Genomic DNA, 56,581 nt, shown 5'->3' on the forward strand with positions numbered 1-56,581 from the left:
CTTGGATGCAGGCCAGTGTCCTTGCTACTAGTGATGACTCGATTACGGTTGAATGCAGCCACAAAGCTAAACTCAGTCTTCTGGGGATGAAATGGACCACTAGAAAAAAATAGCCCTTAAAGCAGTTCGCTTTAAAGCTGTACAAAATAGACCAATTTGGATTATAATTGAAGACATAAGCGGAGGTGCCTTTAATGAAAGAACCCATGTACATCAAAATTCATAACCAGATTAAACGTGAAATTGAAGACCATGTATACCGCGTCGGCAGCAGAATACCGGCTGAGCGGCAGCTTGCGCAGAAGTTTGGGGTTTCACGCATGACTCTGCGGCAGGCAATTAAAACGCTAGAAGATGAAGGGATTTTAGAGCAACGGTTGGGAAGTGGCACTTATGTAGCCAACCAAAAGGTGCAGGAAAAGATGTCGGGAATTATGTCTTTTACTGAAATCACCCACGCCAATGGTCAAGCACCCTCCAGCAAGCTGATTTCTTACCGGGTGGGTAAGCCTTCCCTGTCGGAGACCGAGCGGCTCAACCTCGATGACGACCAGGAAGTCCTGCGCATGGAACGAATTCGTTATGCGGATGATGTACCAATTTGTTATGAGGTAGTCAGCATTCCACACCGCTTAATTGAAAAGTTGTCAAAGGCCGAGATATCGGCCCACTTGTACCAGACCCTTGAGCAGAACGGTTACCAGATTGGGCGGGTAACCGAGCATATTTCAGCTGCTGTTGCAACGGAAAATGCCGCTCGTCTACTTGATGCGAAAAAGGGTGAGGCCTTAATTACGCGCCTGCAAGTTACGGAGCTGTCTACGGGGGAGCCGTTTGAATATACGCGGGCTAGCTATGTGGCTGATCGCTTTGAATTTACTTTTTCGAAATAAAACAAAAACTCTGAACTAGTGTTGTGTTAGTTCAGAGTTTTTATTTAAGGTCATCTTTAATTTTACTAGTGGAAATGCCGGGGGTGCGTGCCAGGTAGACCACCTCACAAGCAGGCTTTAAAAAGTCGAACTGGCCTCGCCAGTCGTCCCCCATCACAAAGGCATCGATGCCATATTTCTGGATATCGGTGGCTTTTTGGTCCCAATTCTGTTCGGGAATAACTTCATCAACGTAGCGGATGGCTTCAAGGATATACTTGCGTTCAGCATAAGTATTATATGCTTCTTTGTGTTTTTGGAGTTCATTGAACTGATCAGTTGAAAGACCAACGATAAGATAGTCACCTAGCTCCTTGGCCCGTTTTAGCAGGCGTACATGGCCATAATGCAATAAGTCAAATGTTCCATAAGTGATAACTTTTTTCATTTTATGATCTCCCTCGTGTTTAGCTAATATTATCATATTATAGAAAAAGGTTAAACATGTGCCCTAGAGCCTAATTGTTTGCTAAAATAAAGTAAATTAAACGCAAAGGTGATTGTCATGGATAAAGTAAATGTTTTGGGTGTTGATTTTGATAATAAAAGTTTTAAGCAATTTCAATCTGAATTTAGCAACCGCATTGACTCACATCAATCAACTTTGGTTGTAACTGCAAATCCCGAAATCGTAATGACAGCGAATGAAAACCCTGAATTTATGAAAATTTTGCGGCGTACGGCGGACTATATTACCCCTGATGGTATTGGTATTATCAAGGCAGGCAAGATTCTTGGCACACCGCTAAAAGAACGCGTTACAGGTTATGACTTGTTTGTCTGGTTACTTAAAGTGGCAAATGAACAGAAGTTGCGAATTTATTTAGTTGGCGCCAAACCAGAAGTGCTGGCGGCCGTGCAGGAGCGAATCGGTCGTGAGTATGGCGGTATTGACTTGGTGGGAGCAGAAGATGGGTATTTTGATGACGATTTAGAAATTATCGCCTATCAGATTAAGCAAAAACAGCCAGACCTGGTTTTTGCAGCCCTAGGTTCACCGCGTCAGGAGCAACTATTGACTCTCCTGCGTAGGGACCGACTAGCCGCTTTAATGATGGGGGTTGGCGGTAGCTTTGATGTTTTTTCAGGAAAGGTCAAGCGGGCCCCGCAATTTTGGCAGAAGCTGCATTTGGAGTGGCTTTACCGCTTGCTAAAAAATCCGCGTCGTTTCAAGCGAATACTGGTTTTACCGCAATTTGTGCTTGAAGTGTACCATTCAAGAACAGGGAAGAGATAAAGTATGAAGGTTTTACATGTCAATGCAGGCTTAGAAACGGGCGGCGGGTTGACCCACATTATTAACTTACTTAAAGAAGCTAAAAAAGAGCAGGAAGACTTCACGCTCCTGTGCTTAGCTGCTGGTCCTGTTGCTGATGCTGCACGCGCAGCTGGTCTGCGAGTGCAGGTGCTGGGGATAACAAGTCGCTATGCTTTAAGTAGCCTGAGGCAGCTCAGTGACTTCATTAATCAAAATGGTTACGAAATCGTGCATAGCCACGGTGCGCGCGCCAACTTGTTTTTGGCGTTAATCAAGCGCAAGCTTAGGGCCCAGTGGTGTGTTACCGTCCATTCTGATCCCTACTTGGATTTTGAGGGGCGGGGACTGGCTGGCCGCGCTTTTACTTTTGCCAACCTGCGTGCTCTCCGGCGCGCTGACTGTGTATTTGCAGTCACCAAGAGATTTGCCAACTTGGTTACAGACAAGGTTGGCGTTATGCCCAAGAAGGTTCATGTAATCTATAACGGCACTTTTTTTCATGAAAATAGCGAAATTCGGGCTAAGATTGCTCATCCTGGTTTTAACTTGGTGAATGTTGCCCGGGCAGAAAAGATCAAGGGACAGGAATTGCTGCTGCAAGCGCTCAAAAAGTTAGATTACGCCAGTGTTCACCTGTATATTGCAGGAGATGGCCCGCAATTGCCCCACTTAAAGGACCTAGTTCAGCAACTGGGTTTAGGGCCCCAGGTAAGCTTTCAAGGGTTCCTGACGCAGCCGCAGCTTACCGACTTGTATCGGCAGATGGACCTGGCCGTTTTGACCTCTTATTCAGAAAGTTTTCCGCTGGTACTACTTGAGGCTAGCGACCACCTGCTGCCACTTTTAGCGACCACCGTCGGTGATATCGAAATGATGATTCCCGATTCAGAGCATGGTTTTGTTACCCCGGTGGGCGATGTTGGGGAGCTTACTGCTACGCTAAAAAGTGCGCTAAATAGACCAACCGCAGACTTGAAAAAAATGGCCGCGCGGGAAAAAGACTATGTTGCTCATCATTTTTCATTGCAGCAGCAGCTGACCAGCATCGTGCGAGTTTATCAGGAACTCTTGGCGGGCTAACAAAATTGTTTAACTGGTTGCCAGTGGTTATAATAAAACAAAAAATATTTAAGTGGATAAAGAGGATCAGATGTTTTATCAAGAATTAGGGCAAGACGACTCGTTGACCCTGCACACGGACTTATACCAAATCAATATGATGTATACCTACTTCAAAAAAGGCATTGCCGAGCGCAATGCTGTTTTTGAAGCTTATTACCGGCAGGAACCCTTTGGCAATGGGTACTCAGTTTTTGCCGGCTTGGAGCATGCGATTTTGTATCTGCAAAATCTTCATTTTAAGGAGAGCGACCTTGAATACCTGCGTCAGGCAGTCGGTTATGATGATGACTTCATTGACTACTTGCGCCACTTTGAAATGAAGTTAACCGTGCGATCAATGCGCGAGGGTGAGATCGTCTTTGCTAATGAGCCCCTTCTTCAGGTTGAAGGACCATTAGCCCAGTGTCAGCTGGTTGAAACTGCACTGCTAAACATTGTTAACTTTCAAACGCTCTTAGCCACTAAGGCTGCTCGGGTCAAATTGGCCGTTCAGGGTGACGGTGTCATGGAATTCGGGACGAGACGGGCTCAAGAGGCCGATGCGGCCCTTTGGGGAACTAGAGCAGCTTATATTGGCGGCTTTGATTCGACCAGTAATGTGCGTGCGGGTAAGCTGTTCGGCATTCCGGTTTCTGGTACACATGCTCACTCTTTGGTTGAAGCCTTTGGGAGTGAGTACGAGGCCTTTAAAGCATATGCTGAAACTCATCGGGACTGCGTTTTTTTAGTCGATACTTATGATACGGTTCGAAGTGGCGTGCCGAATGCAATTCGAGTTGCCCAGGAGATGGGTAACAAGATCAACTTTCAGGGTGTCCGCATCGATTCCGGTGACATGGCCTACATTTCTAAGCAAGTGCGCCGCGAACTAGACAATGCGGGTTTCCCAGCAGCTAAGATTTACGCTTCCAATGATTTAGATGAAACTACCATCACCAGCTTGAAGATGCAAGGAGCCAAAATTGACGTTTGGGGGATTGGTACAAAGTATATTACAGCTTACGATCAACCTGCGCTGGGGGCGGTTTACAAGTTGGTTTCAATTGAGGATGACCAAGGCCGGATGCGGGATACCTTGAAGATTTCTTCGAATGCTGTGAAGGTTTCTACGCCCGGGAAAAAGCAAGTCTGGCGGATTTCTGCTAATACGCAAAAGAAGAATGAAGGTGACTGGATTGCGCGTGCTGGAGTTGACCCCCGTAAGTTCAAGTCACTGTACATGTTTCACCCACAATATAACTACATCAACAAGGTGGTTACCGACTATACGGCGGAACCCCTGCTTAAGCCAATCTTTGAAAATGGTCAGTTAATTTACGAAAAACCACAGTTAGGCGATATCAAAAAGTTCTGTGCGGCCAATCTGGATGGTCTTTGGGATGAGTACAAACGTAGCCTGAATCCGCAAGAATATCCCGTTGACCTTGCTCAAGACCTCTACGACAGTAAGATGAACCAGATTCAAGACATTCGGAGTAAAATTATCAAAGGAGATGCAATGTAATGAGACCACTACAAGCAAAAATCATTGCCTATGAGCATGTTTTGCCGCAAATTGATGCTCAAAAAGAAATTAGGCGGTCAATTGATTTTTTAAAGGATTATTTGCGCGCGAATCGGTTTTTGAAATCCTATGTGCTGGGCATTTCAGGTGGTCAAGATTCAACGCTGACGGGTAAGTTATGCCAGCTGGCGATTACGGAAATGCGTCAAGCAACTGGTGATCAGTCCTACCAATTTATTGCGGTTCGCCTGCCTTACGGAGTTCAAGGCGATGCCCAAGATGCGGCCGCTGCGATTGCCTTTCAGCAACCTGATCAAGATCTGATTGTTAACATTAAACCAGCAGTCGATACGATGGTTACTAGTCTGACTGCGGCAGGGCAAGTAATCACTGACTTTAACAAGGGCAACCTTAAGGCCCGGCAACGGATGGTGGTTCAGTATGCCATCGCTGGTGCTAACCAAGGGGCTGTTGTCGGCACAGACCATGCTGCCGAAAACTTTTCAGGTTTTTATACCAAGTATGGCGATGGAGCGGCTGACCTAACGCCGCTCTTTCGGTTGGATAAGCGGCAGGGTAAGCAAATGCTCAAGGCATTAGGCTGTCCTGAACAACTCTACTTGAAGTCCCCGACGGCGGACCTTGAAGAAGACCAACCGGCCCTGCCAGACGAAGAAGCTTTAGGGGTGAGTTATGAAGACGTGGACAATTATTTGGAGGGGCGGGAAGTACCGGTAGCCGCTGCCGAAAAGATTGAAGCGCTGTGGCGAAAGAGTGAACATAAGCGGCACCTACCGGTAACGGTTTTTGACGATTTTTACCGTAGTTAAGGAACCTCCAGAAATTTGAAGACGGATTTCTTGATATGTTATAAGTAGAGTAGGTTTTTGGTGAAGATAAGGCTGATGTGAATGAAAGAGCGGGCAAGCAACGATGATTAGAAAAGCAAGAGTGAGCGATGCTGCTGCTATCTGCCAACTTAATCAAACACAACTGGGTTACGACTACCCTCTGGCGCAAACAACTAGCAACTTGGAGCGGTTACTAGCAGACGACCAACATCAGCTGTTGCTGGTTTACGAGGATGATGCAACCGCTCAAGTTGCCGGATACGTGCATGCCGAATTATATGAGGAGACTTACTTTGAGCCGATGCTTAATGTTCTGGCTTTAGCAGTTGCTAGTCAGCGTCAGCAGCAAGGCATTGGCAGTCAACTGATGCAGGCAGTGGAAGAGCGTGCCAGACGAGCTGGACTTAATGAAGTTAGGTTGAATTCAGGTGCAGAACGGACCGTTGCACATCACTTTTATGAACAACGCGGCTATCACTGCAGCAAGCAGCAAAAGCGCTTTGGTAAAAAATTGCGTTAAGGACTTTCAAGGGGATTTTGCGCTAGTAAAAAAGCGGACGCAGCTGACCGCAACAAAAGATTGACAAAGATTGTGCATGTAGTAAAATAGCTGTTAACTTAAGACATGTTTTTTAAATTGTTAGTTCACAGAGAAGATCGTGCGCTGAGAAAGGTCTATGACGGTTTAGAAAATGCTCCTTGAGGGTTAAAATGAATGTTAATTAAGAGGTAACAAACACTGTTGCAATTGAGGTGGTACCGCGTTTTAAAGCGTCCTTAAGTATGGCAATGGTGTTTTTTATTTTGGCAAAAAAGGAGAAATATTAATGAAGAAATTGACCAGTTCCGAATTTAGACAACTATTTTTGGACTTCTTCAAGGAACATGACCACATGGTGCTACCCAGCCAATCGCTAATTCCGCAGGATGACCCGACGCTCCTCTGGATTAACTCGGGCGTAGCGACAATGAAGAAGTATTTTGACGGATCGGTTGTCCCGAAAAATCACCGCATTACTAGTTCGCAGAAATCAATTAGAACTAACGATATCGAAAATGTTGGTAAGACTGCTCGTCACCAGACCTTTTTTGAAATGCTCGGCAACTTCTCAGTTGGTGATTACTTTAAAAAAGAAGCAGTAACTTGGGCTTGGGAATTTTTGACCAGTCCCAAGTGGCTTGCTTTGGACAAAGAGAAGTTATACTGCACGGTTTATCCGAAGGATACCGAGACCTATCAAATTTGGTTGGAAGTGGGGATGCCGGAAGACCATATTGTCAAACTAGAAGAAAATTTTTGGGATATTGGAGAGGGTCCTTGTGGTCCTGACTCCGAGATTTTTTATGATCGGGGCCAAGAAAACAACGATGTGGCCGAAGATGATCCGGAAAATTTCCCTGGTGGAGAAAATGCCCGTTACCTAGAAATTTGGAATATTGTCTTTTCACAATATAACCATTTGGCCAACGGCAAGTATGTTGACCAGCCCCATAAAAATATTGATACCGGGATGGGACTTGAACGTGTTCTGTCAATTTTACAAGATGCACCAACTAACTTTGAAACTGACTTGTTTATGCCGCTTATCCATGAAACTGAAAAAATGACTTCAGGTAAGCAGTACGGTGCAAATGAGGCTGATACCGTCGCCTTTAAGATTATTGCTGACCATGTGCGCACGGTCAGCTTTGCAATTGCTGATGGGGCGCTTCCGTCTAATACTGGGCGCGGCTACGTCCTGCGGCGGTTAATTCGGCGCGGCGACCTTAATGGCCAACGACTGGGCATCACCGGGTCCTTCTTGTACAAGTTAGTGCCGATAGTCGGTCAGATTATGGCGAGTCACTACCCGGAAGTAACTGAGCAACAAGACTTCATTGCCAAGGTCATTAAAAACGAAGAAGAACGGTTCCAGCTAACGCTTGCTTCTGGTTTAAACCTGTTGGACGAGTTGATTGCTCAAGCGCAGCAGACGGGTGATCAGACCATTGCTGGTAAAGATGTCTTCAAGTTATTTGATACCTATGGTTTTCCTTATGAATTAACTTTTGAAACGGCTCAGGATGCTGGTCTGAAGATTAACAAAGCAGAATTTGACGCTGAAATGAAGGCCCAGAAGAAGCGGGCGCGTGAAGCTCGCGGTAATCTGCAGTCAATGGGGGTACAGGATGAAACCCTAATGAACCTAAAGGATAAGTCCGAGTTTGAATATGGTGTATATGAAGAAAAGCACGCGCGTCTGGTTGACATTATTGTTAATGACCAATTGGTCGACCAAGCAGAAGGCGAGCAGGCTACCCTAATCTTTGATAAGACACCATTTTACGCTGAACGCGGGGGGCAGGTTGCCGACCATGGTGACATTTTTAACCAAGCTGGTGAGTTAGTGGCTAAGGTGACCGACGTTCAACATGCTCCGCAAGACCAGAATATGCACTTTGTTGATGTTGTTTTGCCGCTAACCAAGGGCGCAGAATATGTCCTTAAGATTGATCGTAAGCGCCGTGAAGGCCTGCGGCATTCCCATACGGCGACGCACCTTTTGCACGCGGCTTTGCGCAGCGTTTTGGGTGAACACACCCACCAAGCTGGTAGTTTGGTGGAACCGGACTTTTTGCGCTTTGATTTTACAGCAATTGAGCCAATGACGGACCAGGAATTAAAGTCAGTGGAAGAGCTAGTTAATCAAAAAATCTGGTCAGCGATTGAAGTCAAAACAACCATCACTGATCCTGAAAATGGTAAAAAAATGGGTGCTTTAGCCTTATTTGACGGTAAGTATGGTGATCAAGTACGGGTAGTTGAAATCAGTGACTTTTCTACCGAATTTTGTGGCGGGACCCACTGCAGTAACACTAACCAAATTGGAATTTTTAAAATCACCTCCGAATCAGCCATTGGTGCCGGACTCAGAAGGATTGAAGCTGTCGTATCCCAAAAAGCATATGATTACCTAGCAAGCCGCTCCGATTTGCTCGATCAGATTCAAGCTGAAGTTAAGTCAACTAAGCCGGAAGACATCATAGACAAGGTTGACAGTCTTGAAAAAGACCTGCATGATAGTCAAAAGCAGGTAGAAGAGCTAAACCGGCAAGTTAACCAAATTAAGGCCGGGTCAATTTTTGATGACGTTAAACAGGTTGGTTCACTGTCAGTTATTGCGCAAAAGGTTGATGTCAATGGAATGAATGACCTACGTGACCTCGTTGATACCTGGAAGAGTGCGGCCAAGTCTGATGTTCTAGTCTTAGCCGCTGCAAAAGCCGGTAAGGCTAATATGATTATTGGCTTGGGCCAAAAAGCCCGCGACCAAGGGCTAAAGGCCGGTGATTTGATTAAGCAAGTTGCCCCGCTCTTCGGTGGTGGCGGAGGTGGTAGGCCGGATCTGGCCCAAGCCGGTGGTAAAAAGCCAGAAGGTATTACAGCGGCAATTGCAGCGGTGGTCACAGCGCTTAGTGCAAATTAATTGATTGAGTTTAGGCTGATTTTCAAGTAAAATTGTGCTAGGAGGAATAATTATGAGTTCGCTAGATAAGACGATGCATTTTGAGTTTAACGAAAATAAAAACAAAAATGTTTATGACACTCTTCAAGATGTCTATAATGCCCTTGAAGAAAAGGGTTATAATCCAATTAATCAGATTGTCGGCTACTTATTGTCTGGTGATCCAGCTTATATTCCACGGCACAACGATGCGCGCAATTTAATTTTGAAGCATGAACGTGATGAAATTATCGAGGAACTTGTGAAGAGCTATCTTGGTAAGGACAAGTAATGCGGCTGCTAGGACTAGACGTTGGATCAAAGACAGTTGGCGTTGCAGTTAGCGATGAATTAGGCATAACTGCTCAAAAGGTGGAAACGATCGCGATTGACGAACAGCGGTATAACTTTGGAATGCGGCCACTAAAGAAAATTGTGCGGAAGTATGATGCTGATGGCTTTGTTTTAGGTTTACCGAAAAACATGGATGGTTCTGCTGGAGCAGCTGTTGCCCGGAGTAGGGCATATGGCAAGCGTCTGACCCAAAAGTTTGGTCTTCCGGTTGCTTATTTGGATGAGCGCCTGACCACAGTTGAGTCACGCCGCTTGCTGGTTGAAGAAGCGGGGATGCATGATCGTCGCGAGCGCAAAGAAATGATTGACCAAATGGCTGCGGTTTTAATATTGCAGAATTATTTGGACCTCAAGCGAAAGGAATAACATGACACAAGAAGTACACGGTGATGACCGTCAAATTACCCTAGTTGATGACAAGGGCAACGAAGAATTATACGAAATTTTATTTACATTTCATTCGGATGACTATGACAAGTCCTATATCTTGCTTTATCCGGCAGCAGTTAGTGAAGGTGATGAAGTTGAGATTCTAGCCTTTAGCTACGACACCGATGAAGCAGGTGATGTGTCTAGCAGCGATCTGCACGAGATTGAAGCAGAGGAAGAATGGGACATGGTTCAAGGAGTACTTAATACTTTCTTGGATGATGACCAGTTAAGTGGTGAATAAAAAGAAGGACTGGCTTAGCCAGCCTTTTTTATTAATAGAGAAAATATTGAAGCATGAACAAAAAAATATTAGATACTTTAGAATTTGCCAAGATTACCGCTAAACTGCAGCAATTGGCAATAACTGTACCGGCAAAACAGCAGGCTGATCAGTTGCAGCCAAGTAGCGACTTTGACCAAGTAAGTCGGGACCTCAAGCAGACACTAACTAGTGCCAACTTGCTACGGATAAAGGGGCAGCTGCCATTAACTAATTTTGCCGATGTGGCACCAAGCACCAAAAGACTACGCATTAAGGCTGATCTAAATGCCAAAGAGCTGGGCAATGTGCTGCTTGTGCTGACTTTGGCCAGTGAGGTTAATGACTTTTTAAGCGATTTTGCGGAGGAAGAGCTGGACCTTTCCTCGATTGCCGATATTTTGACTGATTTAACGGTTCCAGTGGAGCTGCGGCAGGCGCTTAAAAAGTCGCTAGACTTTGACGGTGAGCTACTCGATACGGCGTCGAGTGACTTGACACGTTTGCGCCGCGACCTAAAGTACAATGATGAAGAAATCAAAAAACGCATGGATGATTATGTCAGGGGCAGTAGTAAATACCTATCTGAGCAAATCGTGACTATCCGTGATGAGCGCTATGTTATCCCAGTAAAGCAAGAATATCGGGGCAAGTTTGGTGGGGTCGTGCACGACCAAAGTGCCAGTGGACAGACGCTTTTCGTTGAACCTAGTGCAGTAGTCAACCTAAATAACCACCAACAAAACTTACTGGCAGAAGAGCGTAGAGAGATACAGCGTATTTTACACCAACTCTCAAACCAAGCGCGCGAGGAAGTTGATACTTTAGATATAATTGCAGCCGCTTTAGGAAAATTGGATTTTTTGCAGGCCAAAGCGCGCCTAGCAGAAACGATGAAGGCAACGGAACCTAAGTTGACGACTGATTTTTCGCTGCAGTTCATGCAGGCGCGGCATCCTTTATTAGCAGAAGATCAAGTTGTGGCCAATGATATTAGTTTGGGTAAAGACTTTGACACGATTCTGATTACAGGTCCCAATACTGGTGGTAAGACCATTACCCTTAAAACGGTCGGTCTGTTGCAATTGATGGTGCAGTCAGGTCTCTTTATTCCAGTAGCAGAAGGCAGTAAGGCGGGCGTTTTTAAAGAAATTTGTGCCGATATTGGTGATGAACAATCTATTGAGCAGTCACTGAGTACTTTTTCCTCTCATATTAACAGCATTATCGATATTATGAAAAAGGTTGATGATCAGACGCTAGTTTTGATTGATGAAATTGGTGCCGGGACTGATCCGGAAGAGGGAGCTAGTCTGGCCATCAGTATTCTTGACTTCTTACGGAAGAAGCGGGCCAAGATTATTGTGACAACGCACTATCCAGAATTAAAGTTATACGGCTACAATCGCACCAGGGCAACGAATGCCTCAATGGAATTTGACCTCAAGACATTGTCACCGACCTACCGCTTACAGATCGGGATTCCAGGGCACAGTAACGCTTTTGCAATTGCCCGTAGGCTAGGTATGCGAGAAGATGTGGTCAAGGGCGCTGAGGGCTTGATGTCGGATGAAAATGTTGACATCAATCAGATGATTGTGCAATTAACTAAGCAGACCAAGGCGGCAACTGACGCACGTAATCATTTACAAGCAAGTCTTGACCGTAGTCGCAACTTAGAGCAAAAATTAACGCAGGCGTTGGATTGGTATAACCAAAGAGTGCAAAAACAGTTGGAGTTTGCCCAAGAACGGGCCAATGAAGTAGTGGCTAAAAGTCGCAAAAAAGCAGAAAAAATCATTGCGCAACTTGAGCAGCAAAAAGGCAATGTTAAAGAAAATGAACTTATTGCTGCCAAAGGGGAGTTGAACCAGTTAGAGCGGCAAAATGAACACCTAGCCCATAACAAGGTTTTGCAGCGTGAAAAGCGACGTCACCACGTGCAAGTGGGCGATCAGGTTAAAGTATTGTCATACGGGCAGAATGGCAGTATTACTAAGAAGTTGTCTGACCATCAATATGAGGTTCAGATGGGCATTGTCAAGGTTAAGGTCAGCGATCGTGATGTCGAAAAGGTGGTCAACAAGGCCGTAAAGCAGTCAAAACCAGTGCGGGCAGTAAGCGCAAACCGGCGCAGTAGTGCCAAAAGCGAGCTCGACTTACGCGGTCAGCGGTATGAGGAGGCCATGACCAATCTTGATCGCTATCTTGACACTGTTTTGCTGGCTGGTCTTGATGTGGTTACGATTATCCATGGTATTGGCACAGGGGCGATTAGAACAGGAGTCTGGCAGTATTTAGCTGCCAACAGTCATGTCGCTAGTTATAATTATGCGCCAGCTAACGAGGGTGGCAATGGTGCAACCATTGTGCATTTGCGGTAGAAACTGCTCACTTGTAAAAAGTAAGTTTGCTTGTTATAATTAAAGTTATCAATAAAAGATTCTTATTTTTTTGCAGGAGGTATATTCATGGTTGAGGAACTTACAGATCAGAACTTTGAGAGTGAAACTAAAGATGGCGTCGTTTTAACCGATTTTTGGGCAACTTGGTGTGGTCCGTGCAAAATGCAGTCACCGGTTGTTGACCAGCTAGCTGAGGAACGTCAGGATGTTAAGTTCACTAAGATGGATGTTGATCAGAACAAGGAAATTCCTAGTTCGTTAGGTATTATGGCTATTCCAACTTTAGTCATCCAGAAAAATGGCGAAATCGTTGACCGTATTACTGGTTACACGCCCAAGCCTAAATTGGATCAGATTCTTAGTCAATATACTGATTAAACTAAAAAGCCCCCTGCAAGCAGGGGAGCTTTTTTTATTTAGTCTTTTCTTGTAGGAGATCACGAATCTCTTTCAAGTAGTCTGCGGAGGTTGGACCTGCCGGTTTTGCTGGTTTTTCGTTTTGTTTAGTAAGCTGGTTGACGGCCTTAACGAGTAAGAAGACAATCAGGGCAATAATTAAAAAGTTGATGACGGCATTGATGAATTCACCATATTTAAAGGTTGCACCGCCAATCTTGAGAACTAAGTTTGAGAGGTCGATACGGCCAATAAACAAGCCGAGCAGTGGATTGATCAGATTTTTGACCATCGAATTAACTATATTGGTAAAGGCGCCACCAATAATTACCCCGACTGCCAAATCGATCACATTACCCCGTTGAATAAATTTTTTGAATTCTTTTAGCATTTTACTTCCTCCATTCTTACTCTAATCATATTGCAAGAATGGCGTAAAATTCAATTAATATACTTAATCGATCGAAAATCAATCAAGCTGGGCCGTTATTCGGACTCTCTGCTTACGCTGGTCTACCTTGATCTCGCACTCGGTAATCCGGTTAGTTTCCGCCTGGAGCGCTGCAGCAATAATGCCCGCTTCAAGTGAGAACTCATTACAATTACTATTTAAGCGGTCCGCCACGTTTTGTCCACTTAGTTCAAAAACAAACTCAGCACGGTGTTCCTTAACTTGGGTTAATGTGCCAAATTCTGCTGTCGCAAAAAAGCTGGCGACATCTTCAAATGAAGCGAGAGCGTATTTTTGGGCCACGCGTTTACCCGCCCAATAGAGAATTTCATCATTGTCTTGGCCCAAAATGGTTGGTAATAAAAAGTCACGGTATAATTGATTGACAAAATACACGTGTTCATTTTGCTGGTTACTGTCTTGCATAAAGAATTCATCCCTTTTATTTTTCTTTATTTTACCGTAAAATTGATGGAAGGAAAAAGTTTTTAAGGAGATTTGGATGATGGATAATCGACCAATTGGTCTTCTTGATTCAGGTGTTGGCGGTTTAACCGTAGTTAAACAAGTTATTGCCCAAATGCCGCATGAATCAACCGTATTTGTCGGTGACAATGCCCATATTCCTTATGGTAACAAGTCAGAAAATGAAATCACCGACCTAACCGGGGAAAGTGTTAAATTTTTATTAAGTAAAAACGTCAAGTTAATTATTTTTGCCTGCAATACAGCTACTGCAGTAGCCTTGCCGAAAATTCAAAAACAGGTTACGTTGCCTCTTATTGGCGTCGTTCAGGCCGGTGCGCAAGCTGCACTAAAGGTAAGTCAGAATAAGCGGGTTGCGGTGGTGGCGACGCCAATGACGGTGAAAGAGCATGCTTACCGCCAAGAACTTACCAGGCGAGATCCTCAGGTCGAAGTGACCGAATTAGCGGCCCCCCAGTTGGTGCCGCTAATTGAAAAAAATGCAGACCAGGCTAGTATTGAGCGAGCGATCGCCGCAACACTATTACCGATTCAAGCTCAAGCGTTTGATACTCTAGTTTTGGGTTGTACGCATTATCCAATTGTCCAGGACAAATTTGTGAATTATGTGGGCCCAGGTGTACAAGTAGTTGATCCGGCTGCCCAAGTTGCTCAAACGGCTTATGAGCTAATGCAGCGCAAGCAGCTACTAAGTGGTAGACCGGGTCTAGGCCAGCATGAATATTATACGACCAAAGCCAGCCCCTTGGTTGACCAACTGGGGCGCCTGATTTTGCATGAGCCTGACTTTGCGGCCCAGCAGCGGTAAAAGGAGTAGCACGGTGGAAATTTTATTTGCGACAACGAACCCGGGCAAGGTTAGGGAAGTGACCCAGGCCTTCACCCGTGGTGGAATTAAGGCAAAAGTAAAAACCAATGCTGATTTGGTTAATCCGCCCTTAGTGGAGGAATATGGGCGCAGCTTTGAAGCTAACGCCAAGCTGAAAGCCCACGCTTTGGCCGATTTTAGTCAGATGCTGACGATTGCGGATGACTCTGGGCTAATGGTTGATGCGCTTGATGGGGCTCCCGGAGTGCGCTCTGCTCGATTTGCGGGTGAAGAGCACAATGACCGCAAGAACAATGCCAAATTGTTGGCCGAATTAGGTGGGGTGCCAGCCGAGCAGCGAACTGCCAGCTTCAATACGACGATGGTAGTTTCCATGCCAGGTGCGTTTGAGCGTGACTTGGTGGTGACCGGCCAGTGCCTAGGCCAGATTCTAGTTGCCCCACGCGGTGAGGATGGCTTTGGCTACGATCCTTTATTTTATGTTCCAGAAAAAGGTAAAACTTTTGCGCAAATGACATTGGCCGAAAAAAACAGTTTGTCTCACCGCGGCCGGGCAATTGCTAAGTTGATTGCCCTTTTGCCCGGATGGCTTGAACAGTTTAACTAAAAAGGGTTGAGCCCGGTGGGGCTCAACCCTTTTTATTGGGCTAGCGCGATCTGATTGTCCTGTAATATTTTAAGGTAAGCGGTCAAATATTGGTCTTGCACCTCTTGCTCACTACCGGGCTTTACCTGAAAATGAATCACATAAGTGACTGTCTGTGCAGTTTGCGAGGTAATGCCGACAATGTTGGGCGGTTGGACCAGCAAGCGACTATTGGTCATGCTGTGGTTAACTTGTTTAATTAACGTACGCACCTGCTTAAAGTCGGTATCAAGCTTGAGTTGCAGCGTAAGATCGACGCCCATTCCGCCGTGTGCCAAATTTTGCACAATCGAAATGTTACGGTTGGGAATGTAGATGATTGAACCATCTGATGCTTTTAGCCTGGTCGTTCTGAGTCCTAACTGGACCACAGTTCCAGTTTGATTGTTAATTTCAACAATGTCGCCAACATCAAACTGGTCTTCGCTCAGGATAAAGAAGCCATTGACCAGGTCACTAACGAAACCCTGGGCGCCCATTCCCAAAGCTAAAGAAAAAATCCCAGCACTAGCAAGGAGTGTTCCAACCGGAATGCCGAGAATCGACAAAACTGCAAACAAGTAAAAGAAAATCACGGTATATTCAAAAATACTATTAATCAGCGAAGTCACAGTTTCCGTGCGTTTGTTCTGGGGCCGCTTACTGCTTTGCAGATAATGGTTAATGATTTTTTTGCCAAAGTGGTCGATTAGGTAAAAGACAATACTTGAAATTACCAACTGCCACAAAATAGTTAGGGCTTGAGTACCTAACTGATCCCAGTTAAACTTTAAAGCTTGTTGGTTTAATTGAAATGTTTTTTTCATGAGGTCCACCTTTCACATATGCATATTAACTATAGCAAATTATCACATATAGATTGAGATTAACGTCTTTTCATGCTAGACTTTTTTTAGGTGTAAAATTGGAGGTAGAAGATGAAACTTACATATGGTGCAATAGCAGGACTAGTTGCCGCTGTTGCATTGTTGATTTTGGTGCTTTTCACAATTCCAGTGTTAGTTCGGGTTGCCAAGGCAACCAAAGAAGCAGACAAGGCAATTAAAGAAGCTAATGAATCAATTCAACAGATTTCAAAGGATGTTGATGAATTGCTTCACCAAAGCAGTGATTTGCTGGATAAAACCAACGTTTTAATGGCAGATGTTAATGTTAAGATGAAGAATTTAGACCCCGTTGTGCAGGCAGCGGCGGACTTAGGTGAGAGTGTTTCCGATGTTAACGCCTCTTCGCGCAAGATGGCCAAGCGGGTAAGCAACTTTCATGTAAAACGTAGTGGTGTAGTATCTTCAGTTTTAGCATCAATGTTTGCACGACGTAAACGTCGTAAGGGTGAAGATTAAGTAAAAGGAGTCAATCTCATGAAAAAGGTTACAAGTTTTTTATTAGGAACAATTGTCGGTAGTGCAGCAGGTTTTTTGGCTGGCTCACTCCTGGTTACTGATGACCAAGTCGATGATCTAAAGAAAAAAGTTAAGAGCAATGAAACTGTTCAGGACTTGAAGAAAAAATATGACAATGGTACTGAAGTTGTGAAGAACCAACTTGCTTCATTCCCTAAGAGTGTTGAAGATGATTCCGAATTGAAGGATTTTGATGATATTGTCATCGATAATTCTAAGGATGATGATTTGGGGCCAAAGGATCACGCGGAAAATTCAGTTGCTGATTTGCACCATGCTGAAGATGCGCATGACTTTAATGGTCCAATTGAGCGCTAAGCACCTGAAAATAAGACGATAATTAAAAAGCACTAACAGATTTTTTCTGCTAGTGCTTTTTTTGCTAAAGCCCCAATTAGTCCCGTAAGGGTAAAACTTTCAGCTCTTTCCCAGTGTGGGTGAATGGGTGGTAACCATCTTGGGCTACGACACCACAATCTTCAATCCTGACGCCAGCTACACCGGGAAGATAGATCCCTGGTTCAATTGAGAAGCACATGCCTTCCTCAATAATTAGGTCATTGCCCTGAACAATTGACGGATATTCATGCACCTCTTTACCAATACCATGGCCGAGGCGGTGGATAAAGTATTGACCGTAGCCAGCTTTAGTAATCACGTCACGGGCTACACTGTCAATTTCTGCCGCAGTCATGCCAGGCTTGACGGCATCAATTGCAGCTTGTTGGGCTTCACGATCAATTTCATAAATTTCTTTTTGCTTTGCTGTTGGTTCACCATATGCAACTGTGCGACTGGCATCTGAAGCGTAGCCGTTGTGCATGGTGCCAAGGTCAAATAAGACGAGCTGGTTAGGTTTAACCTGGTTCATAGTGGGGCCCAGATGTGGGTTAGCAGCGTTAGCACCGGTTTGAACAATTGTCTCAAAACTGACGTTCATAACGCCCTTTTGCACTTTTAGTTGATATTCAATTTGCCCAGCGATGTAGCGTTCACTAACTCCGGTTTTAATGGTGTCGAAACCAACCTGGAAAGCAAAGTCTGCTTCTTGTCCCGCTGCCTGTAACTCCTTGATTTCTTGCGGAGTCTTAAATAAGCGGATCTTGGCGATGAACCCTGAAACGTCACCGTCAAAGTTAGCATCTGGGAATTGCTTATGCAAAAACTGGTAGTGGGCTACGGAAAGATTGTTTTTTTCTAAGGCCCATTTTTGGTAGGCAGTAGTCTTACCCTTGATTTTGTCGGCAATAATAGCCCATGGATCTTCTGAATCAAGGTAGCCGTAGACATTACCGTTCCAGGCAGAATTCTTGGCCTCTTCAACATTCAATGCAGGTACAAAAACAAAGGGCTCTTGCTCCTTAAAGACAAGGAGACTGAAGATTCGTTCATGCGGCTCCATTTCGTAACCGGTGAAATAAGCAATGGTTGTAGGGTCAGAAATATAGGCTAGATCATTGCCAGTACTTTGCAGCCATTCTTGTAATTTAGTTAAGTTCATTTACTTTTCCTTTCTTTATTAGCTATTTAATTTAGTCAAGTATATCATGTTCTTTCTTTTAAAAAATGAAAGAATAGCTGTAAACGTTTGCACTTTTTTAAAAAGAATGATAAATTTTATACTAGTATTTTTAGATAGGGGAAACAGGGATGCGTAAACAAGATATTACGATTTATGATGTTGCTCGTGAGGCCAAGGTCTCAATGGCCACAGTTTCACGGGTTGTTAACGGCAATACTAATGTGCGGAAAGATACCCGCGATCGGGTAATGAAGGTGATTAACCGCCTGCATTATCAACCAAATGCAGTGGCGCAGGGGCTTGCCTCTAAACGAACGACTACCGTGGGGCTGATTGTGCCTGACCTGACCAATCTTTACTTTGCGGAATTATCCAAGGGGATTGATGATATTGCTTTGCTATATAAGTACAATATTATTATCACCAGCATTGAAAATCGCCTGATGCGCGAAGATCAGGCAATTCAGGGCTTGCTTAATAAACAGGTAGACGGGATGATCTATATGTCTGATAGTCTACCGGAAGAAGCGGTCCAGGCTTTTAAACGAAGCGATACACCGGTTGTCTTAGCCGGAACTAAGGATAACCACCAGGAGTTCCCCACTGTAGCCATCGACTACAAGAAGGCAGACACCGAGGCGTTGAACTTGCTTTATAATGATGGTAAGCAAAACTTGGCAATGGTTTTGGGAGATCCAGAAACTGTGGTTAACGCTGAGAATAGGATACCGACCTACAAAAAGTTCATGCAAGAACACAACTTGGGTGAAGGTCACATTTATAGCCATATTAAGGATCATTCTGATGGCTACAACTTATACACCCAGCTTGCCCAAGACGGTATTGATGGTGTAGTGGTGACAAGTGATATTACGGCAGTTGGTATTTTGAATTCTGCTATGGATGCTGGTAAAAAGGTTCCAGAAGATCTTGAAATCATTACAACTAGTGCTACGCAGATTGCTTCAGTTGTTCGTCCGGCATTGACAGCAATTCGTCAACCACTTTATGACATCGGCGCAGTCGCAATGCGGATGTTGACTAAGTTGATGAACAATGAGGAAATTACTGATATGCAAATTGAACTACCGTATGAGTTATTAAAGAAGCAGAGTACTTCAAATGAATAGGTAGTTAACGCTGATTAAAAAGCGGCTCACTTTAGTGAACCGCTTTTTTGCTGGTGATAGCAGTGGTAACCTTGAACAATTTGGCCCATGACCGCACTTGAGCTGCCTGAAGGGGCTGATAGGGAGTCAGTGCAACGTTAGTATAACGTTCCATGCGGGGCAGTAAGCGGTAAGTTTGCCAACTTGCCTGGTCAAAGAAGCCGTAAAACAGGATGTCGCTTGCCTTAACCCAACCAAGCGAAGTGTACAACCACATGCTCTGGGGACTACCGTTAAAGTTTTGAATTTTAAAGAGTGTATTAGCGGGCAACTTTTTGCTAGTCTTGAATTGATTTTCGGGATAGCGGTAGATTGCTACGCTTTTTTGCGGTTTAGCAATGATTTGTTTGTCCCGGTATGGCGCAATATCTTGCGGCTTTAAATCTAAGTTGACAAATTCAGCAGAAATAAAGGTTTGGTTAGCAATTTGGTAGTAAAGCTGGTTGTGAGCCCTAACGCCATACATCACGTCAAGTTTTTGTCCGGGATTAACAAATCTTTTCTGCTTAACCCGAACATAAGGATTCATTGTGGTTGCTGTGCGCCGTTTGCCAAAGTAGATGCCGCTGCGGTGAATGTCATACTTCTCGGTCCCCTCTTTGGCCAGCTTGTATTTAAAGCCGGTACTGGGAAAGTTAGTCACGACGCCGTCAATATTTTTATTAATTAACCAGTTCCATAAAGAAGGGGACTCATCCATCTCGGTCCAGACAAAGACCTCTTTACCGAGTAAATGTAGCCAGTGAATCAGCCAGGAATGGTTCAAAATCAGGTCAGATGAAACGTTGACCGCATTAACTTGGGGTAAGTTACTGAAGTTAATGCGCTTCAGGCTACCAACAATTAGAATTAAGTAAGCATCTGGCATGATGCGGCGGAAGTAAAATAGGCTGGCTGCTGAGAATGAGTGAATCCTAACGCGCTTTTCCATATGGTATTTGGCAATGGTTGCAGCTATTTGATCCTCAAGTTCGTAGGAGGGGTCAAGCGCGTGGTCAATTTTAGTTTCTAAAATAAACTTGGCTCGGGGATTATTTTGGTAGTGCTTGAAGAGTTGGTCCAAAGTCATTACATGTTCGCCGTTATCGTAGGTCAGTTGGCTGAGTGTCTGCCAGCTATTTTGTGATACAATTGCATGTGTATGAGTAACTCGAAACAAGTCATCATCATGCGAAACGACTAACACACCGTCTGAAGATAAGTGGAGGTCGAGTTCAACATAGTCCGCACCGGACTTAAAGGCAGAGTCATCGCTTTGAATCGTTTCTTCAGGATACTTGCTAGGATCACCGCGGTGGCCAACTACGGTAAAACCGCTACCGGTTAGAAAGATTATGCTAAAGAAAAGAGCCGTAAGTATTTGGCTTTGACGTTTCATGTGTACACCTCTATCGTTAATACAATAGCATGGTTGCATTTTTTTTGCTATATATCACAGTTTAATTTTATGCAGGGATAACTAATGAAACAACAATATGAAGAACTAGATTTAATTGAAGAAATCACCCGTAACGACGGTAGTAAGTACTTTGAAATTGCCAATATTGACCAAAACGGAATTGCTGAACTGGCAGTTGATCATCATTTGATCAAAAATGTCCGGATTTTGCAGTTAAATATTCCGCGTACCCGGGCTCTAATTACATATGAAAAATACATTAATCAAAGCTATGAATTAGCAACGCTGACTGCTGAATCTGACTGGCAAAATCCCACCTGGGTTGAATGGGCCAAGCCAAAAGGAAAAATTTTGGATGCCTACAATACGGTTTTAAAAGCAAATCAAATTGGCTAGAAAGTAATAAACAATGGAAAAAATTCGCATTTTGCACACAAATGATCTACATTCACACTTTGAACACTTTCTCAAAATAGGTCGTTACTTACATGAAGCTCAACAGGATCAGACGGTCGACGAGGTTTTAACGTTTGATGCAGGTGACTTCATGGATCGGTCGCATCCTTTAACTGATGCTACCTTTGGTCAGGCCAATATTAAATTGATGAATGCTTTTCATTACGATGCGATCACCATTGGGAACAATGAGGGTATCTCAAATTCACATGAGGTGGTTGAGCACCTGTTTGATCATGCCCAGTTTCCAGTTGTTTTAGCCAACTTGCGCGAAGAAGATGGTAGTATGCCGCATTGGGCGACTACTCAAAAAATCATTAAAACCAAAAAGGGTACCAGGATTGCTTTAATTGGACTAACTGCGGCCTATCCGCTATCATATCAGCCAAATCACTGGCAGGTTAAAATGCTCAAAGAAACAATGGACGAGGTCTTGCCGGAACTCGCAGGCCACTATGATGTCTTGATTTTATTGACCCATGTAGGTCTGAACATGGACTGCTTTTTAGCCCAGAATTATCCGCAAATTAATCTCATTGTTGGTGGCCACAGCCATGACCTGTTGAAGCAGGGCAAGCAGGTGAATGGTGTTTGGATTGTGCAGACGGGCAAGTGGGGCAACTATGTTGGTAATACTTACCTCCAACTTAATGATAACCATCAGGTGGAGCGAATTAGTCCCCACGTTGAGCCGACTAGTTTGATGAAAGCACAAACTGGCGATGAAGAAACTATTCTAGGTTTCCGTAAATGTGGTAAAGAAATTTTGACGCGGACAAAAGTGGCAAATTTGCCAGAAAAATATGAAGACAATTGCGAAGCAGCTATTCAGGTTTCGTTAGATGCGATTGCCGCTTTTGCTGGTACTGACTTGGCCATGCTTAGTTCCGGCTTGTTTTTGACACCATTTAAAAAAGGTGTTTTAACTAAGTATGACTTGCAACGAGCTTTGCCGCATTCAATGCACGTTGTTAGGTCAACTTTGCAGGGCAGTGACTTGTGGCGCCTGGTAATGGAAATCGAGAAGAACCGGCACTATTTGGATCATTTCCACTTGCAAGGGATGAGTTTTCGGGGCAAGATTTTTGGACAGATGTATTACCGCCAAATCAAGTTTGATCCAGTTAGTCGGGTGGTCTTTGTTAATGGAAAGGAAGTAGACCCGCAGCAGGAATATCAAATTGCAGTACTGGATCATTATGTTCTGGTACCTTTCTTTCCAACTCTGGCAATTGTGGGGAACAACAAGTTCTTATTCCCGCAATTTTTGCGGGAAGTAGTCGGAAATTATTTAGCCCAAAAATATCCCTATCAAGGAAGTGAAAATCATGACGGAAAACCATCAGCAAACTGACAGCCCTAATTCCGATAAAGAAAATAAGTTTGCTCAAAAGCAGCCTTTGCGGCATCCGCAAGCTAAAGTGGTGCTGGATGAGGCAACTTTAAAAATCAACCAGCAGGTATACCAGGTTTTGGTTAACAAACAGGATGCCCTGGACCTAGACAGCCTGCGGCAAAAATATGATCCCTACCTCAACCAGTATGACTTTTTAGTTGGCGATATTTCAAGTGAACATTTACGCTTAAAGGGCTTTTTTCAAGATAATGTACAGGCGGCAATTGATCGTAAGAAACAGACCATTGCGGACTACCTAATTGAGTATTGCAATCCCGGCAGCCCCTACTTTATTTTGCAACTGTTAAGTCCAGTCCACCATTATCGGTCTAGTAAACGCAAAAAAATTAGAACAGGTCAACCAAGTAAAAGGGCAAATAACAGCTTAAAAGCCGTTCGGCGAGTGCGTCCTACGCAAATAAAAAAGCAGCCGGGTAACCACCACAACTTTATTATCAGAAAAAGAAGGGACAGCAACTAAGTGAAGGACTATCGGTTATTTTTAGTCGATCTTGATGGAACAATATACCGGGGCAAGGAGACTATTGCAGCTGGGGTGCGTTTTGTTCACCGACTTGAACAAGCAGGCAAGGACTACTTGTTTTTGACCAATAACACAACGCGGACGCGCCAGATGGTTGTGGATAAGCTGGCCCTTCATGGTATTAAAACTGATCCAGACCATATATATACTCCTAATTTGGCAACAATTAGCTATCTTAAGGAACAGGCAAGGACTCGTGATGCAAGGATTGGTGTCTATCTGATTGGTCAGATTGGTCTGTGGCACGAATTTTTGCAATGGCCCGAATTTGTCATCGATGAGCAAAGTCCAGATTATGTGGTAGTTGGGATGGATACCGATCTGACCTACCACAAGATTCAGCTGGCTACGACCGCAATTAGAAATGGTGCTACCTTTATTGGCACCAATGCGGATTTGAATCTACCCACTGATGCTGGACTTCTTCCAGGGAATGGTGCTCAATGTGCAATGATTGCTGCTGCCAGTGGGCAAGAACCGCTTTTTATTGGGAAGCCGTCGTCAATCATCATCACTAAAGTGTTGGCTCAAAAGCATTGTCTGCAGCAGGATGCACTTATTGTAGGGGACAATTACCAAACCGATATAATGGCGGGCATTAATAGCCAGGTTGACCAACTCCTAGTAACAACGGGTGTTACCAGGGCGGCTGATCTCGTCGGGCAAATTCAACCAACAATGATAGTCGATAGTTTGGACGAAGTAGAATTATGAATCAAAAAAACCACCTTTTAACCATCATTTACCACTTTGTCTTTGCAGTTACCAGTAGCGTAGTGGGTGCACTAGTTGCTAGTTGGCCACTGCTATTAGTTTTTGTGATTGTCCAAAAAACCAATAAGACAGTTAATTTATCAATTGGTCAGGTGATGCACAACTATGACCAGTTATTATGGTATTTAATCTGGCCCTTTGATCGCCAGCTAAGGATGAGTAACTTTCGGACTTCACCGCTTGCAGCAGAGCACTTTGCCGCTGTAAAAAAGCTGTTTGTGTTGGCCATCATTGCTTTTATCTGTTGTCTAGCAATTCTCGTTTACTGCAAAAGAAAAAAGCGCCGGGCCCTTAAACTAAACAAAGTCTGGTCGCTCTTGTTTTTGTTGTTACCGGTAGTTGTCCTGCCGTTTGCCTTAACCAATTTTGACCAGTTCTTTGTGAATTTCCATCATTTGTTTTTTGCTGGTAGCAATACTTGGTTGTTTGATCCGCTGACTGATCCCGTGATTAATGTACTGACCGAAGGCTTTTTTGCATCATGTTTTGCAGTTGCTGGCATTATTTATGAACTGTATTTTGCTGAAAAATTATTACAACGCTAAAAAAGGAGCTCGCTAGTGGAGCTCCTTTTTTTGGGACCAGCGCTTTTTAAGCGCGATGGCCATAATCGGCAGAACAGAAATTAAGATGATGGCCAGGATAAGTATTGAGAAGTGGTCTTTGACAAAAGGGATGTTGCCGAAAAAGGCGCCGATAATCGTGAAGAGGCCACTCCAGATGATTCCTCCCACCACGTTGTAAAACGCAAATTTACCATAGTTCATCTTGCTACCGCCGGAAACGAAGGGGACAAAAGTTCGAATGAAGGGGATAAAGCGTCCGATGACAATTGTGATGGGGCCATGACGGTCGAAAAACTGTTCGGCCGCGTGGCGGTTTTTTTGATTGATTAACTTGTTGAACCAGGGATGTTTACTTCCAGATTGAACAGAGTAGGCCCCGATTTCATAGTTGCAGGCGTCGCCTAAGACTGCTGCCAGGATGACTGCTAAGTAGATCAGCCAAATGTTTAAGTTGTATTTAGGATTGACCGCCATCGAGCTAGCTGCAAAGATTAGCGAATCTCCCGGTAAAAAAGGGAAAATAACCAAACCTGTTTCAATAAAAATAATGCCAAAAATAATCAAGTAGGTCCAGCCACCAAACTGGTTGACTAGTTCAATCAAGTGATGATCAATGTGCAGAATAAAGTTGATGATTGCCATAAAGTTCTCCTAAATACTGGTTGAGTGAATAGTCAAAGTTTTTTCGGGAAATAAGGAGCGCATAATTGCAGTAACCGCAATTTGCGCTTCACCAAAGCCGAGGCCAATTACGGGAACGCGACCAGGATAAGTAACAGCGTCGCCAATGGCATAGATGCCCGGAACGCTGGTTTTCATCTCGCTAGTAACTGCAATTTGACTATTGCTGATATTAACGCCCCATTTTTTGACAAAGCTATTATTAGAGCGAAAACCGTACGCAACAATAATTTGGTCAAAGTGCTTGTGGATAAGTTCCGTACTGCCCACCAGCTTGAGCCCAACATCAAGTTGATTATTCCTGATTGCAATTGATTTAGGAAGGTAGGGAGTCAGAACTTCAACATTTTTTAAATTTTGTAGTCGTTGTGCACTCGATTCGAGTCCCCTAAACTCATTTCGGCGATGAATTAGTCCAACCTGGGTCCCCGTCTGCTCGGCAAGTTCGAGTGCCCAGTCAAGGGCGGAGTCACCGCCACCAAAAACGCCAATAGTCTGATTGGCAAATTCTTGCGGATTCTTAATAAAATAATGTATCCTTGCGGCTGCCCCGGTATCTAGCTGCAAGGGAAACTTCTTGGGCGCAAAAGAGCCAGTTCCCGTGGCAATAATAATACTTTTTACCCAAAATTCATCGTCAACAATGAAGCCGCTATCCTGCTTCTGAATGGAAGATACACGATGATCAAGAACAAAAGTGGTTTTATCCGTAGTCGCTGTTTTTAATTGTTCCACTAAGTGGGCACCGCTAATCTGGTCAAAAACAGGAATATCAAAGATTTTTTTAAAAGGATAAAGAAATTTAGGTTGTCCCCCGACCTCCTTTAATGAGTCAAAAGTAACTGTTTTGAGACCATGTAAGTGAGCAAAGTTAGCGCTAAAAAGACCAACTGGCCCAGCGCCGATAATTGCTACATCAAATTTTTTAATTTTAAAAACTCCCTTCTAAACGTTGATGTTAACAACTTTAGCATGAAAAAATGTCTTAGTCACTTTAATAATTTGCAAAAAAAGCTTGCAAAAGGGAAAAATAGTTGCTAGTATTAATAACTGTCGTCAGGGCAAGAAGCAGTATAGCGCAGAGCCAGGCGACGAACAAAAGCCCAACTAAAAGAGTTGACAAAGAGCAACCGGTTAGGTAAGATAAGAAAGCTGTTTTGCAAGAAACAGGGAAGTAGTACCTTGAAAACTGAACAATGTTTTCGCAAAGTGTGCGGGTTATAAAAACCCAAAACAAAAGAGCGAAGTCAATTTCGCAAGCAAATAAATCCAAGATTAACATCTTGGAAAACAAATGAGCAAACATCAAACCGAATGTAAAAATGAGAGTTTGATCCTGGCTCAGGACGAACGCTGGCGGCGTGCCTAATACATGCAAGTCGAGCGAGTGAAGCAGTAGAAGTCTTCGGACGGAAACAGTGGAACGAGCGGCGGATGGGTGAGTAATACGTGGGCAACCTGCCCTCTAGCTTGGGATACCACTTGGAAACAGGTGCTAATACCAAATAAGAAGTAAGAGCGCATGCTCAAGCTATAAAAGGCGGCGTAAGCTGTCACTAGAGGATGGGCCCACGGTGCATTAGCTAGTTGGTAAGGTAACGGCTTACCAAGGCGATGATGCATAGCCGAGTTGAGAGACTGAACGGCCACATTGGGACTGAGACACGGCCCAAACTCCTACGGGAGGCAGCAGTAGGGAATCTTCCACAATGGACGCAAGTCTGATGGAGCAACGCCGCGTGAGTGAAGAAGGTTTTCGGATCGTAAAGCTCTGTTGTTGGTGAAGAAGGACGTGAATAGTAACTGATTCATGTTTGACGGTAATCAACCAGAAAGTCACGGCTAACTACGTGCCAGCAGCCGCGGTAATACGTAGGTGGCAAGCGTTGTCCGGATTTATTGGGCGTAAAGCGAACGCAGGCGGGAAGACAAGTCAGCTGTGAAAGCCCTCGGCTTAACCGAGGAAAGTCAGCTGAAACTGTATTTCTTGAGTGCAGAAGAGGAGAGTGGAACTCCATGTGTAGCGGTGGAATGCGTAGATATATGGAAGAACACCAGTGGCGAAGGCGGCTCTCTGGTCTGTAACTGACGCTGAGGTTCGAAAGCATGGGTAGCGAACAGGATTAGATACCCTGGTAGTCCATGCCGTAAACGATGAGTGCTAAGTGTTGGGAGGTTTCCGCCTCTCAGTGCTGCAGCTAACGCATTAAGCACTCCGCCTGGGGAGTACGACCGCAAGGTTAAAACTCAAAGGAATTGACGGGGGCCCGCACAAGCGGTGGAGCATGTGGTTTAATTCGAAGCAACGCGAAGAACCTTACCAGGTCTTGACATCTCCTGCAAGTCTAAGAGATTAGATGTTCCCTTCGGGGACAGGAAGACAGGTGGTGCATGGCTGTCGTCAGCTCGTGTCGTGAGATGTTGGGTTAAGTCCCGCAACGAGCGCAACCCTTATTATTAGTTGCCAGCATTAAGTTGGGCACTCTAATGAGACTGCCGGTGACAAACCGGAGGAAGGTGGGGACGACGTCAAGTCATCATGCCCCTTATGACCTGGGCTACACACGTGCTACAATGGTTAGTACAACGAGGAGCAAGCCTGTGAAGGCAAGCGAATCTCTTAAAGCTAATCTCAGTTCGGATTGCACTCTGCAACTCGAGTGCATGAAGCTGGAATCGCTAGTAATCGCGGATCAGCATGCCGCGGTGAATACGTTCCCGGGCCTTGTACACACCGCCCGTCACACCATGAGAGTTTGTAATACCCAAAGCCGGTAGGATAACCTGCAAAGGAGTCAGCCGTCTAAGGTAGGACAGATGATTAGGGTGAAGTCGTAACAAGGTAGCCGTAGGAGAACCTGCGGCTGGATCACCTCCTTTCTAAGGAAGCAAATAGGTGGAGAGTAGGAATACTAAAAGAAGCCTAGGAGCAGGAAGCACACTTTGTAAACATTGTTTAGTTTTGAGGGTAGTACCTCAAAGAGTTAGTACATTGAAAACTGAATATAATCCAAGAAAAAACCGAGAAACAATCAAATCAAAAGAGAACAGATTGCACGAGCGACCGAGAAGAGTAAGATCTTAGAAGTAAGGTCAAGTAAAGAAGGGCGCACGGTGGATGCCTAGGCACAAGCAGGCGAAGAAGGACGTGACGAACCACGAAAGGCTTCGGGGAGCAGTAAGTAAGCGATGAACCGGAGATATCCGAATGGGGGAACCCAATGCATGAAGATGCATTACTAATAAGTGAATCAATAGCTTATTAGGGCGAGACGCAGTGAACTGAAACATCTAAGTAGCTGCAGGAAGAGAAAGAAAAATCGATTTCCCAAGTAGCGGCGAGCGAAACGGAAAGAGCCCAAACCAGATGATTTATCATGTGGGGTTGTAGGACTGCAAGCAGGTAGCGTAAGTGATAGCAGAATTACCTGGGAAGGTAAGCCAGAGAGGGTGAGAGCCCCGTAAGCGAAATTGCAAGCGCGCCGAGCAGGATCCTGAGTAGGTCGGAACACGAGAAATTCCGATTGAAGCAGCGAGGACCATCTCGCAAGGCTAAATACTAGCATGTGACCGATAGTGAACCAGTACCGTGAGGGAAAGGTGAAAAGAACCCCGGAAGGGGAGTGAAAGAGAACCTGAAACCGTGTGCCTACAAGTAGTCAGAGCCCGTTAAGGGGTAATGGCGTGCCTTTTGTAGAATGAACCGGCGAGTTACGTTAATTAGCGAGGTTAAGTCCAGAAAGGACGGAGCCGGAGCGAAAGCGAGTCTGAAGAGGGCGAGCGAGTTAGTTGATGTAGACCCGAAACCAAGTGACCTACCCATGACCAGGTTGAAGGTGCGGTAAAGCGCACTGGAGGACCGAACCCACGTAAGTTAAAAATTGCGGGGATGAGTTGTGGGTAGCGGTGAAATTCCAAACGAACTTGGAGATAGCTGGTTCTCTCCGAAATAGCTTTAGGGCTAGCCTGGTGCGAGGATGATCATGGAGGTAGAGCTCTGTTTGGACGAAGGGCCCATCAAGGGTTACTGAATTCAGATAAACTGCGAATTCCATGGATCAAAGCACTGGAGTCAGACTGCGAGTGATAAGATCCGTAGTCGAAAGGGAAACAGCCCAGATCACCAGTTAAGGTCCCAAAATCTATGCTAAGTGGAAAAGGATGTGGAGTTGCGTAGACAACTAGGATGTTGGCTCAGAAGCAGCCATCATTAAAAGAGTGCGTAATAGCTCACTAGTCGAGTGACTTTGCGCCGAAAATTTACCGGGGCTAAGCATAGTACCGAAACTGTGGATGTGTAGTAATACACGTGGTAGGAGAGCGTTCTAAGCGCGGAGAAGCTTAACCGAGAGGATAAGTGGAGCGCTTAGAAGTGAGAATGCCGGTATGAGTAGCGCAAGATAGGTGAGAATCCTATCCGCCGAAAGACTAAGGTTTCCTGGGGCAGGCTCGTCCGCCCAGGGTAAGTCGGGACCTAAGGCAAGGCCGAAAGGCGTAGTCGATGGACAACAGGTAGAAATTCCTGTACTGCGTTAGATCGTTAAAAACGAAGGAGGGACGCAGGAGGCAAAGAACGCATGGCGCTGGAAGCCCATGTTTAAACGATAAGTGTGGAGAAGAGTCAAATGCTTTTTTCCAGAAAGCACAAGTCGTGATGAGGAGCGAAATTAAAGTAGCGAAGGTTCTAGAGTCACACTGCCAAGAAAAGCTTCTAGTGAGAGCTAACGTACCCGTACCGCAAACCGACACAGGTAGTCGAGTGGAGAACACTAAGGTGAGCGAGAGAACTCTCGTTAAGGAACTCGGCAAAATAGCCCCGTAACTTCGGGAGAAGGGGTGCTGGTGTAAGAGCCAGCCGCAGTGAATAGGCCCAAACAACTGTTTATCAAAAACACAGGTCTCTGCAAAGTCGAAAGACGACGTATAGGGGCTGACACCTGCCCGGTGCTGGAAGGTTAAGGAGAGAGGTTAGCGCAAGCGAAGCTTTGAACTGAAGCCCCAGTAAACGGCGGCCGTAACTATAACGGTCCTAAGGTAGCGAAATTCCTTGTCGGGTAAGTTCCGACCTGCACGAAAGGTGTAATGATTTGGGCACTGTCTCAACGAGAGACTCGGTGAAATTATAATACCCGTGAAGATGCGGGTTACCCGCGACAGGACGGAAAGACCCCATGGAGCTTCACTGCAATTTGATATTGAGTAGCTGTTAAACATGTACAGGATAGGTAGGAGCCAGAGAAGATAGTACGCCAGTATTATCAGAGGCAATGTTGGGATACTACCCTTGTTTGATGGCTGCTCTAACCAGGGCCTCTAAGCGAGGCATGGGACAGTGTCAGATGGGCAGTTTGACTGGGGCGGTCGCCTCCTAAAGAGTAACGGAGGCGCCCAAAGGTTCCCTCAGAATGGTTGGAAATCATTCACAGAGTGTAAAGGTATAAGGGAGCTTGACTGCGAGAGCGACAACTCGAGCAGGGACGAAAGTCGGGCTTAGTGATCTGGTGGTACCGCATGGAAGGGCCATCACTCAACGGATAAAAGCTACCCTGGGGATAACAGGCTTATCTCCCCCAAGAGTTCACATCGACGGGGAGGTTTGGCACCTCGATGTCGGCTCGTCGCATCCTGGGGCTGAAGTAGGTCCCAAGGGTTGGGCTGTTCGCCCATTAAAGCGGCACGCGAGCTGGGTTCAGAACGTCGTGAGACAGTTCGGTCCCTATCCGTCGTGGGCGTTGGAAATTTGAGAGGAGCTGTCCTTAGTACGAGAGGACCGGGATGGACATACCGCTGGTGTACCAGTTGTTCTGCCAAGGGCATAGCTGGGTAGCTACGTATGGAAGGGATAAGCGCTGAAAGCATCTAAGTGCGAAACCCCCCTCAAGATGAGATTTCCCATACGAAAGTAGTAAGACACCTCAAAGACGATGAGGTAGATAGGCTAGGAGTGGAAGAGCCGTGAGGTTTGGAGCGGACTAGTACTAATCAGTCGAGGACTTGACCAAAGTGAGTGCAAGCTAAAGATTGCGGAAGGTAAATTTCGAAGGATTATATTTAGTTTTGAGTGTAAAAACTCAAAAAGAGAAAAGTACGGTGGCAAGAGCAAGAAGGAAACACCTGTAACCATGCCGAACACAGCAGTTAAGCTTCTTAACGCCGAGCGTAGTTGGTGGGAGACTGCCTGCGAGGGTAGGACGCTGCCGTGCTTTATGGAGGATTAGCTCAGCTGGGAGAGCATCTGCCTTACAAGCAGGAGGTCACAGGTTCGAGCCCTGTATCCTCCATACCGAGTCGTTAGCTCAGTCGGTAGAGCATCTGACTTTTAATCAGAGGGTCGACGGTTCAAGCCCGTCACGACTCATGGCCCCATTTTGCGGGTGTGGCGGAATTGGCAGACGCGCTAGATTTAGGTTCTAGTGTTTTCGGACGTGTGGGTTCAAGTCCCACCACCCGTATTCGCCAGTATTGTACCATATTTACATTATGCCGATTTAGCTCAGTTGGTAGAGCATCTGTCTTGTAAACAGGGGGTCGTACGTTCAAATCGTATAATCGGCATTTCATATTTATGCGGAAGTAGTTCAGTGGTAGAACATCACCTTGCCATGGTGGGGGTCGCGGGTTCGAATCCCGTCTTCCGCTTTCATTACTTGCCGGGGTGGCGGAATTGGCAGACGCACGGGACTTAAAATCCCGCGATTGGTTTCAATCGTACCGGTTCGACTCCGGTCCTCGGCACTTAATGATGCACCCTTAGCGCAACTGGATAGAGTGTCTGACTACGAATCAGAAGGTTGAAGGTTCAAATCCTTCAGGGTGCATTTGCGGGAAGTGGCTCAGTTTGGTAGAGCACCTGGTTTGGGACCAGGGGGTCGCAGGTTCGAATCCTGTCTTCCCGATTGTAATCTTGATTTTATCGGTTACATAATTTGTTGGCGGTGTAGCTCAGCTGGCTAGAGCGTCCGGTTCATACCCGGGAGGTCGAGGGTTCGATCCCCCCCGCCGCTATTTGCTAGAGCTTGGACCTTTAGCTCAGTTGGTTAGAGCAGACGGCTCATAACCGTCCTGTCGTAGGTTCGAGTCCTACAAGGTCCATAATAGATATGGAGTTTGTACTTTTACTTAATAATATCGCGGGATGGAGCAGTCTGGTAGCTCGTCGGGCTCATAACCCGAAGGCCGGTGGTTCAAATCCACCTCCCGCAATATGGTCCATTGGAGCAGTGGTTTATCTCGCCTCCCTGTCACGGAGGAGATCATCGGTTCAAATCCGATATGGACCGTAGGATGGCTCGGTAGCTCAGTCGGTAGAGCAAAGGATTGAAGCTCCTTGTGTCGGCGGTTCGATTCCGTCCCGCGCCATTATTTTAATATTACTTTTTGCGGGTATAGTTTAGTGGTAAAACGAAAGCCTTCCAAGCTTTAGTCGCGAGTCCGATTCTCGTTACCCGCTTTTGGGGCCTATAGCTCAGCTGGTTAGAGCGCACGCCTGATAAGCGTGAGGTCGATGGTTCAAGTCCATTTAGGCCCATTTATGGAGACTTACTCAAGTGGCTGAAGAGGCGCCCCTGCTAAGGGTGTAGATCGGGTTATTCCGGTGCGAGAGTTCAAATCTCTCAGTCTCCGTATTGAAATTCCTAACGTTTGACGTTAGGAATTTTTTTTACAGTAAAGTTGTAGGAACAGAAAGGGGAAGAGACAGAAGAATTGGCGAATAGTATTATAACTAATATAGAAATGATTGCTGCAATGTATGAAAACGGTCTTTTGGGCAATAAAAAATTGCCAGAAGATGCTAATCCCAATTTGCTTCCTTTTTCCGCAGAAAATGCTTTATACTTTACCTTGCCCACAGCACTTAATTATCAGAGAAATTCCTATAGCCTTTGGGAAAACGCAAAAAGACGTATGTTGACGATCAAACGAATTTTGTTTTTTCGCCAGAAAGTGTCTGTCAGGCTAGCTATCAGGAGGTTCAAGAGGCGCTGGTAAGGTATCGCCTCGCGGTTAAAAAAAACAAGCAGACAGATATTTGGTTGAGACTGTGTCAGACATTAGAGCAAGAATTTGGCGGAAGCGTGTTGACCTTTATTGAAAGCTTTGATAATGATGTGGTTAAAATCCGTCACTACATGCAGGTTGAAGTCAAGGGTTATTTTTCTTATCTTTCTGAAAAGAAATTATGTAACTACTGGTTGTTTTTATTGAACCAATATGTGAAGGTTAAGCTTAAAAACGTGAGTAAAATTGAGATAGCAGCTGATACTCATATCATTAAAGCAAGTAAAAAATTAGGCTTAATTAATAAGGAGCAGTTGACCAGTAGTCAGGTTCAAGATATTGTGATCAAGGCTTGGTCTGATTTGCTCAAAAACGTTGGAGATAACCCGATAGACTTTCAGACCCCAGTTTGGCTGTGGGCTAGAGATGGGTTTCCAACTATAGTTGCGGAAGGGTAGTTAGCGTGATTTTTAAGCCCTTATTTTGTAAGTTTTAGTTTTTTAAAGATAGAAAAGTGATTTTTTACGTAAAAGTCTTGCAAGCTGCTTGATAATCCTGTATTATAAGTAGCGTTGTGATTCAGCTAGTTAAGCGTAACTGGCTGATGAAAAGTTATTGACTTTCAATCACAAATTCGGTAAGATAATTAAGCGTCTGAATGACGTCAAGCCGATAATGTCGACCCGTTGGTCAAGTGGTTAAGACATCGCCCTTTCACGGCGGTAACATGGGTTCAAATCCCGTACGGGTCATTACCAGTTTTGGTATATTTACATTTTGGAGGATTACCCAAGTGGCTTAAGGGGACGGTTTTGAAAACCGTTAGACGGTTTTGCCGTGCGTGGGTTCAAATCCCACATCCTCCTTTAATAATATCGCGGGATGGAGCAGTCTGGTAGCTCGTCGGGCTCATAACCCGAAGGCCGGTGGTTCAAATCCACCTCCCGCAATATGGTCCATTGGAGCAGTGGTTTATCTCGCCTCCCTGTCACGGAGGAGATCATCGGTTCAAATCCGATATGGACCGTAGGATGGCTCGGTAGCTCAGTCGGTAGAGCAAAGGATTGAAGCTCCTTGTGTCGGCGGTTCGATTCCGTCCCGCGCCATCAGCCTGGAGGAGTAGCGAAGTGGCTAAACGCGGCGGTCTGTAAAACCGCTCTCTCTGAGTTCGGCGGTTCGAATCCACCCTCCTCCATAATAGGGATATAGTATAAAGGTAGTACATCGGTCTCCAAAACCGCTAGTGTGGGTTCAATTCCTACTATCCCTGTTTACCTCATGGCGGAATTGGTGAAGGGGTTAACACACCGGTTTGTGGATCCGGCATACATGGGTTCGAATCCCATATTCCGCCCTAGCATTGGGATATAGCCAAGTGGTAAGGCACTAGACTTTGACTCTATTATGCGCTGGTTCGAATCCAGCTATCCCAATCTATTAATAGAATATTCAATGGCGGTGTAGCCAAGTGGTAAGGCAGAGGTCTGCAAAACCTTAATCGTCGGTTCAAATCCGATCTCCGCCTTTAATGGTTCACTCATTGAACTATTGATTTAAAAAATATGGCGGTGTGGCGGAATTGGCAGACGCGCCAGACTCAAAATCTGGTGTCCGTTTAGGACGTATCGGTTCGACCCCGATCACCGCTATTGTCTAACAGCTCTCCAACGGGAGCTGTTTTTGTTTAGCAAATTCCGGCTTTTTCTTTTTAAAAATTGCACAAGTAAAGCGGAATCTTTATAATACCTTTAGATGGAGGTAGCTTAATGAATATTGGTATTTTTACCGATACATATTTTCCGCAAATCAGTGGCGTAGCGTCTTCGGTTAAGACACTTAAAGAGGCACTTGAGGAGCAGGGACATAACGTATTTGTTTTTACAACAACTGATCCGCACGTTGCCAAGGGCACCGTAGAGGCCAATGTTTTTCGCTTCAGTAGTATGCCGTTTATTTCGTTTACTGACCGTCGCATTGCCTATAGGGGTTTCTTTGAGGCAACTAAAGTAGCGCGGGAAGTGAATCTTGATGTGGTTCACACGCAGACTGAATTTGCCCTCGGAATGATTGGCAAATATGTGGCGCACCAGTTAAAGATTCCCGCAATTCATACCTACCATACAATGTATGAAGATTACTTGCATTATGTGCTGAATGGTCACCTTTTGCGGCCATACCATGTTAAACAGTTTACCAGTGTCTTCCTTAAAAATATGGATGGCGTGATTGCACCTAGCATGCGCGTAGAAAAGCTTTTGAAGCGCTACAAGATATCTATCCCAATGGAGGTGATCCCGACTGGTGTGGACGTTAAGAGCTTTAATCAGCCGGCAACGCATGATGTTCGTCGGGAACTTGGAATTGAGCCGGATGTTCCGGTACTCTTAACCCTTAGTCGCATTGCTGGTGAAAAAAAGATTGACCGGATCTTAAATGTGATGACGGAAGTTGTTGATGAATTTCCGCGCGCCCAGCTGGTGATTGCTGGTGGTGGTCCCGACGTTGAGGTATTGCAAGACCAAGTTGAGCGATTGACGCTTGAGGACAACGTAATTTTTGCTGGTGATGTGCCACATAGTGATGTTGGCTCTTTCTACCAAATGGCTGATCTTTTTGTTTCGGCGAGTGATACTGAAACGCAGGGCTTGACTTATATTGAAGCTCTTGCAGCCGGGACAAAATGTGTGGTATACGATACCGACTATACTGAACAGATTTTTGATGACTTGGCTTTTGGACAAGTTTTTACACGTCCAAGTGATATGCGGGATGAAATCTTATTCTATTTGAAAGAAGAAAAGACGGCTATTCCTGCCGAAAAACTCGAAGCCAAGCTAAAGCAGATTTCTGCCGAGCGCTTTGGTGAAAAAGTTCATCAATTCTACGAAGAAGTAATTGCAAACTACCAAGAAGACCCTAAAGAGGATACAAATGATTAGAATCAATATGTTTTCCCAAGCAGATTCCGTTGAAGGCCAGGGGGTTGGCTCGGCCTATCAGGAACTGATTAACTTGCTGAGAACGCACTTAGTCGATGAGTTTTATATAACCAACAACAAGTACGGCGCAAGCGATCTGACCCATTACCACACGGTTAATCCGACTTATTTTGCTAATAGCTTCTCACCAGCCCGTGGTCGTAAAATTGGTTATGTGCACTTTTTGCCGGAAACGCTTGAAGGTTCAGTTAAGTTGCCACCAATTGCCAAAAAAGTCTTCTACAAGTATGTTATTGATTTTTATAAACGGATGGACCAAATAGTTGTAGTCAATCCAATTTTCATTGACCATTTGGTTAAGTATGGGATTAAGCGCGACCAGGTTAAGTATATTCCCAATTTTGTAGCCAAGGATGAATTTTATCCGAAGCGTCTTGAGCAAAAGAATGCTTTTCGGCACCAGTTAGGTATTCCCCTGGATAAGTTTGTGGTCTTTGGGGACGGCCAGGTGCAAGCGCGCAAGGGTGTTGACGATTTTGCGAAGCTTGCTAGAGCCAATCCAGACATGCAATTTATCTGGGCTGGTGGTTTTTCCTTTGGTAAAATTACGGACGGCTATTCCCACTTTAAGGAACTAGTTGATAATCCACCGCAAAACCTGAAATTTACTGGTATTATTGCCAGACCAGAATTAGTGAATTACCTTAACATTGCCGACTTGTTTGTTCTGCCATCCTATGATGAACTCTTTCCGATGTCAGTTTTGGAGGCTTTTAGTTGTGGTACGCCGGTCTTACTCCGTGATCTTGACTTATATCAGGCAATTATCAGCGGTTATTATTTGAAGGGCAGCAACTTTGAAGCGCTGAATGAGCAATTGCGCCAAGTAGCCAATGACCAGGCTTTGCTTAATAAATACAGTCGCCTGTCAAATCTGGCCAGTGAAAAGTATTCTGAAGACAATCTGGCTCAGATCTGGAATGACTTCTACCATGAACAATATGAAATTGGTCGAGAATTAGGACAAATTCACTAATGAACAAGAAACATTTATGGGGAATTGCTGTTGTCTTATTAATCAGTGGGGGAGTTCTGTACGCTGAATTGAAGGGCACACCGGTTACCCAATTACTTAAAGCTGCCCAAAGTATTAATCCAGTCGCTCTGGTACTGGTTTTTGCATTGATGTTGTTGTCATACTTATTTGAAGCAAGCATCTTGGCTGTCTTAGCTCAACGCAAGGATGAACCGAAACGTTCAAAGTGGTCCTTTGTGCGGATACCACTAATTCAGGCCTTGTTCAATGCTATTACCCCAATGTCAACTGGTGGTCAGCCCTCGCAGCTGGCAGCAATGGTCCAAATGGGGGTTGAAGGTGGTCGTGCAACGTCACTGCTGCTAATGAAATTTATTATTTATCAGATTGTGGTTTTTTTAAGCTATGTGGTAACAATTATTACAGGTTTTCACCTAGTTGCTACTAGGTTTTCCGGTCTGGCGATTTTTATTGCTATTGGTTTTTTGCTTCATGTCAGTTCAATTGTCTTTTTACTGGCAATTTTGTTTGCCTACAATTGGACCAAACGGGCGGCAAATTGGTTAATGGATATCTTAGCTAAGCTGGTTAAGGCGGAGCGCGTGGAAGGCTGGCGCCAAAACACCCTTGAAAAAATTGATACTTTTTATCATGAAAGTCAAAAACTCAAACGCGAAAAAAAGAAGCTGCTGTTGAGTAGCTTGTTAACGGTACTGCAACTGCTATGCTTTTATTCTGTTCCCTATATGGTGCTCGTGGCGCTGCAAGTGCCGGCCAGCTGGGCAAGTGTCACACAAATGAATATCATGATTATCATGTTTATGGCAATTGTGCCTATCCCAGGTGCCTCGGGTGGCGCCGAATATAGTTTTCAAACGCTTTTTGCAACCTTTATTTCATCGTCCGGTACGCTAGTTTTGGGGATGTTCTTATGGCGGTTTGTCACCTACTTTATGGGCATGATTCTAGGTATCTTTGGTTGGATCATCAAACCGCAGAAAATCACTAGTCCACCAAATGATTAATTTTTACTAAAATCACTATGCTTTATTCAGCTTAAGGGTAAGATATTAGCATAGTGAGAGGAGAATAGGATGATACGGACCAAGTCTTATCTGCATTGGTTGACCAAAACTAAATTTGGCTTTTTTACCATTGTTTTATTAAGCTTTTGGCTCAAAAGCTATGCGATTTACTTAACCAAGTTTAACTTAGGAGCGGTTGGGCCGATGCAGAATTTTCTGTTGCTGGTCAACCCTCTGCCAGCAGCAATGTTGCTGTTGGGAATTGGACTTTTCTTTAATGGACGTAAGTCATATTGGATTATAGTTATTATTGATATCATCTTAAGTTTGTGGCTGTTTGCCAATATCCTGTATTATCGAGAATTTTCCAACTTTTTATCGATGTCGATTATTAAGACGTCCGGTTCAACTGCCGATAATCTGGGTAAGAGTATTGCTGGTATTACCCAAGCCAGTGATTTTCTAGTCTTTCTTGATCTGCTTGTCATTGTTGGTCTAATGGTTGGTAAGGTAATTCAATATGACCTGCGCCCGTTAAAGCTGAAATTCACCGTACTGGTTGAAGGTTTGGCGCTTGCTCTAATGGGCGTTAACTTGCTGATGGCCGAAAAAGATCGGTCGGGCCTGTTGACGCGCACTTTTGACAATAGTTATATCGTCAAATACTTGGGTATCAACGAGTACGCTGTCTATGACGGTTTTAAGACTGCTCAAACAAGTGAGCAGATGGCCAAGGCTAACGTATCTGACCTGCATTCGGTTAAAAAGTATTTGAAAATCAACTATGTCAAGCCTAATTCCAACTATACTGGCGTGGCCAAAGGCAAGAATGTCATGGTTATCCACCTGGAAAGTTTTCAGCAGTTTTTAATTGGTTACAAGTGGAAAGGCAAAGAGGTTACCCCGAACATAAATAAGCTCTATCATTCCCGAAATACGCTTAGTTTTGCTAACTTTTACAATCAAGTAGGACAGGGTAAGACTTCGGATGCGGAAATGATGTTGGAAAATTCCCTCTATGGCCTGCAGTCTGGCTCAGCTATGTCCAGTTATGGAACGTCAAACACATTTGAAAGTGCACCGGCTATTCTGCACCAACAGGGTGGTTATACTACGGCGGTAATGCATGGTGGTGCGGGTTCTTTTTGGAACCGCAATAATGCGTACAAACAGTTTGGCTACCAGTATTTCATGCCGCTGTCCTATTATCAGAACAAGCCGGAATATTATGTTGGTTATGGCCTAAAAGACAAAATCTTTTTCTCCCAGTCAATCAAGTACATTGAACGTTTGCCGCAGCCGTTTTATCTTAAACTGATTACGGTAACTAACCATTATCCGTATGAGTTGGATAAGAAGAATCAGTCGATTGCTCCAACAGATACAGGTGATGAGACGGTTGATGGTTATGTTCAGACCGCCCGTTACTTAGATCAGGCTGTGGGCGAGCTCCTTGCCTGGATGAAGAAGACGGGGCTTGATAAAAAGACGTTGCTAGTTTTTTACGGTGACCACTATGGCATTTCAGGTAACCACCACAAAGCTAGCGCAGAACTGCTCAAGCAAGATGACTTTACCAATTTTGATAATTTGAAGTTTCAACGAGTACCGCTGATGTTCCATATGAAGGGGTTAAAAGGTGGCATTAAGCAAACCTATGGTGGTGAAATTGATGTGTTGCCTACGCTGCTCAACTTGCTAGGGGTTAACAACAAAAATACCATCCAATTTGGGCATGACTTGTTAAGCAGTGCTGCACCGCAAGTTGTTGCTCAGCGTAACGGTGACTTTATAACGCCCAAGTATGCTAAAGTGGGCGGAACTTATTATGATACCAAAACGGGTGATGAGCTGGTTGACCCCAACCCCAAAGTGCGGGCCCAGTTAGTTGGTTTATCTAACCAGGTGACTACCGAGCTATCTTTGTCAGACCGAGTGATTGCAGGCAACCTCCTGCGCTTTTATAAGCCAAAGTGGTTTAAGAAAGTTAAAACTCAGGATTATGACTATAATAGCGAAAAGGCGTTGCACCAGTTATATGCTAAGGACAAAAATTCCTTGTGGGCGAAGAACCACCGAAAGTCAACTCAGAAGGACTTTAAGACTGATGCGCCAGAGTTAAAGAAATAAAACTCGAATTAGAAACTATTTTATGCTAAAATTTAGCAGTAATGTATTTGGATATTGGAGGCAGCGGATTGTATAACTTATTTATGACGCTACTAATTATTGTTTCGGTTTTAATCGTAATTGCAACAATGATGCAGCCGCAGAAGCAGCAAGATGCACTGAATGCCCTATCTGGCGGTGCAGTGTTTAGTGGCCAGACAAAGAAACGTGGTTTTGAAGCATTTATGGAGAAGGTAACAGCAGGGTTACTGGTACTATTTTTCATTTTTGCTATTGTACTGGCTTACTTGTCTTCAAAATAGACGCTGGTTCCTCCCGCTCAACCGATGGAGGAACTTTTTTTATTTATACTATGGAACGGAGATTAAGTGCATGGCCCAAAACGAGAATATTTTAGCTAATGTTTTAGAAATTTTTCGTCGAAATCCCAAAAAACAATATCAAGTTGAAGAAATAGACCGGATGCTCAGGCGAGATCGCCTTGGGTCTTTTACCGATATGGTAAAAGCGCTCGCCTTTTTGGAACAAGAAAAGAAAATCATCACTGATGGCAAGGGGCACTACCAATTAGCTCAAGAGAATATTGAGGAAGCAGGGTGCTTTAAGGCCAATAGCAAGGGTTTTGGCTTTGTTAAGTTGGAAGATGAAGATGCCGATGATGTCTTCATTGCCAGAGATTATACTGGTTCTGCCCTTGATGGTGACCAGGTTCGAATCAAAATCACGACCGGAGGCAATCCTTGGAATGGTAAGGGTCCAGAAGGTCATGTCGAAGCGGTTATTGAACGTGGCGTGAAGGATATTGTCGGTGAATTTCATCCGCTGACAGATGCCCAGGTTAAGGTTAGTCACTTCATTGGCTATGTTTTGAGTACAAATAAAAAATTGGCGGACTATCGTGTATATGTCGGTGAAAATGGTTTAAGACCACAAAAAGGGGACATTGCCAAGGTTTCGCTTACCGTTTACCCAGGTAAGGACAATCCTGATACGATGGCCGGTGTGGTTACAGAAATCATTGGAAATAAAAATATGCCAGGCGTGGATATTATGGCGATTGTGTCGAGTCACGATGTCCGCACTGAATGGGACGAAGCAGCCATGGAGCAAGCTAATGCCATTCCGGACCACGTAACTCCAGCAGAAATCGGCGACCGCGAAGACATTAGAGATCAGGCTACAGTGACGATTGATGGCGATGATTCCAAAGACTTTGATGATGCCGTTGTTCTCTGGAAAATGGCCAACGGAAACTACCATTTAGGAGTTCACATTGCTGATGTTGCTCACTACATCAAGGAAAAAACTCCACTTGACCAAGAGGCCTTTACGCGGGGCAACAGTACTTACCTGGTCGATCGAGTAATTCCGATGCTACCATTTCGACTTTCCAACGGGATTTGCTCTTTGAACGAAGGTGAAGACCGCCTGGTCTTGTCTTGTGAAATGGAAATCACCCCAGCGGGTGAGCGGGTCGCCTACCGGATCCATCCATCTGTCATGCGGTCGCACGGCCGGTTAACCTATCATAATGTTAATCAGGTCTTAGATCCGGAAAATCATGAACAATTAGCGCCGAAGTATGTCAAATTACAGGCAATGCTGCAGGATATGGCTGATTTGCACAATATCCTGTATAAAAAGCGCCACCAACGTGGGGCAATTGACTTTGAAGAGCCAGAAGCAAAAATTGTTGTCGATGACCAGGGCAAGCCGACCGACATTGTGCTCCATAACCGGGGTATTGCTGAAAAGATGATTGAATCTTTTATGTTAATGGCTAATGAGACGGTCGCGGAGGACTTTTATCGAAAGCATGTACCGTTTCTGTATCGGGTCCATGAGACTCCAGACGGTGAGCGAATTAAGAACTTCTTTGAGTTCTGTAGTGCCTTTGGTCTGCAAATCACGGCCGACCCCAACCACGTTAAGCCAGTTGACTTGCAGAAGGTAGTTGCTAAGACAACGGGGACGCCAGAAGAAGCCGTTGTGCAAATGATGATGTTGCGTAGTCTAAAGCAGGCACATTATTCTGAAGAGCCCTTGGGGCACTTCGGCTTAGCCGCTAAATACTACACTCACTTTACCTCTCCCATTAGACGTTATTCCGACTTAATGGTTCACCGCATGATTCATGAGTACGGTGAGCAGGGAACAAGTAAAAAGGTTCAGGATCATTTCGCCAGTGCGCTGCCGGAAGTTGCTGACCAAACATCAACCCAGGAACGTGTTTCCGTTGACACTGAGCGTGAAGTGAATGACCTGAAGATGACTGAATACATGGCCAATCAGGTGGGAGAACACTTTGATGCGGTCGTGGCATCAGTTACTAGCTTTGGGATGTTTATCCAATTGCCCAATACGGTAGAGGGCCTGATTCATATCTCTAATCTAACCGATGACTTTTATAGCTTCAACGAGAAGAGTATGACGTTGACGGGTCGCGGGACACATAAACAATATCGGGTGGGGATGCCAATTAAGGTCACTCTTACTACTGCAAATGTAGAGCAGCATCAGCTTGATTTTGAAGTTTATGATCCTAATGCACCTAAAAAAGGAGCTGACTCGCAGGGGCATCATGGCCGGCGTCATGATGGCGGGCGCAATGACCGTAATCATCGCAGTGGCAACCGCCGGGGCGGACAGGGCAATGGTAATCATCCTCACTTCAGTAAGTATAAGCGTTAGGTTAGAAAAGTGAAGAAAGAACATAATGAGAACTTAATTGCTCAAAACAAAAAAGCACATCATGATTATTTCATTAAAGAAACTTTCGAGGCGGGAATTGCGTTAACCGGTACCGAAATAAAATCTGTGCGGGCCCGGCATATTAGCTTACGTGATGGTTACGTCCAGATTATTAATGGTTCTGCCTTTTTGGAGAATGTGCACATTAGTGAATATAAGCAGGGTAACCGCTATAACCATGAACCAGTTCGTCAGCGCCGGCTACTGCTGCACAAGAAAGAAATTACGCGTTTAACTAAGGAACAAGCTGAACGTGGCATCGCTGTTATTCCGCTTAAAGTCTACCTTAAGCATGGTTTTGCTAAGGTATTGATTGGGGTAGGCCAAGGAAAGAAAAAGTACGATAAAAGAGAAACGATTAAAAAGCGCGACCAGGAACGAGAGCTGCGTCGACAGTATAAAGTATAAGGTGCGAAAAACGCCTTTTTTTGTTGCATAAAAAGTATAGTTAAATAAACAGCTATGTAATCTGCATGTTTAAAGTTGTAGACAAGCATTGATATTTGACTATAGTAACTCACAAATTTTACTAGAAAATTTATAATTCACCAATGTAAAATACATGTATATAGTTGATATTAAATAAAATAAAAAAATGCAATTTTAAGGTTTAAATGGTTGTGTACTTTTGTATTATTGTGTATTATTTATTAAGATAACTATTGATATAGAATAATTTATCATTGTTCGATCGATCAGTGATTTTGAATCATTTATTTACTAGTTATAGAGTGTCACAGAGGTGCTCATTTTTATATTAAGAGTTTGAATTAATAATGGAATTTAATGATGTATACCGTAATGAACGCGTAACACGCAAATTTACCAATCGCAAGGTCAATGAGAAGTTACTGGCGAAAATTATTATGCAGGCCCAGCAATCGCCCTCATTGCTCAATTCGCAGCCTTGGAAGGCTTATATGGTGACTGGTGGGGCGCTTAAGGACCTGAAGCAAGCTGTAAAGCAACAAATTGCCGATGAGGTTGAACCGCATGAAGATTTTGCCCCAACGCTTGATCTTAATTGGGATTCGTATCCCAGTCAGAATATGGCTGCAGTGGGGGCATCCCAACCCTACTTTTTCAATAATAAAATTGACTTATTCAAAGATGCTAACGATACGATGTTTAATGCGCAAGATGTCGTTTTCTTGACTATTCCAAAATCTTCTCCGTATTGGTCAGTCTTTGACTTGGGCATCTTTTCGCAGAGTATCATGCTTTTGGCAATTAATGAAGGTCTGGCCGTGATGCCAGCCCATTCAATCGTAGCTTATCCAGAATTGGCCCGCAAATACGGTCAAATTCCGGACGATGAGCTTGTCGGGATGGCAATTGGATTGGGCTTTGCGGATAAGTCGGCGGAAGTGAACGACCCTAAATACATTCCAGCGCGTCTGCCTTTTGAAAAAATTTACAAATTAGTTAAGTAAAAAGCCATTTAGGTCATTAAAAAAGCGGTTTAAATGATAAAATAAAGGGAAGAGATTTTTTTACAAAAGGTGAGATAGATATTGAATACTCCCCAATTAGCTGCTAATTTGATAGCAACTTTGGTAATTTTTGTTTTTGCTGCTTTTTTTGTAGCGGCGGAATTTGCGTTAGTCCAGACCAGGTCAAGCCAACTTGAAGACATGCTGAGCAACCACCTGGGCAACCAGCGTAAAGTTAAACGTGCCTTGTTGATGGTCCAAAATTTAAATGAATACTTGTCGACTACCCAGGTTGGTACTACCCTTGTCGGGGTAGTTTTGGGTTGGTTTTCGGCTGAAACTTTTGCTGGATTGTTTGAACGGCTACTAGTCATGCTGCACTTGAACCAGTCTGTTCTGCGTTCGGTTAGTGCCATTTTAGGGGTGATTTTGTTAACCTATTTAGAAGTGGTGGTTACCGAAATAGTACCTAAAAATATTGCGATTGACATGCCGGTGAAGATATTGTTAAAGATTGTCACTCCACTGCAGTTTTTTCACACATTGGTTTATCCATTTGTGTGGCTACTCAACTCCAGCTCCAATCTTCTTTTAAAAATGCTGGGCTTTGATTCAGCTGATGAAGAAAATGAAGTTTATTCACAATCTGAAATTATCAAATTATCACGCAAAGCCGTGCACGGTGGCGCACTGGATAAGAATGATCTGACCTACATGAAGCGGGCTTTTGAACTCAATGATAAGGTAGCCAAGGACATTATGACGGATCGGACCAGGCTAATGGTCATTAATGCTGCCGATACGATTAAGCAGGCCCTGAAGCTCTACCTAAAAGCAGGTTCTAGCCGGTTGCCCGTTGTGCGTGATCATAACAAGGATGATATTGTTGGTTACATTTATGCTTTTGATGTGGTCCAACAAAGCCAAATTGATGCTACAGTACCAGTTACTAGGATAATTAGGACAATAATTACGGTGCCTGAATCGATGCCGATTCAGGACATTCTGCATTTGATGATTAATAAGCATACGCCCATTGTTTTGGTGGTAGATGAATATGGTGGGACAAGCGGTCTGGTTACCGATAAGGATATCTACGAGGAACTGTTCGGAACGGTTAAAGATGAGATCGATGATGTTTCGGACGATTACATTATCAAAAACGAAGATGGTAACATACGGGTATCTGGTAAAACCACCCTTTATGACTTTGAACGGTATTTCCGCAAGGACCTAGAGAGCTTTCAAAATAGCGATATTATTACTATTGGTGGTTATATGATGGAACATTATCCGGACTTAAAGGAAAATGAAGCGGTTGAACTTGAGAATTTTGAATTTAAGTTAGCTAGCATAGAGCAGGGCTTTATGCGCTGGTTTGTCGTTAAGCCTTTAGGCCAAGACAAAGAGGCTAAAACGGAATAGAATTTGCGACCAAAAAAGAGTTATCAAGCATGATAACTCTTTTTATTAGCTTTAATTATTTGTTGTTGGCTAACTTGATGAATTCTGCCTTTAAGACACCTATATAGCGCAAATTGCGGTAGTAGCCCATGAAGTCCAGACCGTAACCAACTACAAATTCGTTATGGACGGTTGAGCCGTAGTATTCAATCTCAACATCAACCCTGCGCCTAGATTCCTTGTTAAGGAGGACGCAGCATTTAACGGAGCGGGCCCCCCGTTTTTTAAGCAAATCTTTCATGTATTTCAGCGTTAGGCCAGTGTCAACAATATCTTCGACAATCAGCACATCACGTCCCTGGACATCAGTCACCAAATCGGAGATCAGTTTAACTTTCCCGGTTGATTCTAATGAGTCACCGTAACTGGAAACATCAAGAAAATCGATTTCTTCTTTAACATCCATTTCACGTACCAGGTCGGTTAAAAAGAAAATTGCCCCCTTAAGCGCACCGACAACTAGCGGCTTCTTTCCGGCATAATCAGTGGTTAGTTGCCTGCCCAACTTGACACACATTGCATGGATGTCATCTTCGGTAAACAATTTATGATCAATAATGTTATTAATATTGTCGTTCTTCGGCATTTATCTACCCTTCACTTTAATCATCAGAATTTCTCAATAGAGTCGATTATAGCATCTTTTGGCGGAAAAGGTAGCTTGTTTGAGAGATTTTGCTGGGGGTAACTGTGCTAGAGACTAGTTTTGTTCGTCCAGCTGCGGTAGTTTTTTGCTACAATGGAGGAATAAGTAATTATTCACGAGGTAAATAAAATGGAAAAAGAACAAGAAATCAAGATGCTCAAGGCTTTTTCAAATGCTAATGCAACTTCAGGTTTTGAGGAAGAATTTGTTAAGTTATTTAGTGAAAGCGTCAAGGATAGCGCTGATGTCAAGGTCGATGGGATGCTCAACGTGTATGCTGCCAAGAAGGAGAATCAGGCGGGGCGCCCGCTTATTCAGCTTGATGCGCACTCTGATGCCGTCGGCTTCATCACGCAGGCGGTCAGGCCCAATGGGATGATCAAGTTTGTTCCGCTGGGCGGCTGGGTTAAGTACAATATTCCAGCCTTGCGGGTCAAAGTTAGAAACCGCCACGGTGACTACATACCGGGCGTTGTTGCTACCAAGCCACCTCACTTTATGACTGAAGCGGAGCGCAATAATGTGCCTGATGTTGCAGACATGTCGATTGACGTTGGGTCAAGTTCGCGGGCGGAAACTATTAACGACTACCAGATTGATACAGGTTGTCCGATCTTTGTTGATGTCGAGTGCGAATATAATGAAAAGTCGGGTTTATTCTTTGGTAAGGACTTTGACGACCGCTTTGGAGCAGCTGCCATGGTTGCAATTCTTGATCAGCTAAAAGGTGAAGAAACTAACTTTAACCTGGTTGGTGCTCTTTCCAGCCAAGAAGAAGTTGGCTTACGCGGAGCGTATGTCACCGCTAGGGCGGTTAAGCCGGACCTCGCCATTGTGCTGGAATCATGTCCAGCAGATGATACCTTTACTCCTGAATGGTTGTCACAAACTGGCTTAAAGCGGGGCCCCATGCTTCGGGATATGGATACCTCCTTTTTACCGAATCCAAAATTCCAACAGTATGCCTGCGACTTGGCCGATCAAAATCACATCCCGTATACGCGTTCAGTTCGTACTGGGGGTGGACAAGACGGAGCAGCTATCTACTATGAAAACGGTGCGCCGACCATTGTGATTGGGATTCCCGTTCGCTATGAACATTCACCATATTGTTTTAGTGCCTACCAGGACTTCAGGGCTGCCGTTGAGCTGGCGGTTGCACTTATTCGCGATTTAACTGCGGAAAAGTTGGCCAGTTTTACTGAATTATAAATAGCGGCTAACTTGCCAATTTAGGCAGTCACCTTGTCTGGTATGTGTGATATACTAAGTAAAATAATAAAAGTCACTAGGGGTGCGACAATTAGCTGAGAAATACCCTCTGAACCTGAACAGGACAATACCTGCGTAAGGGAAGTGTTTATGATAGATAAATGCGTACTCCTAATGAATTAACAAAGTTAGGAGTATTTTTTATGTTTACCAGATCATCAAAATGGAATGTTAAAGCGGTTATTCTGATTGCATTAATCGGCATAATTATGGGCGTAATCTACACTTATGGCTTCAACTGGGCCTTCAACTTGATCAAGCTGGCTCTTTTGCCAACCGGTTTTGCTCCGGTAACCGATGCGATCTTTACCGGTCTTTGGCTATTGGCTGGACCTTTAGCGATGTATTTTGTGCCGACCCCTGGTTCAGGAATGGTTGGTGAAGCGCTAGCAGCAATTGTCGAGATGGCGATTGGCGGCCAGTGGGGTGCGATTACGGTTTTACAAGGCCTGATCCAAGGAGCTAGTAATGAAATCGGCTTTTTCCCTAAAAAAAGTCGCTACCAGCAATTTTCGTGGCCGAGTGTCTTAACCGGTGCCTTCTTTGCTGGACTTGGAACTTTCATTCCGACGTATTTTTTATACGGTTGGAGTAAATTTAGTCTTCAGTTACAAGTGGCGATGTTTGTCGCAACCATGATTTCTGCCATTGTGTTTGACGGGATCTTGGTCAAGTTAATTACTAACTTGTTTGACCAGGCGCTGAAGACCAAAATTGCTAATGAATAAGTGTTAGGATAAAAATAATAGTTTAGACAAAAAGTCTGCTAAATCAAGGTTAAAACCTTGATTTAGCAGACTTTTGATTTGTGAACTGAAATTAATTAAAATTTTTGCTGGATCAAGTATCTAGTGAAGCGAAGATTTAAATATGAAAAATAAAATATTTTAATATGATAAAATTAAATTTTTAATTGACAAAGATGATTAAATTATGTAATATAAATCCATAACACGAAAGCGCTTATCTGTTATTTGTTTAAAAATTAGGTTAGGGTCGGTATAGGTTGATTTTAGTATTTAAATCAATAGGAGCTGTTAGATTTAAAATCATCTAGCAGCTCTTTGCTAATCTAATAAGGATGTGGCCCAGATGTCGTATTTCAAATTGCAGTTTAAACGGACGCTCAAAAGCAAATTCACTTGACTTAGCCTATTGGCCATTCTATTGAGCTGCTTCTATTTTTGGAAACAAAATTATCATCTTAATAAGTCAGATAGTCATGAACTTGTTACAGCCCGGAATAACTTGGCTACCCAAAAGGGCAACATCAAGTATTATCAAAAAGAACTAAAAAAGGGCAAAGTTGAAAAGAAAAATAAGCAACAGCTTCACAAAGATCTTAAAGAAAATCAGACTTTAGCTAGGGAAAACCAGACGCTGATTAAGGCACTTGAGACCAAGGACTGGCAGCGCGCCTATGCGATCTTGATTAAGCAAGAAAAATTTTGGCTAAATGACGCCAAGCGCAATAATGGTAGTGATTATTCACTAGCTTTGTTAAAGAGAGATTTATGTCAATTGCAGCTTCTAGCTAAGCAACATTTGGCCATGGAAAATGAACATTTCCCCATTCAGGGTGGCTTCTTTGTCCTTTTTATGATGCAAGAAGTTTTGCCACCGCTTACTATTTTGGCGGCGATTTTTATTTTAACTAAGCTATATTCAGCTGGTTATTATGAACGAATGAGATTGGGTAATTTATTACCCCAAAAGCAACTTGTCTTTACTGAATTTACTACAGGATTGATGATTACTTTTGCTTATTTTCTCTTGATCTTTTTATTGGTTTTTCTTCTTCCCAGTATCTTTTTTGGAACTGGCAACTTGAATTATCCGATTACGGGGATGAATCCAGGCGCTAAGGAATATACTTTTACGCCGATGTATCAGCTCTTTTTGCCGATTTTAGGCATAGCGTTCTTGAGTTTTGCCTTTATTACTGGGGCTGTCCTACTTATCGTACAGCTGCTTAAAAATCGCCTGCTGGCTTTATTTGCTGCTGTACTTTTACTGGGTGGTGGCATGGTACTACCCCAATATGTGGTTGCTGTCCGTAATCTTGCGCAATTTTTACCCATGAGCTACTTCTTTGCCTTACAGCCAGTAGACGGCATGTTTGGTATCAGTAATGCCTACGTGTTCACAGACGAAAGTCAACTTGTTACTTATCCGCAAGTCAACTTTAGCAATGGGCTAATTGTTTTAATAATAGGAACAGCGGTACTGTTATTTTTAAACCAGCTGCTTGCTAAGAGAATTCAAGCAGGGAGGAAAATAAAATGATTGAAATAAAAGATTTAAATCTGACGCTGCGCGAACCAATTCTTAAAGATGCCAATTTTTCTTTTCAGGAGGGGTCAATCTATCTGTTACATGCCCTCAACGGCACTGGCAAAACTAGTGTCTTGCGAACGATGGTTAACTTAATTGCCCCCAACTCTGGTCGAGTTTTGTTTGATGGTCAAAAGTTTGCTCAGGTTAAGCAGCAAGTTTTTTATTTGGAAACGTCTGACTGGTTTGACAAGAACCTCTCAGGACTCGATTACTTGAAATTTGTTAAAAGTGAATGGCAATCAGAACAAGATTTGAATTCGGCAATTGAGCGCTGGGAGATGGGTAGCTACATTAAAACTCCTATCAGGAAGTATTCACTAGGGATGAAGCAGAAGCTTTTGGTTGCTCTTTATAGGGTAAGCGATGCTAAGTACTTGTTGATGGATGAAATCAACAATGGGTTGGATGCAGATAGCCGGCAAGTACTATATCAAGAGTTGTCAGCCTGGGCTTATCAAAAGAAGTTAATTATTATGGCTTCACACTACCAAGACGAAGTGGAGAATATTGTCGATGAAACGGTGACCTTGGACCATCGTCAGTTGATTCGGGGGTAAGATTATGGCCTATTTCAAGTTGCAGTTTAAGAAGGTTATTAAGAGTAGCTTGACTTGGCTTATTCTGAGCGTGGTGCTGTTAGGTGCCGGACTTGTTTTGACTTATAATGCTGTTAGCGGCGACCAATCTTCGATTAGAACAGAAGTAACTCGGGAACTAGATCGTAAGAAACAGGTTCAGCCCAAACTGTCCGGAGATAACAAGCAAGTTAAAAAAGATCGTGCTATCTTAACAGCTTTGAACCAAAGAAACTGGCAGCTGGTCTACCGAATGATGATTAAGCGGAATAGGGAGCAAGTGGCACGGATAAAAATTGGCAGAGAAAAGTATAGGCAAGCTACTTTACAAAAAAACAACCGTTTGCAAGCTCTTTTGCGGGCAAACGTACCTGAAGAAGACGAGCAAAGGCCTAAGCGTGGGTTTTTATTTCTATTCAAGTTGCTGGAAGGCTATTTACCTGCTTTGATTACTGTAATGCTTTGTTTTGTTTTGAGTAATTTATTTGCAGCCAAGTACGTTGACCAGTTAAATCGTGATAACATACTGCCTAGGAAAAACATTTTGGCTCTGGACCTGATTCTGGGTCTTTTAGTAGCCAGTGGTTTAACTTTAGTAGTTCGATTGCTTATTTTTGGCGTTAGTAGTCTACTTTTTGGTCCTGGTTCACTTGCTTATCCTATATCTGGTGTTATGCTACCTAAGCCGCAAGCCCAGTATTTACCGTTATCTCATTGGCTGGCGCAGACATTAAGTTTAACTGCTTTGGTAGGAATTTTCATCGTGTTCTTAATTCTATTTTTGGCGCAAGTTACCCGTAACCAGCTAAGCTGCCTCTTCTTAGCGCTAGTTCTACTTTTGGGTGGCGCCATTTTACCCCTGATTTTGCAATCGGCGTCAAAAGAGGTGGGCCATTTACAAACTTCAATAGTACGATATTTGCCATCAACTTATCTCTTCTCTGCCCAAGTGGTGACAGGTAAGTGGGGAACGAATTTAGAAGATCCACAGATTAACTTTGCTGTTGGTTGTCAAGTTTTGGTCAGCGCGATTGCTGTACTGGCAATCTTAAATCTAGTGTGGCCTAAAGTGGAAAGTCGAATTGTTAAGCATATAAACTAGTAATTAACAGAATATTTGTACGTGCAATTATTAAATTTAGCTATGTATAATGAAAGAGCCTTGAAAGCTGTTGACTTCCAGGGCTCTTTGCGTGCCGGTTTACTTAATGTTTTCGCTTAAAACGGCATGTACTTTAGTGGTCAACATATCGATGGCCACATCGTTGGCACCGCCTTCGGGGATGATAATATCGGCATAGCGCTTGGTTGGTTCGATAAACTGATGATACATTGGCTTGACGGTGCCAAGATATTGTTCAATGACCGAATCAAGCGACCGCCCCCGTTCTTTAATATCACGTTCGAGGCGCCTAATAAAGCGAATATCGTCATCGGTGTCAACGTAGACTTTAATATCCATCAAATTGCGAATGTCTGCGCTAGCTAAAACTAAAATTCCTTCTAAAATGATTATATCGGCAGGTTCAACGTGAATAGTGTCGGTGCTTCTAGTGTGCTTTTTGAAGTCGTAAACCGGCATTTCAATTGCTTGATATTCAAGTAATGATCTCAACTGCTGCTTAAGTAGCGCTACATCAAATGCGTCTGGATGATCGTAATTGATATTCATCCGGATGTTCATCGGGATGCCAGTATTATCCTTGTAATAGGAATCCTGCGTCATGATTAAAACGTGTTCATTTTCTTGCATTTGCTCAACTATTTTGCGGGCAATAGTGGTTTTACCACTACCAGAACCACCGGTAATACCGATCACGACCGGTTTTTCGAGTTTAGACATGTTGACACTCCTTTTTATCAATAAACATTTTACTTTACTTTCCCACTAATTACCAACGTATAGGGTAAAAAGGTTTTTTATTGAAAAAGAAAAATTATAAAAGGATTGACATATCAAATGAAAGCGATTACTATTAATCTGGTACCAAAAAAATAAAATTTATCACTAATTAATGTTTATTTTAGCTAATTTAAACGAATATTAACTTAAAAAAGAACCATATAATTATTTTAAAGAACCAATTAGAGCGAGACCATGGAATATAAGGAAAGATCAGCTGCAATCCAAGCGCAGGAATATTTAGAACAACTAATTAAGTTCAACCGTAAAAGCAAGGTATTGCCGTCACAAAGGGAAGTTGCAGAGCAGCTTAATATTAGTCGCAACGCCGTTATGCACGCACTAGAATGGCTAAAGAGTGAGGACCAGGTTGCAGTTAAAGAGCGCACGGGCATAGCTGCTAATTCCAAAATTGATATTAACATGCTTGGTATGGAGTCAATGACTGCCGAATTGAAAACTAAGTCCGTAACAATAAGGCATTTATCAACCGAACTTATTTCGCCCACACCAGGCTTAAGGAAGTTTTTCGGTGCTGAGGTTGAGCAATTAATCAAAATTAGCCGGGTCAGACTAACTGCTGGTGTTCCGTTGACGTATGAGATAGCTTATTTTGATCAAAGTCGATTTGCCAAATTGGCCACAACGGACTTTACTGATCGTCCCTTATATGAATTTCTGAACCAGCAATACGGAATCAAGCCAGCGTACGGGCAAGAAACGATTACCTGTGTTTTAGCCGATCAAAGAACTAGTGAAATTTTAACAGTGCAGGAAGGAACGCCCTTATATCAAGTACAAAGCTGCAATTACCAATCAGATGATACCCCTTTGGAAACTACAGACCAATATTTGACTGGGAGTCGCTTTAAGTATCATTTTAAGGCTAATAATATTTATGATTACCGCGAGGATTAATCATGTTATTTAAAGAAATATATACCGACTTGAACCGAAAGATAAAGGCAAAAGAGTATCCTCCTGGCAGTACGTTGCCAACGGAAATAGAACTTCAACACATTTATCAGGTTAGTCGCACAACGGTTCGTAAGGCAATTGACCAGTTGGTGGCAGAAAACCAAGTTGTGCGCAAAAAAGGAAGTGGTATTTTCGTTGCACCAACGATTTCAAAACAAAATATTTTAGAGATGACGGGCATCATTAAACCGCCATACCTTGAATCTTCGGATCGGGTGAAATTTAAAGATGGTTATCTAAGACTAGTGGGACCATATTATGCTGATCTGTTTAAGATCAACGCTAATGAGCTTTTGTATGATATTTCTTTCTTAACGGCAATTGCAGGAAAGTTAACCAGTGAAAGATTATTGTTGCCTTTAGACCAATTCCCTGATTTTGATCCTGCTTGTTTAAAGGTTACGCCAATAATTGAGGTAGTTAACGCGGGCAAGTTAAATCCAGCAGATGTTTTTCAAGATTTTCAATTAATCAAGGCAACAGATGAGCTTAGTAAGCAACTTGGTGTGGCGGAACAGGGACCAGTCTTTAAAATAACGAACCTTTTTTCAACTAAAGAGGGCAAAATTGTAGCTGTTGAGTACAGGCTACAAGACGCTTTAACTACTAAGTACTCAATTGATTTTAGTTAATGGAGGAAAAATAATGATTAAACTTGTCAGAGTGGATCACCGTCTTGTTCACGGTCAGGTGGCTGTTTCCTGGTTTAATAGTTTGGATGTTAATACGATCTTCGTGGTAAACGATGATGTCGCTAAGGATGATTTTCGTAAATCGGCTATCAGGTTAGCCAAACCGGAGAATGCCAAATTGGTCATGAAATCTGTTGCTGACAGTATTAAGGCAATTAATTCTGGTGTGACAGATAAGTATAAGATGTTGGTTGTTGTAGAGTCAGTTGCAGATGCAGTTAAATTGCTTAAAGGTACTACAGATGAAATTAAGGGTATAAACCTAGGTGGTACTAAGCCCCGTGAAGGAACTAAGAATTATTCTAAAACAATTAATTTGACTGCTGCAGAAGCCAATCAATTAGCTGAATTGCAGGAAACAGGCGTTGATGTTTGGATTCAGCAGGTTCCGAGCGAAGAGCGGCAAGAATTTCACAAATAAAATGGGAGCTGAGTTATGAATGTTTATTTAACCGCAATTATTTTAGCTTTAATTGCGATGATGGGAAATGGTGAGTACTTTTTAGGGTCATCGATGTTATCAAGACCACTAGTAACGTGTACGTTAACTGGGCTGGTATTAGGAAACTTGCAGCAGGGAATTATCATGGGTGCAACGCTGGAACTGGCATTTGTGGGGTCGTTCTCAATTGGCGCTGCGATTCCACCAGAGATTATCTCTGGCAGTGTATTAGGAACTGCCTTTGCGATTGGAGCAGGTAAGAGTACAGCAGTTGCCTTAACTTTAGGTATTCCAATTGCGTCGTTAGTACTAGTGATTAAAAACCTTTGCTTTATTTTTATTTTGCCATACTTTGTACACCATGCCGATAAGTATGCCGCAGCAGGCGATGGCAGTGGAGTAAGTCGAATGAATGTCCTGGGTGGTTTTTTATCGGTTAACTTACCAATTGGACTGGTCGTTGGTATTTCTTATGTATTAGGAAGTCCAGTAATTAAGGGCATCCTAGGTGTGATTCCGCAATTTGTGATTAATGGGTTAGGGATTGCCACCGGTTTGTTGCCGGCCTATGGATTTGCGCTCTTGATGAAGATGATGATTAACAAAAATAATGTCACCTTCTTTATTATTGGTTTTGCCTTAGCAGTTTACCTCAAGCTGTCTGTTACCGGAGTTGCTATTTTTGGAGCTTGTCTAGCCCTGATTTTAACCGGTTATTCAGCTTTTAAGGGTAAGCCGATAGTAAATGGAGTATCAGGTACGAACAAAACAGAAGTGAATACTGGTCAAGGAGGCATTGATTATGAAGATGAAGAATTCTAAGTTACTTACCCGAAAGGATTTAATGAAAACTTTCTGGCGTTCGTTTACGATGGAATGGGCCTGGAACTATGAGCGGCAAATGAACTTGGGTTATGCCTATTCAATGATTCCAGCTTTGCGAAAAATATACGGTAATAACAAAGAAAAATTAACAGCGGCCTATCAACGTCACCTTGAATTTTATAATGTAACGCCGTGGCTAAGTACTTTTCCGTTGGGCATTTCGATTGCAATGGAAGAGCAGAATGAACTTGATCCGGATTTTGATGCTGACTCAATCAACAGTATTAAAGTTGCTTTGATGGGGCCCTTGAGTGGAATTGGTGATTCTTTCTTCTGGGGAACCTTACGTGTTATTGCAACGGGGATTGGTACTTCCTTAGCGCTACAAGGGAATATCCTGGGGCCAATTCTGTTTTTGCTGATTTTCAATATACCGGCCTTGCTGGCTCGGTATTACGGCTTATTCGTGGGCTATAATATTGGTTCTTCCTTCATCGACAAAGTCCAAAAAACTGGCCTGATGGATAAATTAACCTATGGTGCCTCTGTGTTAGGTTTGGCGGTAGTTGGTGCAATGGTGGCATCGATGGTCACCCTCAAGATGCCGTTAAAGATTGGTAGTGGAGCAGATGCGACTACTGTCCAAAAAATTTGTGACGGAATTGTTCCGGGTATTTTGCCCCTACTCTTTACCTTCTTTATTTTTTGGCTCGACAAGAAGGGCTGGAAGTCACAATACATTTTGTTATTGATTGCGGCAATCGGTATTTTCGGTGCATGGTCAGGAATACTCGGCCAGTAATTTTCAAGGAGGT

53 protein-coding genes, 27 tRNA genes, 3 rRNA genes and 1 riboswitch (1 of these 84 running past the window's edge) are annotated in these 56,581 nt (G+C 43.7%); of the genes, 73 read left to right on the forward strand and 10 right to left on the reverse strand.

The features are described from left to right. Together R8389_RS01740 and R8389_RS01745 are read left to right on the forward strand one after the other, a co-directional pair. Window positions 1-113: the final stretch of a hypothetical protein gene (locus R8389_RS01740; protein WP_317637791.1), read on the forward strand. The gene continues 1,003 nt to the left of window position 1, outside the view; only the last 113 of its 1,116 coding nucleotides appear in the window; its start codon lies beyond the left edge, outside the window; the stop codon is at window positions 111-113. An 81-nt stretch (window positions 114-194) separates the two neighbouring features. Beyond that, window positions 195-893, forward strand: a complete 699-nt coding sequence (locus R8389_RS01745; RefSeq protein WP_317637792.1) for a GntR family transcriptional regulator — start codon at window positions 195-197, stop codon at window positions 891-893. Between the two features lie 40 nt (window positions 894-933). Here the strand turns inward: R8389_RS01745 and tagD are convergent, their stop codons facing one another. Then, window positions 934-1,320, reverse strand: coding sequence for a glycerol-3-phosphate cytidylyltransferase (gene tagD / locus R8389_RS01750; protein ID WP_317637793.1), 387 nt, complete (start codon window positions 1,318-1,320; stop codon window positions 934-936). 117 nt (window positions 1,321-1,437) lie between these two features. Here tagD and R8389_RS01755 point away from each other — a divergent pair, with 117 nt between their 5' ends. The 11 genes from R8389_RS01755 to trxA all read left to right on the forward strand — a co-directional run bounded on the left by R8389_RS01755 (window position 1,438) and on the right by trxA (window position 12,980). After that, complete coding sequence (locus R8389_RS01755; RefSeq protein ID WP_317637794.1) at window positions 1,438-2,169, forward strand: WecB/TagA/CpsF family glycosyltransferase; 732 nt, start codon at window positions 1,438-1,440, stop codon at window positions 2,167-2,169. Window positions 2,170-2,172: 3 nt separating this feature from the next. Beyond that, window positions 2,173-3,270 carry a glycosyltransferase gene (locus R8389_RS01760; RefSeq protein ID WP_317637795.1) on the forward strand — a complete coding sequence of 366 codons (1,098 nt, stop codon included), beginning with the start codon at window positions 2,173-2,175 and terminating at the stop codon, window positions 3,268-3,270. Window positions 3,271-3,340: 70 nt separating this feature from the next. Further along, the gene (locus R8389_RS01765) at window positions 3,341-4,816 is read left to right on the forward strand and encodes a nicotinate phosphoribosyltransferase (protein ID WP_317637796.1); all 1,476 of its coding nucleotides are present in this window, start codon (window positions 3,341-3,343) and stop codon (window positions 4,814-4,816) included. Further along, window positions 4,816-5,646 carry an ammonia-dependent NAD(+) synthetase gene (gene nadE, locus R8389_RS01770; RefSeq protein WP_317637797.1) on the forward strand — a complete coding sequence of 277 codons (831 nt, stop codon included), beginning with the start codon at window positions 4,816-4,818 and terminating at the stop codon, window positions 5,644-5,646. Before R8389_RS01765 ends, nadE begins: the two co-directional genes overlap by 1 nt. Before the next feature lie 103 nt (window positions 5,647-5,749). Then, window positions 5,750-6,187: a GNAT family N-acetyltransferase gene (locus R8389_RS01775; protein ID WP_317637798.1), complete on the forward strand. Its 438-nt coding sequence runs from the start codon at window positions 5,750-5,752 to the stop codon at window positions 6,185-6,187. Window positions 6,188-6,494: 307 nt separating this feature from the next. Beyond that, window positions 6,495-9,134 carry an alanine--tRNA ligase gene (gene alaS, locus R8389_RS01780; protein ID WP_317637799.1) on the forward strand — a complete coding sequence of 880 codons (2,640 nt, stop codon included), beginning with the start codon at window positions 6,495-6,497 and terminating at the stop codon, window positions 9,132-9,134. Window positions 9,135-9,186: 52 nt separating this feature from the next. Next, window positions 9,187-9,444, forward strand: coding sequence for an IreB family regulatory phosphoprotein (locus R8389_RS01785; RefSeq protein WP_317637800.1), 258 nt, complete (start codon window positions 9,187-9,189; stop codon window positions 9,442-9,444). Continuing rightward, a complete protein-coding gene (gene ruvX, locus R8389_RS01790) occupies window positions 9,444-9,872 on the forward strand; it encodes a Holliday junction resolvase RuvX (protein WP_317637801.1) in 429 nt (142 codons plus the stop codon). The genes R8389_RS01785 and ruvX overlap by 1 nt, the downstream gene beginning before the upstream one ends. 1 nt (window position 9,873) lies before the next feature. After that, window positions 9,874-10,179, forward strand: a complete 306-nt coding sequence (locus R8389_RS01795; protein ID WP_317637802.1) for a DUF1292 domain-containing protein — start codon at window positions 9,874-9,876, stop codon at window positions 10,177-10,179. A 53-nt stretch (window positions 10,180-10,232) separates the two neighbouring features. Further along, complete coding sequence (locus R8389_RS01800) at window positions 10,233-12,581, forward strand: endonuclease MutS2 (protein WP_317637803.1); 2,349 nt, start codon at window positions 10,233-10,235, stop codon at window positions 12,579-12,581. 87 nt (window positions 12,582-12,668) lie between these two features. Next, the gene (gene trxA / locus R8389_RS01805) at window positions 12,669-12,980 is read left to right on the forward strand and encodes a thioredoxin (RefSeq protein ID WP_317637804.1); all 312 of its coding nucleotides are present in this window, start codon (window positions 12,669-12,671) and stop codon (window positions 12,978-12,980) included. 34 nt (window positions 12,981-13,014) lie between these two features. Here the strand turns inward: trxA and mscL are convergent, their stop codons facing one another. Then, window positions 13,015-13,389, reverse strand: coding sequence for a large-conductance mechanosensitive channel protein MscL (gene mscL, locus R8389_RS01810; RefSeq protein ID WP_317637805.1), 375 nt, complete (start codon window positions 13,387-13,389; stop codon window positions 13,015-13,017). 78 nt (window positions 13,390-13,467) lie between these two features. After that, window positions 13,468-13,875: a YslB family protein gene (locus R8389_RS01815; RefSeq protein ID WP_317637806.1), complete on the reverse strand. Its 408-nt coding sequence runs from the start codon at window positions 13,873-13,875 to the stop codon at window positions 13,468-13,470. Between the two features lie 79 nt (window positions 13,876-13,954). Here R8389_RS01815 and murI point away from each other — a divergent pair, with 79 nt between their 5' ends. Both murI and R8389_RS01825 read left to right on the forward strand, forming a co-directional pair. Continuing rightward, window positions 13,955-14,743: a glutamate racemase gene (gene murI / locus R8389_RS01820; protein WP_425604665.1), complete on the forward strand. Its 789-nt coding sequence runs from the start codon at window positions 13,955-13,957 to the stop codon at window positions 14,741-14,743. After that, window positions 14,712-15,371 carry an XTP/dITP diphosphatase gene (locus R8389_RS01825; RefSeq protein ID WP_317637808.1) on the forward strand — a complete coding sequence of 220 codons (660 nt, stop codon included), beginning with the start codon at window positions 14,712-14,714 and terminating at the stop codon, window positions 15,369-15,371. The genes murI and R8389_RS01825 overlap by 32 nt, the downstream gene beginning before the upstream one ends. 32 nt (window positions 15,372-15,403) lie before the next feature. Here the strand turns inward: R8389_RS01825 and R8389_RS01830 are convergent, their stop codons facing one another. Then, the gene (locus R8389_RS01830; protein ID WP_317637809.1) at window positions 15,404-16,216 is read right to left on the reverse strand and encodes a mechanosensitive ion channel family protein; all 813 of its coding nucleotides are present in this window, start codon (window positions 16,214-16,216) and stop codon (window positions 15,404-15,406) included. 111 nt (window positions 16,217-16,327) lie between these two features. Here R8389_RS01830 and R8389_RS01835 point away from each other — a divergent pair, with 111 nt between their 5' ends. Continuing rightward, window positions 16,328-16,753, forward strand: coding sequence for a DUF948 domain-containing protein (locus R8389_RS01835; RefSeq protein WP_317637810.1), 426 nt, complete (start codon window positions 16,328-16,330; stop codon window positions 16,751-16,753). Between the two features lie 18 nt (window positions 16,754-16,771). Beyond that, on the forward strand, window positions 16,772-17,131 hold the full coding sequence (locus tag R8389_RS01840) for a DUF1269 domain-containing family protein (protein ID WP_317637811.1): 360 nt from the start codon (window positions 16,772-16,774) through the stop codon (window positions 17,129-17,131). Between the two features lie 76 nt (window positions 17,132-17,207). On the opposite strand, the gene R8389_RS01845 is transcribed toward R8389_RS01840, so the two are convergent. Next, a complete protein-coding gene (locus tag R8389_RS01845) occupies window positions 17,208-18,314 on the reverse strand; it encodes an aminopeptidase P family protein (RefSeq protein WP_317637812.1) in 1,107 nt (368 codons plus the stop codon). Window positions 18,315-18,463: 149 nt separating this feature from the next. Here R8389_RS01845 and R8389_RS01850 point away from each other — a divergent pair, with 149 nt between their 5' ends. Further along, entirely contained in the window at window positions 18,464-19,465 is a 1,002-nt protein-coding gene (locus R8389_RS01850) for a substrate-binding domain-containing protein (RefSeq protein ID WP_317637813.1), read from the forward strand. 31 nt (window positions 19,466-19,496) lie between these two features. Here R8389_RS01850 and R8389_RS01855 read toward each other — a convergent pair whose 3' ends face one another. Beyond that, window positions 19,497-20,882: a glycerophosphodiester phosphodiesterase gene (locus R8389_RS01855; protein WP_317637814.1), complete on the reverse strand. Its 1,386-nt coding sequence runs from the start codon at window positions 20,880-20,882 to the stop codon at window positions 19,497-19,499. An 84-nt stretch (window positions 20,883-20,966) separates the two neighbouring features. Between R8389_RS01855 and R8389_RS01860 the strand changes: the two genes are divergently transcribed. The 5 genes from R8389_RS01860 to R8389_RS01880 are packed head-to-tail and all read left to right on the forward strand — an operon-like array spanning window position 20,967 to window position 24,618. Further along, window positions 20,967-21,299 carry a hypothetical protein gene (locus R8389_RS01860; RefSeq protein ID WP_317637815.1) on the forward strand — a complete coding sequence of 111 codons (333 nt, stop codon included), beginning with the start codon at window positions 20,967-20,969 and terminating at the stop codon, window positions 21,297-21,299. Window positions 21,300-21,312: 13 nt separating this feature from the next. Beyond that, window positions 21,313-22,713, forward strand: coding sequence for a bifunctional metallophosphatase/5'-nucleotidase (locus R8389_RS01865; protein ID WP_317637816.1), 1,401 nt, complete (start codon window positions 21,313-21,315; stop codon window positions 22,711-22,713). Continuing rightward, entirely contained in the window at window positions 22,688-23,236 is a 549-nt protein-coding gene (locus tag R8389_RS01870; RefSeq protein ID WP_317637817.1) for a YutD family protein, read from the forward strand. The genes R8389_RS01865 and R8389_RS01870 overlap by 26 nt, the downstream gene beginning before the upstream one ends. Continuing rightward, window positions 23,237-24,013, forward strand: coding sequence for a TIGR01457 family HAD-type hydrolase (locus R8389_RS01875; RefSeq protein WP_317637818.1), 777 nt, complete (start codon window positions 23,237-23,239; stop codon window positions 24,011-24,013). Beyond that, window positions 24,010-24,618: a TIGR01906 family membrane protein gene (locus tag R8389_RS01880; RefSeq protein WP_317637819.1), complete on the forward strand. Its 609-nt coding sequence runs from the start codon at window positions 24,010-24,012 to the stop codon at window positions 24,616-24,618. Before R8389_RS01875 ends, R8389_RS01880 begins: the two co-directional genes overlap by 4 nt. Before the next feature lie 12 nt (window positions 24,619-24,630). Here the strand turns inward: R8389_RS01880 and R8389_RS01885 are convergent, their stop codons facing one another. Together R8389_RS01885 and R8389_RS01890 are read right to left on the reverse strand one after the other, a co-directional pair. Then, a complete protein-coding gene (locus tag R8389_RS01885; protein ID WP_317637820.1) occupies window positions 24,631-25,281 on the reverse strand; it encodes a VTT domain-containing protein in 651 nt (216 codons plus the stop codon). 9 nt (window positions 25,282-25,290) lie between these two features. After that, on the reverse strand, window positions 25,291-26,229 hold the full coding sequence (locus R8389_RS01890) for an NAD(P)/FAD-dependent oxidoreductase (RefSeq protein ID WP_317638227.1): 939 nt from the start codon (window positions 26,227-26,229) through the stop codon (window positions 25,291-25,293). Between the two features lie 409 nt (window positions 26,230-26,638). Here R8389_RS01890 and R8389_RS01895 point away from each other — a divergent pair. The 40 genes from R8389_RS01895 (at window position 26,639) to R8389_RS02090 (ending at window position 46,057) form a co-directional block, all read left to right on the forward strand. Beyond that, window positions 26,639-28,200 (forward strand): 16S ribosomal RNA (locus tag R8389_RS01895). A gap of 211 nt (window positions 28,201-28,411) precedes the next feature. Next, a 23S ribosomal RNA gene (locus tag R8389_RS01900) occupies window positions 28,412-31,322 on the forward strand. An 84-nt stretch (window positions 31,323-31,406) separates the two neighbouring features. Beyond that, window positions 31,407-31,523 (forward strand): 5S ribosomal RNA (gene rrf / locus R8389_RS01905). Together the 16S, 23S and 5S rRNA genes with 16 tRNA genes alongside form the textbook arrangement of a ribosomal RNA operon. A gap of 5 nt (window positions 31,524-31,528) precedes the next feature. Beyond that, window positions 31,529-31,601, forward strand: a tRNA-Val gene (locus R8389_RS01910). 4 nt (window positions 31,602-31,605) lie between these two features. After that, a tRNA-Lys gene (locus R8389_RS01915) sits at window positions 31,606-31,678 on the forward strand. Window positions 31,679-31,690: 12 nt separating this feature from the next. After that, window positions 31,691-31,772, forward strand: a tRNA-Leu gene (locus tag R8389_RS01920). Between the two features lie 30 nt (window positions 31,773-31,802). Further along, window positions 31,803-31,875: transfer RNA gene (locus tag R8389_RS01925), tRNA-Thr, on the forward strand. Window positions 31,876-31,887: 12 nt separating this feature from the next. Continuing rightward, a tRNA-Gly gene (locus R8389_RS01930) sits at window positions 31,888-31,959 on the forward strand. 10 nt (window positions 31,960-31,969) lie between these two features. After that, a tRNA-Leu gene (locus tag R8389_RS01935) sits at window positions 31,970-32,055 on the forward strand. A gap of 9 nt (window positions 32,056-32,064) precedes the next feature. Further along, window positions 32,065-32,138: transfer RNA gene (locus R8389_RS01940), tRNA-Arg, on the forward strand. A 4-nt stretch (window positions 32,139-32,142) separates the two neighbouring features. After that, window positions 32,143-32,216 (forward strand) — tRNA-Pro (locus R8389_RS01945). Window positions 32,217-32,251: 35 nt separating this feature from the next. After that, window positions 32,252-32,325 (forward strand) — tRNA-Met (locus R8389_RS01950). 13 nt (window positions 32,326-32,338) lie between these two features. Then, window positions 32,339-32,412, forward strand: a tRNA-Ile gene (locus tag R8389_RS01955). 37 nt (window positions 32,413-32,449) lie between these two features. After that, window positions 32,450-32,523: transfer RNA gene (locus tag R8389_RS01960), tRNA-Met, on the forward strand. A 3-nt stretch (window positions 32,524-32,526) separates the two neighbouring features. After that, a tRNA-Asp gene (locus R8389_RS01965) sits at window positions 32,527-32,600 on the forward strand. Window positions 32,601-32,606: 6 nt separating this feature from the next. After that, a tRNA-Phe gene (locus tag R8389_RS01970) sits at window positions 32,607-32,679 on the forward strand. A 20-nt stretch (window positions 32,680-32,699) separates the two neighbouring features. Next, window positions 32,700-32,770: transfer RNA gene (locus R8389_RS01975), tRNA-Gly, on the forward strand. Between the two features lie 4 nt (window positions 32,771-32,774). Beyond that, window positions 32,775-32,848, forward strand: a tRNA-Ile gene (locus tag R8389_RS01980). Window positions 32,849-32,853: 5 nt separating this feature from the next. Then, window positions 32,854-32,943: transfer RNA gene (locus tag R8389_RS01985), tRNA-Ser, on the forward strand. Window positions 32,944-33,203: 260 nt separating this feature from the next. Next, entirely contained in the window at window positions 33,204-33,776 is a 573-nt protein-coding gene (locus R8389_RS01990; RefSeq protein ID WP_317637821.1) for a hypothetical protein, read from the forward strand. A 222-nt stretch (window positions 33,777-33,998) separates the two neighbouring features. Further along, a tRNA-Glu gene (locus tag R8389_RS01995) sits at window positions 33,999-34,070 on the forward strand. Window positions 34,071-34,097: 27 nt separating this feature from the next. Then, window positions 34,098-34,184 (forward strand) — tRNA-Ser (locus tag R8389_RS02000). Between the two features lie 10 nt (window positions 34,185-34,194). Continuing rightward, window positions 34,195-34,268 (forward strand) — tRNA-Met (locus tag R8389_RS02005). 3 nt (window positions 34,269-34,271) lie between these two features. Continuing rightward, window positions 34,272-34,345 (forward strand) — tRNA-Asp (locus R8389_RS02010). Window positions 34,346-34,351: 6 nt separating this feature from the next. Beyond that, window positions 34,352-34,424, forward strand: a tRNA-Phe gene (locus R8389_RS02015). A 7-nt stretch (window positions 34,425-34,431) separates the two neighbouring features. Beyond that, window positions 34,432-34,513 (forward strand) — tRNA-Tyr (locus tag R8389_RS02020). Between the two features lie 4 nt (window positions 34,514-34,517). Continuing rightward, window positions 34,518-34,588 (forward strand) — tRNA-Trp (locus R8389_RS02025). 11 nt (window positions 34,589-34,599) lie between these two features. After that, a tRNA-His gene (locus R8389_RS02030) sits at window positions 34,600-34,672 on the forward strand. A 7-nt stretch (window positions 34,673-34,679) separates the two neighbouring features. Next, window positions 34,680-34,751: transfer RNA gene (locus R8389_RS02035), tRNA-Gln, on the forward strand. A gap of 21 nt (window positions 34,752-34,772) precedes the next feature. Next, window positions 34,773-34,843, forward strand: a tRNA-Cys gene (locus tag R8389_RS02040). A gap of 39 nt (window positions 34,844-34,882) precedes the next feature. Then, a tRNA-Leu gene (locus R8389_RS02045) sits at window positions 34,883-34,967 on the forward strand. A 117-nt stretch (window positions 34,968-35,084) separates the two neighbouring features. After that, the gene (locus R8389_RS02050) at window positions 35,085-36,257 is read left to right on the forward strand and encodes a glycosyltransferase family 4 protein (protein WP_317637822.1); all 1,173 of its coding nucleotides are present in this window, start codon (window positions 35,085-35,087) and stop codon (window positions 36,255-36,257) included. Beyond that, window positions 36,250-37,293 (forward strand): glycosyltransferase family 4 protein, encoded by a 1,044-nt coding sequence (locus R8389_RS02055; protein WP_317637823.1) that lies wholly within the window; start codon window positions 36,250-36,252, stop codon window positions 37,291-37,293. Before R8389_RS02050 ends, R8389_RS02055 begins: the two co-directional genes overlap by 8 nt. Beyond that, entirely contained in the window at window positions 37,293-38,318 is a 1,026-nt protein-coding gene (locus R8389_RS02060; RefSeq protein WP_317637824.1) for a lysylphosphatidylglycerol synthase transmembrane domain-containing protein, read from the forward strand. Before R8389_RS02055 ends, R8389_RS02060 begins: the two co-directional genes overlap by 1 nt. A gap of 69 nt (window positions 38,319-38,387) precedes the next feature. Then, window positions 38,388-40,448 (forward strand): LTA synthase family protein, encoded by a 2,061-nt coding sequence (locus R8389_RS02065; RefSeq protein WP_317637825.1) that lies wholly within the window; start codon window positions 38,388-38,390, stop codon window positions 40,446-40,448. A 68-nt stretch (window positions 40,449-40,516) separates the two neighbouring features. Further along, window positions 40,517-40,750: a preprotein translocase subunit SecG gene (gene secG / locus R8389_RS02070; RefSeq protein WP_317637826.1), complete on the forward strand. Its 234-nt coding sequence runs from the start codon at window positions 40,517-40,519 to the stop codon at window positions 40,748-40,750. Between the two features lie 70 nt (window positions 40,751-40,820). Beyond that, window positions 40,821-43,139: a ribonuclease R gene (gene rnr / locus R8389_RS02075; RefSeq protein ID WP_317637827.1), complete on the forward strand. Its 2,319-nt coding sequence runs from the start codon at window positions 40,821-40,823 to the stop codon at window positions 43,137-43,139. Between the two features lie 9 nt (window positions 43,140-43,148). Continuing rightward, complete coding sequence (gene smpB, locus R8389_RS02080; protein WP_317637828.1) at window positions 43,149-43,607, forward strand: SsrA-binding protein SmpB; 459 nt, start codon at window positions 43,149-43,151, stop codon at window positions 43,605-43,607. Window positions 43,608-43,975: 368 nt separating this feature from the next. Beyond that, window positions 43,976-44,632: a nitroreductase gene (locus R8389_RS02085; protein ID WP_317637829.1), complete on the forward strand. Its 657-nt coding sequence runs from the start codon at window positions 43,976-43,978 to the stop codon at window positions 44,630-44,632. An 81-nt stretch (window positions 44,633-44,713) separates the two neighbouring features. Beyond that, entirely contained in the window at window positions 44,714-46,057 is a 1,344-nt protein-coding gene (locus R8389_RS02090; protein ID WP_317637830.1) for a hemolysin family protein, read from the forward strand. A gap of 55 nt (window positions 46,058-46,112) precedes the next feature. On the opposite strand, the gene hpt is transcribed toward R8389_RS02090, so the two are convergent. Further along, window positions 46,113-46,682, reverse strand: coding sequence for a hypoxanthine phosphoribosyltransferase (hpt, locus tag R8389_RS02095; protein WP_317637831.1), 570 nt, complete (start codon window positions 46,680-46,682; stop codon window positions 46,113-46,115). A 189-nt stretch (window positions 46,683-46,871) separates the two neighbouring features. Here hpt and R8389_RS02100 point away from each other — a divergent pair, with 189 nt between their 5' ends. The 5 genes from R8389_RS02100 (at window position 46,872) to R8389_RS02120 (ending at window position 52,028) form a co-directional block, all read left to right on the forward strand. Then, complete coding sequence (locus tag R8389_RS02100; RefSeq protein WP_317637832.1) at window positions 46,872-47,954, forward strand: M42 family metallopeptidase; 1,083 nt, start codon at window positions 46,872-46,874, stop codon at window positions 47,952-47,954. Between the two features lie 68 nt (window positions 47,955-48,022). Continuing rightward, window positions 48,023-48,114: riboswitch (TPP riboswitch) on the forward strand. A 43-nt stretch (window positions 48,115-48,157) separates the two neighbouring features. Further along, entirely contained in the window at window positions 48,158-48,742 is a 585-nt protein-coding gene (locus R8389_RS02105) for an ECF transporter S component (protein WP_317637833.1), read from the forward strand. 427 nt (window positions 48,743-49,169) lie between these two features. Beyond that, window positions 49,170-50,300: a hypothetical protein gene (locus tag R8389_RS02110; protein ID WP_317637834.1), complete on the forward strand. Its 1,131-nt coding sequence runs from the start codon at window positions 49,170-49,172 to the stop codon at window positions 50,298-50,300. Continuing rightward, the gene (locus R8389_RS02115; protein ID WP_317637835.1) at window positions 50,297-50,908 is read left to right on the forward strand and encodes an ATP-binding cassette domain-containing protein; all 612 of its coding nucleotides are present in this window, start codon (window positions 50,297-50,299) and stop codon (window positions 50,906-50,908) included. The genes R8389_RS02110 and R8389_RS02115 overlap by 4 nt, the downstream gene beginning before the upstream one ends. A 4-nt stretch (window positions 50,909-50,912) precedes the next feature. Beyond that, on the forward strand, window positions 50,913-52,028 hold the full coding sequence (locus R8389_RS02120) for a hypothetical protein (protein WP_317637836.1): 1,116 nt from the start codon (window positions 50,913-50,915) through the stop codon (window positions 52,026-52,028). Between the two features lie 99 nt (window positions 52,029-52,127). Here R8389_RS02120 and udk read toward each other — a convergent pair whose 3' ends face one another. Continuing rightward, entirely contained in the window at window positions 52,128-52,769 is a 642-nt protein-coding gene (udk, locus tag R8389_RS02125) for a uridine kinase (RefSeq protein WP_317637837.1), read from the reverse strand. 255 nt (window positions 52,770-53,024) lie between these two features. Between udk and R8389_RS02130 the strand changes: the two genes are divergently transcribed. The 5 genes from R8389_RS02130 to R8389_RS02150 are packed head-to-tail and all read left to right on the forward strand — an operon-like array spanning window position 53,025 to window position 56,568. Continuing rightward, window positions 53,025-53,747, forward strand: coding sequence for a GntR family transcriptional regulator (locus R8389_RS02130; RefSeq protein WP_317637838.1), 723 nt, complete (start codon window positions 53,025-53,027; stop codon window positions 53,745-53,747). Window positions 53,748-53,749: 2 nt separating this feature from the next. Then, entirely contained in the window at window positions 53,750-54,439 is a 690-nt protein-coding gene (locus R8389_RS02135) for a GntR family transcriptional regulator (RefSeq protein ID WP_317637839.1), read from the forward strand. A 13-nt stretch (window positions 54,440-54,452) separates the two neighbouring features. Continuing rightward, window positions 54,453-54,920: a PTS sugar transporter subunit IIB gene (locus tag R8389_RS02140; protein ID WP_317637840.1), complete on the forward strand. Its 468-nt coding sequence runs from the start codon at window positions 54,453-54,455 to the stop codon at window positions 54,918-54,920. A 15-nt stretch (window positions 54,921-54,935) separates the two neighbouring features. After that, complete coding sequence (locus R8389_RS02145) at window positions 54,936-55,763, forward strand: PTS mannose/fructose/sorbose/N-acetylgalactosamine transporter subunit IIC (protein WP_317637841.1); 828 nt, start codon at window positions 54,936-54,938, stop codon at window positions 55,761-55,763. Continuing rightward, window positions 55,744-56,568, forward strand: a complete 825-nt coding sequence (locus R8389_RS02150) for a PTS system mannose/fructose/sorbose family transporter subunit IID (RefSeq protein ID WP_425604646.1) — start codon at window positions 55,744-55,746, stop codon at window positions 56,566-56,568. The genes R8389_RS02145 and R8389_RS02150 overlap by 20 nt, the downstream gene beginning before the upstream one ends. Window positions 56,569-56,581 lie beyond the last annotated feature (13 nt).

The organism is Lactobacillus xylocopicola, from assembly GCF_033096005.1.
Lineage (GTDB): Bacteria > Bacillota > Bacilli > Lactobacillales > Lactobacillaceae > Lactobacillus > Lactobacillus xylocopicola.

Coding starts and splice junctions, on each gene's coding strand:
- R8389_RS01745 (WP_317637792.1), top strand. CDS start 195: ATGAAAGAACCCATGTACATCAAAATTCATAACCAGATTAAACGTGAA.
- tagD (WP_317637793.1), bottom strand. CDS start 1,320: ATGAAAAAAGTTATCACTTATGGAACATTTGACTTATTGCATTATGGC.
- R8389_RS01755 (WP_317637794.1), top strand. CDS start 1,438: ATGGATAAAGTAAATGTTTTGGGTGTTGATTTTGATAATAAAAGTTTT.
- R8389_RS01760 (WP_317637795.1), top strand. CDS start 2,173: ATGAAGGTTTTACATGTCAATGCAGGCTTAGAAACGGGCGGCGGGTTG.
- R8389_RS01765 (WP_317637796.1), top strand. CDS start 3,341: ATGTTTTATCAAGAATTAGGGCAAGACGACTCGTTGACCCTGCACACG.
- nadE (WP_317637797.1), top strand. CDS start 4,816: ATGAGACCACTACAAGCAAAAATCATTGCCTATGAGCATGTTTTGCCG.
- R8389_RS01775 (WP_317637798.1), top strand. CDS start 5,750: ATGATTAGAAAAGCAAGAGTGAGCGATGCTGCTGCTATCTGCCAACTT.
- alaS (WP_317637799.1), top strand. CDS start 6,495: ATGAAGAAATTGACCAGTTCCGAATTTAGACAACTATTTTTGGACTTC.
- R8389_RS01785 (WP_317637800.1), top strand. CDS start 9,187: ATGAGTTCGCTAGATAAGACGATGCATTTTGAGTTTAACGAAAATAAA.
- ruvX (WP_317637801.1), top strand. CDS start 9,444: ATGCGGCTGCTAGGACTAGACGTTGGATCAAAGACAGTTGGCGTTGCA.
- R8389_RS01795 (WP_317637802.1), top strand. CDS start 9,874: ATGACACAAGAAGTACACGGTGATGACCGTCAAATTACCCTAGTTGAT.
- R8389_RS01800 (WP_317637803.1), top strand. CDS start 10,233: ATGAACAAAAAAATATTAGATACTTTAGAATTTGCCAAGATTACCGCT.
- trxA (WP_317637804.1), top strand. CDS start 12,669: ATGGTTGAGGAACTTACAGATCAGAACTTTGAGAGTGAAACTAAAGAT.
- mscL (WP_317637805.1), bottom strand. CDS start 13,389: ATGCTAAAAGAATTCAAAAAATTTATTCAACGGGGTAATGTGATCGAT.
- R8389_RS01815 (WP_317637806.1), bottom strand. CDS start 13,875: ATGCAAGACAGTAACCAGCAAAATGAACACGTGTATTTTGTCAATCAA.
- murI (WP_425604665.1), top strand. CDS start 13,955: ATGGATAATCGACCAATTGGTCTTCTTGATTCAGGTGTTGGCGGTTTA.
- R8389_RS01825 (WP_317637808.1), top strand. CDS start 14,712: ATGAGCCTGACTTTGCGGCCCAGCAGCGGTAAAAGGAGTAGCACGGTG.
- R8389_RS01830 (WP_317637809.1), bottom strand. CDS start 16,216: ATGAAAAAAACATTTCAATTAAACCAACAAGCTTTAAAGTTTAACTGG.
- R8389_RS01835 (WP_317637810.1), top strand. CDS start 16,328: ATGAAACTTACATATGGTGCAATAGCAGGACTAGTTGCCGCTGTTGCA.
- R8389_RS01840 (WP_317637811.1), top strand. CDS start 16,772: ATGAAAAAGGTTACAAGTTTTTTATTAGGAACAATTGTCGGTAGTGCA.
- R8389_RS01845 (WP_317637812.1), bottom strand. CDS start 18,314: ATGAACTTAACTAAATTACAAGAATGGCTGCAAAGTACTGGCAATGAT.
- R8389_RS01850 (WP_317637813.1), top strand. CDS start 18,464: ATGCGTAAACAAGATATTACGATTTATGATGTTGCTCGTGAGGCCAAG.
- R8389_RS01855 (WP_317637814.1), bottom strand. CDS start 20,882: ATGAAACGTCAAAGCCAAATACTTACGGCTCTTTTCTTTAGCATAATC.
- R8389_RS01860 (WP_317637815.1), top strand. CDS start 20,967: ATGAAACAACAATATGAAGAACTAGATTTAATTGAAGAAATCACCCGT.
- R8389_RS01865 (WP_317637816.1), top strand. CDS start 21,313: ATGGAAAAAATTCGCATTTTGCACACAAATGATCTACATTCACACTTT.
- R8389_RS01870 (WP_317637817.1), top strand. CDS start 22,688: ATGACGGAAAACCATCAGCAAACTGACAGCCCTAATTCCGATAAAGAA.
- R8389_RS01880 (WP_317637819.1), top strand. CDS start 24,010: ATGAATCAAAAAAACCACCTTTTAACCATCATTTACCACTTTGTCTTT.
- R8389_RS01885 (WP_317637820.1), bottom strand. CDS start 25,281: ATGGCAATCATCAACTTTATTCTGCACATTGATCATCACTTGATTGAA.
- R8389_RS02050 (WP_317637822.1), top strand. CDS start 35,085: ATGAATATTGGTATTTTTACCGATACATATTTTCCGCAAATCAGTGGC.
- R8389_RS02055 (WP_317637823.1), top strand. CDS start 36,250: ATGATTAGAATCAATATGTTTTCCCAAGCAGATTCCGTTGAAGGCCAG.
- R8389_RS02060 (WP_317637824.1), top strand. CDS start 37,293: ATGAACAAGAAACATTTATGGGGAATTGCTGTTGTCTTATTAATCAGT.
- R8389_RS02065 (WP_317637825.1), top strand. CDS start 38,388: ATGATACGGACCAAGTCTTATCTGCATTGGTTGACCAAAACTAAATTT.
- rnr (WP_317637827.1), top strand. CDS start 40,821: ATGGCCCAAAACGAGAATATTTTAGCTAATGTTTTAGAAATTTTTCGT.
- R8389_RS02085 (WP_317637829.1), top strand. CDS start 43,976: ATGGAATTTAATGATGTATACCGTAATGAACGCGTAACACGCAAATTT.
- hpt (WP_317637831.1), bottom strand. CDS start 46,682: ATGCCGAAGAACGACAATATTAATAACATTATTGATCATAAATTGTTT.
- R8389_RS02100 (WP_317637832.1), top strand. CDS start 46,872: ATGGAAAAAGAACAAGAAATCAAGATGCTCAAGGCTTTTTCAAATGCT.
- R8389_RS02105 (WP_317637833.1), top strand. CDS start 48,158: ATGTTTACCAGATCATCAAAATGGAATGTTAAAGCGGTTATTCTGATT.
- R8389_RS02115 (WP_317637835.1), top strand. CDS start 50,297: ATGATTGAAATAAAAGATTTAAATCTGACGCTGCGCGAACCAATTCTT.
- R8389_RS02120 (WP_317637836.1), top strand. CDS start 50,913: ATGGCCTATTTCAAGTTGCAGTTTAAGAAGGTTATTAAGAGTAGCTTG.
- udk (WP_317637837.1), bottom strand. CDS start 52,769: ATGTCTAAACTCGAAAAACCGGTCGTGATCGGTATTACCGGTGGTTCT.
- R8389_RS02130 (WP_317637838.1), top strand. CDS start 53,025: ATGGAATATAAGGAAAGATCAGCTGCAATCCAAGCGCAGGAATATTTA.
- R8389_RS02135 (WP_317637839.1), top strand. CDS start 53,750: ATGTTATTTAAAGAAATATATACCGACTTGAACCGAAAGATAAAGGCA.
- R8389_RS02140 (WP_317637840.1), top strand. CDS start 54,453: ATGATTAAACTTGTCAGAGTGGATCACCGTCTTGTTCACGGTCAGGTG.
- R8389_RS02145 (WP_317637841.1), top strand. CDS start 54,936: ATGAATGTTTATTTAACCGCAATTATTTTAGCTTTAATTGCGATGATG.
- R8389_RS02150 (WP_425604646.1), top strand. CDS start 55,744: ATGAAGATGAAGAATTCTAAGTTACTTACCCGAAAGGATTTAATGAAA.